This window comes from Mycobacterium sp. DHQP2018-32-09, assembly GCF_058148405.1.
In genome coordinates, this window is sequence record NZ_JBYVYK010000011.1 from 57,078 (window position 1) to 114,659 (window position 57,582).

The following is a 57,582-nucleotide window of genomic DNA, read 5'->3' on the forward strand; positions in this document are numbered from 1 at the left end:
GGCGTCGACGACGCGCAGCAGACCGCGCAGCCCCGCCAACTCCAGGTTGGGGGCCTCCCCGTCGAGAACCGCTGCCGCACCGTGGGTCACGACGTAGAGGCGCGGCGCCTCGCCCGGCAGATCGGCCAGCCCGCGCGCGATCTCGACGAGCGCGGCCACGTTGTCGCGGCCCTTCTCGATGGGCTCACCGCGACCGGCGCCGGTGAGGACCACCACCGCGCGCGAACCACTCGACACGGCGCTGCCCAGCTGCGATGCCAGCCCGGCACCGTCGGGCAGCGGCCACGCCACCGTGGCGCACGTCGCGCCGTCGGCCGTCAGCGCCGCCGTGAGCGAATCCGCAAGCGGCGCAACACTGTCGCCGGTGGTGACCAGCAGCCAGGTGCCCACCTCGGACTTGTTCTCCTCGGGCAGCTCCCGGGGCTCCCACTCGATGGTGAGCAGCCGCTCCGACAGCGTGCGGTTGGCCTGCTCGGCGGGCGAGGCCCCGCCACCGAGCCGCAGGCCCTCGACGCTGAGCAGCACGTGGCCGTCGGCGTCGAGCACCTCGAGGTCGGCCTCCGCCTCGCCGAGACGCCACGACGTGACGCGGGTGAGGCAGTAGTGCGCGTTGCGGGTGGGCTGGTGCAGCCGCAGCCGACGCACGCCGATCGGCAGCAGCAGACCGCCACCGGCCGCCGCCTTCTGCACGTCGGGGTGCACGATCACCGACTGGAAGCAGGCGTCGAGCAGCGCCGGGTGCGTGCCGTAGTGCGACTGCTGCGAACGGATGGTCGCGGGCAGTGCCACCTCGGCGAGCACCGTGGTGACCTCGCCGGTGGCCGGATCGGCCGTGCGGGCCGCCGCCAGACCACCGAAGGCGGGCCCGTATTGGATGCCGACGCCGGCGTACACGTCGCGCAGCTCGCCACCGTCGAAGGCGTGCGGATGCGCTTCGAGCAGTGCCTCCAGGTCGTGTTGGGCGGGCGGGACGTCACCGGCGGCGCCGGCGTGCAGCACGGCCGCGGCGCGACGGGCCCGCTCACCCTCGGCGAACGTCTCCACCGCGAACGACAGCGTGCCGGGAGCGGTGACGGTCGCGTTGGCCGAGATCGACGTCTGCTCGTCGAGCAGCAGCATCTGCTCGAAGCGGACGTCCCGCACGTCGGCGTCGTCGCCGAGGGCGGTACGCGCGGCGGCCAGCGCCATCTCGCAGTACGCCGCACCGGGGAACGCGGCGACGTTGCGCACCTGGTGATCCGCCAGCCACTCGTGGGCATGCGTGCCCACCTCGCCCTGCCAGACGTGACGCTCGGGCTCCTCGTGCAGGTGCACGTGCGCGCCCAGCAGCGGGTGCACGCCGAGCACCGACGTCCCGTGCTGCGCCACCTCGATGTCGTCGCGGCTCAACAGCAGGTTGCGGTGCGTCCAGGTGGGCAGCGGCGCGTCGACCAGACGACCGTCGGGATAGATGGTCGCGAAGTCGACGGCGGCACCGGCGCTGTGCACCGACGCCACGAAGTCCTTGAGCCCCGTTGGCAATTCCTGCTCCCGGCGCATGGGTGCCAGCGCGGCGATCGGCATGTCCAGGCTCTTGGCGTTCTGCGACACGGCGTTGGTGAGCAGCGGGTGCGGGGCCAGCTCGCCGAAGACGCGGAAACCGTCCTCGAGCGCGGCCTGCACGGCCGCGGCGAACCGCACCGTGTAACGCAGGTTGTCGGCCCAGTACTCGCCGTCGAACGACGGCCGGTCACGCGGATCCCACAGCGTCGCCGAGTAGTACGGGATCTCCGGCTTGCGGGGCTCGATGTCGTCGAGCGCCTCGATCAGGTCCTCGAGGATGGGGTCGACGGCCGGGGAGTGCGAGGCCACGTCGACGGCGACCTCGCGCGCCATCACGTCCTTGGCCTCCCACGCCTGGACCAGCTCGCGGATGGTCGCGGCGTCGCCACCGACCACCGTCGACGTGGGCGAGGCGACCACCGACAGCACCACGTCGGCGACACCGCGGATCGACAGCTCCGAAAGCACTTGCTGCCCAGGCAGTTCCACGGCCGCCATGGCGCCGCTGCCCGAGATGCGCTTCATCAGCCGCGACCGGCGGCAGATCACCTTCAAGCCGTCCTCGAGCGTGAGCCCACCCGCGACCACCGCGGCGGCGGACTCGCCGAGCGAATGCCCGATGACCGCGCCGGGGACCACGCCGTAGGACTTCAGCGTCTCCGCCAGCGCCACCTGCATCGTGAAGATCGTGGGCTGCACGCGATCGATGCCGGTGACCGTCTGCGGGGCCGTCATGGCCTCGGTGACCGAGAACCCGGACTCCGCGGCGATGATCGGTTCGATCTTCGCGACCGTCGCGGCGAACACCGGCTCGGACTCCAACAGCTGCGTGCCCATGCGGGCCCACTGCGAGCCCTGCCCGGAGAACACCCACACCGGCCCGCGATCGGCCTGACCGACGGCGGGCTCGTAGGGGGCGTCGCCGTCGGCGACCTCGCGCAGCGCCGCCACCAACTCGTCGACGGTCTGCGCGGCCACCGCGGTGCGCACCGGCTTGTGGGCGCGGCGACGCGCCAGCGTGTAGCCCAGGTCCGCCAATGCCCCGGCACCGTTGTCGCGATGCGCGTCGATCCAGTCGGCCAACCGGCGCGACGACACGCGCAGCTGCTCGACCGACGTGGCCGACACCGGGAACAGCAGCGGCTCCTCCGCCGGCTGCGGCGTGACGTCCTCGGCGGCTTCGGTGGTTTCGGTGGCGGGCGCCTGCTCCATCACGACGTGGACGTTGGTGCCCGACAGCCCGTACGACGACACCGCCGCCCGGCGGGGGTGCTCGCCGTCCACCGGCCACGGGGTGGTGGTCTCGGGGATGAACAGGCCGGTCTCGATGCCGGCCATCTCCTCCGGCAGCTGGGTGAAGTGCAGGTTCTGCGGGATGACGGCGTGCTGCATCGCCATGATCGCCTTGAGCATGCCCAGCGGACCCGACGTCGACTGCAGGTGACCGAAGTTGGTCTTCACCGACGCCAACACCGCCGGCCCCGACGTGCCGTAGACCGCGGCCAGGCTGGCGTACTCGATGGGGTCACCCACCGGGGTGCCCGTGCCGTGCGCCTCCACCAGGCCCACCGTGGCCGGATCGACGTCCGCGGCCGCCAGCGCCGCGCGGTACACCGCGACCTGGGCCTCCTCGGACGGGGTCGCGATGTTGACGGTGCGGCCGTCCTGGTTGGCGGCGGTGCCGCGGATGACCGCGAGCACGCGGTCGCCGTCGCGCCGGGCGTCGTCGAGGCGCTTGAGCAGGAACACCACGCAGCCCTCGCCCGAGACGAAGCCGTCGGCGCGCACGTCGAACGCATGGCACTTGCCCGTCGGCGACAGCATGCCCTGCAACGAGCCCGAGACCGACTTGCGCGGCTCCAGCGTGATCGCGACGCCGCCGGCCAGCGCCAGGTCGGTCTCACCGTCGTGCAGGCTGCGGCAGGCCTGGTGCACCGCCATGAGCCCCGAGGAGCACGCGGTGTCCACCGTCACGGCCGGGCCCTGCAGACCGAGGGCGTAGGACACCCGGCCCGAGGCGAAGCTGTTGCTGGTGCCGGTGAAGCCGTAGGGGCCCTCGGCCGCCCCGGTGTCCGCCGACAGCAGTTCGTAGTCACCGTGGGTGAGCCCGACGAACACGCCGGTCTGGGTGCGGGCCAACGAGGTCGGGTCGATGCCCGCGTGCTCCAGCGCGTCCCACGACGACTCCAGCAGCAGCCGGTGCTGCGGGTCGATGGCGGTGGCCTCGCGGTCGGTCATGCCGAAGAAGTCGGCGTCGAAACCGCCCACGTCGTCGAGGAACGCGCCCCAGCGGCTCACCGATCGGCCGGGAACGCCGGGCTCCGGGTCGTAGTACACGTCGGCGTCCCAGCGGTCGACGGGGATCTCGCCCACGAAGTCCTTGCCCTGCAGCAGGGCCTCCCACAGCGCTTGGGGAGAGTCGATCCCGCCCGGCAGTCGGCAGGACATGCCGATGATGGCGACGGGCGTGGTGGTGGCGGCGCGCAAAATGCCTATCTCCCTAACGAGTCGGGTCGTCTGCCATGGGAATGCGCTGGGAGACGCGCGCTGTGGCGCTGTCCGTCCCGGCATCCGGGCTTGAGGTTCTCATTGACTGCAGCCGTAGCTTAACCGCACTTGCTGGGTGTCGCGCGTCCCACATTGGGCGATCGACCATGGGAATGATCGCATGCGTCGATTTCCTGCCAGGCGCTGCGGTTTCCGGTATCTTGCGCAGCTCACGCTCCCGGACGGGGTTCGCGCACTGCGCGACCCTGACCAGCGGTTTGATCAATCGGGGACGTCAGTCCGCCCAGCGCGTCGCCGCGGTCTGGGCGGGCAGCGCCGAGTGCAGCGGAACGTCGAGTCCGTCGTAGATCCCCGGTTCTTGCGTCGCCAGCCATTCGATTGCGCCGAGCAGGCGGTTCGCTGCCGTCGTGTTGCCACCGTCGGCGCGCGTGCCCCCGGGCACGTCGGCGCGGGTGACGATGGTCAGCTGCGGATCACCGTCGACGATCACCCGGTGATCGCCCACCCCTTCGTCGGGTTGCGGCCACTGCGGCGCGCAGTCCGGCGTGATGCGCGTGACGTGCTCGACGACCACCCGACGTTTGCCGCGCGACCAGCCGACGACCTCCAGGAAGAAGGCCCCCTGGGTGCCCCGCTCGAAGCGTCCCAGCACGGTGTCGACGGATTCCTCGAGCGGCAGCCGTCGGACGTCCTCGGTGATGTCGTCGATCTCGATGCCCAGGCCGCGCCCGATGAGCCGGATGTTGCCGCCCCACACCATGGTCGGCACGCCGGGCAGCAGCATCATCGGCACCTCGTCCATGGGGCCGCCGAAGCCGCACGACACCCGCACCGCGTGCGGCTGGTCGTAGGTGGAGTAGTCGAAGATCTCCTGGCAGCGGATGGTGCGGATGCGGGTGCACAGACCCGCGGCGACGACGGCCAGCGCATCGTTGGCCCAACCGGGGTCCACGCCGCTGACGAGCAGCGTCGAGCCGCCGGCGGTCGCGGCCGCGGTCAGCCGGGCCACCCATTCCGGCGGGGCGGACGCCGGGTCGTACAGCGAGTACAGCGACGGCGTCACGACGTGCGCACCGGCGCGCAGGCAGCGCTCGATGTCGGCGAGGGCGTCGTCGGGCCGCAGGTCGCCCGACGCCATGTAGGCGACGGCATCGCATTCGGCCAGCACGTCGGCGGCCTGGGACACGTGCGTGGCGGACACGCCGGGGGTCGCGTCGAGCGCGGCGAGCGCTGCGGCGTCGACCCCGACCTTGTCGGCCGACGAGGTGAGCACGCCGGTCAGGCGCAGCCCGGGGAACGCCACCGCGGATCGGATGGCCGTCAGCCCCATGTTCCCGGTTCCCCAGACCACCACGCGCCTCATCCGCCACACCTTAGCCGCACGACGAGGTCGCGAGTGGCAGACATCACAATCCGGCGTTCGCGCTGCTCAGACCGCCTCCCGAGGTCCGTGGGACGCTCCGATCAACCGCTGGGTTGGGTGGCGGCCGAGAATGTGCTCGCGAGAGGTTTGCGGCGGTGTTACCGGCGGGTATAGTTCGGCAGCAGTTACTGGTGGGTAACTTAGCCCCGAGTACCCAACCGCAGGTGGCATTCTCATCGAGGAGGAAACGTGAGCCACTACAAGAGCAACGTCCGCGACCAGGTCTTCAACCTCTTCGAGGTGCTGGGCGTGGACAAGGCCTTCGGCGCCGGTTCGTTCGCCGAACTGGACCAGGACTCGGCCCGCGAGATGCTCGCCGAGATCAGCCGCCTGGCCGAGGGTCCGATCGCCGATTCGTTCGCCGAAGGCGACCGCAATCCCCCGGTGTTCGACCCCGAGACCCACACCGTCCACCTTCCCGAGGCGTTCAAGAAGTCCGTACGCGCCCTCGTCGACGGCGGCTGGGACAAGATCGGCCTGGCCGAGGAACTCGGCGGCATGCCGATGCCCCGCGCGCTGCAGTGGGCGCTGGTCGAGCACGTCCTGGGCGCCAACCCGGCCGTGTACATGTACGCCATGGGCGCCGGCTTCGCGAACATCTTCTACAACCAGGCCACCGAAGAGCAGAAGAAGTGGGCGATCCTGGCCGCCGAGCGTGGCTGGACCTCGACCATGGTGCTCACCGAGCCCGACGCCGGCTCCGACGTCGGCGCAGGCCGCACCAAGGCCGTCCAGCAGCCCGACGGCACCTGGCACCTCGACGGCGTCAAGCGCTTCATCACCTCCGGTGACGCCGACGACCTCGGCGAGAACATCCTGCACCTGGTGCTGGCCCGCCCCGAGGGCGCAGGCCCGGGCACCAAGGGGCTGTCGCTGTTCTTCGTGCCGAAGTTCCACTTCGACCCCGAGACCGGCGAGCCCGGCGAGCGCAACGGCGTCTACGTCACCAACGTCGAGCACAAGATGGGCCTGAAGGTCTCCGCCACCTGCGAGCTGTCGCTCGGCCAGCACGGCGTGCCCGCGGTCGGCTGGCTCGTCGGCGAGGTCCACAACGGCATCGCTCAGATGTTCGAGGTCATCGAGCAGGCCCGCATGATGGTCGGTACCAAGGCCATCGCCACGCTGTCGACCGGCTACCTGAATGCGCTCGAGTACGCCAAGACCCGCGTCCAGGGTGCCGACCTGACCCAGATGACCGACAAGACGGCGCCGCGCGTCACCATCACGCACCACCCCGACGTCCGCCGCTCGCTCATGACGCAGAAGACGTACGCCGAGGGCCTGCGCGCGCTGTACCTGTACACCGCGACGTTCCAGGACGCCGAGGTCGCCAAGGCGCTGCACGACGTGGAGCCCGAACTGGCCGTCAAGGTCAACGACCTGCTGCTGCCCATCGTCAAGGGCGTCGGCTCCGAGCAGGCCTACGCCAAGCTCACGGAGTCGCTGCAGACCTTCGGCGGATCGGGCTTCCTGCAGGACTACCCCGTCGAGCAGTACATCCGCGACGCCAAGATCGACTCGCTCTACGAGGGCACCACGGCCATCCAGGCGCAGGACTTCTTCTTCCGCAAGATCGTGCGGGACAAGGGTCAGGCGCTCGCCTACGTCGCCGGGCAGATCGAGAAGTTCATCGCCAACGAGTCGGGCAACGGCCGGCTCAAGGCCGAGCGTGAACTGCTCGCCACCGCCCTGGCGGACGTGCAGGGCATGGCCGCCACCCTCACCGGCTACCTGATGGACGCGCAGAACAACCCCGCCAGCCTGTACAAGGTGGGCCTGGGTTCGGTGCGCTTCCTGATGAGCGTCGGCGATCTGGTGCTGGGCTGGCTGCTGCAGGAGCAGGCCGCCGTCGCGATCGCGGCCCTGGACGCCGGTACCGCCGGTGCCGACCGCGCCTTCTACGAGGGCAAGGTCGCCGGGGCGTCGTTCTTCGCGAAGAACTTCCTGCCGCTGCTCACCAGCACCAAGGCCGTCCTCGACAACCTCGACAACGAGGTCATGGAGCTGGACGAAGCCTCCTTCTAGGCCCCCCCTAGACCTAGGACTCCCTCCTAGCAGCGATGGGCCCCCGCTACCCGCGGGGGCCCATCGTCGTCTGCAGGCGTCGTGCGGGCACGAGCGATCTAGGACTTCGTGAGAATGGCGCGCGTGTAGAGCAGGTGGAAACCCTTGGCTTGCACGTTCTTCTGCGACGTCGACCCGGGAGCGGTGGTGACGACCGCGACGTCGCACCCCGCGTCGGTTGCCGCGGCCAGGCGCGCGGCGAGCAGCGCGGCCTGGACACCGCGCCGCCGAAACGCCGGCGCGGTCGCGGCCCCGGTCAGTTGTGCGACGCCATCGGTGAGACGCAGGCTGCCACCCCCTGCGACCTGCCCGTCGACCATCGCGACGTAGGGCACCGCGCCGGCGGTGACGAAGTCACGCATGGCTGCGTCGACGACGGCGCGCGGGAAGTCCTCGTGTGTCGGTACGCCCGCGGCGTCGGGGTGGGCGAACCCAGCTACGACGACGTCGACCCAGGCGTCGACGTCGTCCGGACCGGCCGCGCGCACCTCGACGTCCGAGGCACGCTCGACGCCACCGACCGGCAGCGGGCACCCCAGCACGTTCTCGAACCCGACGAGCCGATACCCGCGTGCGGTGAGCGTCGCGGCGATGTCGGGATCGGCGAGGCCGGCGACTTCCACCGACACCGGCGCCCCGCGCTCGAGCACGGCCCGCTCAACGTCCTCCCAATCGTCGGGCAGGCCTGCGAAGCCCAGCCCCACGACCTTGTTCATCGGCGCCCCGTCACCCCCCAGGCACGCGTAACCGCCCGCCACGGGCACTGTCAGGGTGTCGACCCCGCGCGCCGCAGCGGCCCGCGTGGCCGCGACGATCAGCTCGGCCTCGGCGGCCTCGATGCGCGCCGCCAGGTCCGTCCCGCAGAACACCGTCCGTCCTCCCTTCCCCGCCGCGAGCAGACACGAATGTGCGCGACACGCCGCAGTGTGGCGCACATTCGCGTCTGCTCGCCAGTGGATTTCAGAGCGACAGCAGCAGCGCGCGGGTGCGGGACCGGCCCTCCGGCGACGGGTCGAACGTGGCGGCCACGAATTCGTCGACGCCGACGCCGCGCAGCTCGTCGAGGCGGCCCCGCACCGTCGCCTCGTCCCCGATGATCGCCGCGTCCTCCGGACCGGCGAAACCCTCGCGGTCGAGCATGGCCCGATAGGACGGCAACTGGCCATACACCGCGAACTGCTTGGCGGCCTGCGCGCGGGCGCCGTCGACGTCGTCGGTGACGCTGATCGGCAGCGCCGCGACCACCCGCACGTCGGCCTCGTCACGGCCGGCGTCGGCGGCGGCCTGCCGCAGCCGCGGCACCACGTGACCGGCGAGCGTCGCCGGTCCGGTCATCCAGGTGCACGTGCCCGCCGTCCGGCGACCCGCGATCTTCAACAGCTGCGGTCCCAGCGCCGCCACGTACACGTCGGGCCGCGGCGCACCGGCAATGGCGAGCGCGCCGCGCGTCGAGTAGATCTCGCCGGTGGCGTCGGCCGGTTCACCCGCCAGCAGCGGCAGCAGACCGTCGAGGTACTCGTTGAGCCGCCGCACCGGGCGGTCCCACGGGATGCCCCACATGCCCTCGGTGACCATCTGATGGGTCATGCCGAGCCCCAGCACGAACCGGCCACCGGAGAGCAGGTTGAGCGTGAGCGCACGCTGCGCGAGCAGCATCGGGTGCTGATTCTGGATGGGCAGCACGCCGGTGGCCACCTGGATCCCGTCGACCTCCCGGAAGGCCGCGGCGAGGATGGTCAGCAGATCCGGCTCGTGGGGCAACTGGCTCATCCAGATGCGACCGAAACCCTCGTCGCGCAGCATGGCCAGATTGGCCACCGTCGCGTCGATCGGCGATCCCTCACCCATTCCGCTGAGTTGCCCGAACATACTGACCTGCATGAGCCGCGTCCTCCTTCGTCACCGTTGCACCGCCATCGAATCATGACCACCGAACCGGCCCGGCTGCGCAACTTCGGACCGAACTGGTTCGCCTCGGTCATGGGCACCGGGATCGTCGCCACCGCGGGCGCCGGCCTGCCGATCCACGTGCCGGGCCTGCACGTGTTCTCCCGGTGCGTCTGGGTGGTGGCCGCGGTGCTGCTGGTGATCCTCGTCGTGGCGGTGTCCGTGCAATGGTTCCGGCACCCGACCGCGGCGCGCGGCCACGCCCGCAATCCGCAGATGGCGCACTTCTACGGGGCCGCGCCGATGGCGTTCATGACGGTCGGCTCGGGCGCACTGCTGGTGGGCAGGGACCTGATCGGCGAGCGGGCCGCCGTCGACCTGGCATGGGCGCTGTGGACGACGGGCACGCTCGGCGGCCTGTTCACCGCCATCACCATCCCGTATCTCATGTTCACCCAGATCGACGTCGGGCCCGACGCGGCGTTCGGCGGCTGGTTGATGCCCGTGGTGCCGCCGATGGTGTCGGCCGCCGGCGGTGCGCTGCTCATCCCGCACATGGCGCCGGGAACGGGCCGCGAGACCATGCTCTACGGCTGCTACGCCATGTTCGGGTTGTCGCTCGTGGCCGCGCTGATCATCATCTCCCTGATCTGGAGCAGGCTCGCGCACTACGGCACGTCCGGGACGGCGCGCGTCCCGACGCTGTGGATCGTGCTGGGGCCCCTGGGCCAGGGCATCACGGCCGCGGGGCTCCTGGGTTCCCAGGCCGCGCACGCCGTGCCCGCCGACGTGGCCTCGGGCATGGCCGTGTTCTCGATCCTGTTCGGCGTGCCGGTGTGGGGCTTCGCCGTGCTGTGGATCGCGCTGGCGACGTCGCTGACCGTCCGGACGCTGCGCCGCGGCATGCCCTTCGCCCTGACATGGTGGAGTCTGACGTTCCCGGTCGGCACGTTCGTCACCGGCACGACCCAGCTCGCGCTGCATACCGGCCTGCCCGCGTTCCGGGTGGCCGCGGTGGTGGCGTACGGGTGCCTGCTGTGCACGTGGACGCTGGTCACGGTGCAGACCACGCGCGGCAGCGTGCGCGGGCACCTGTTCCAGCCGCCGGCGTCGACGGCGCCCGTCACGGCCAGGAAGGACCAGCCGGCGACCCCGTGAGGGGGCCACCAACGACGAGAGCCCCGTGTTGCCGTCGGGTCGGGGGGTCAGACGGCAACACGGAGCCACTACCTACATCGGGGGTGCTCCCTCGGGCGTTACAGCGCCGGAGGAGAAGCCTCCCCCGACATCACCTAGGCCTCGAGGATGGCGGTGACGCCCTGGCCGCCCGCCGCGCACACCGAGATCAGGCCGCGCACCGGCTGACCGGTCTGCTGCTTCTTCTCGGCGAGCTGCTTGGCCAGCTGGGCGACGATGCGGCCGCCGGTCGCGGCGAACGGGTGACCCGCGGCCAGCGACGACCCGTTGACGTTGAGCTTGGACCGGTCGATGCTGCCCAGCGGGGCGTCGAGGCCGAGGCGTTCCTTGCAGTACTCGTCGGACTCCCAGGCCTGCAGCGTGGCGAGCACCACCGACGCGAACGCCTCGTGGATCTCGTAGAAGTCGAAGTCCTGCAGCGTCAGCCCGTTGCGGGCCAGCAGGCGCGGCACGGCGTAGGTGGGCGCCATGAGCAGGCCGTCGTCGCCGTTGACGTAGTCGACGGCCGCGGTCTCGCCGTCGACGAAGTAGGCCAGCACGGGCAGGTTGCGCTGCGCGGCCCATTCCTCGGACGCCAGCAGCGAGACCGACGCGCCGTCGGTGAGCGGCGTCGAGTTGCCCGCCGTCATGGTCGCGTCGCCCAGCTTCACGCCGAACACCGGCTTGAGCTTGGCCAGCTTCTCCTGCGACGAGTCGGCGCGCAGGTTGTTGTCGCGGTACAGCCCGAGGAACGGGGTGACGAGGTCGTCGAAGAAGCCCCGGTCGTAGGCGGCTGCCATGTTGCGGTGGCTCGCGGCGGCCAACTCGTCCTGGTCGACGCGCTTGACGCCCATCTTCTTGGCGGTGATGGCGGCGTGTTCGCCCATCGACAGGCCGGTGCGCGGCTCGCCGTTGGTGGGGATCTCGACGCCGACGGCCGCCGGCAGCTTGCCGACGAGCTTCAGCCGGTCGACGTTGGTCTTGGCGCGGCGCAATCCGAGCAGGACGCGGCGCAGGTCGTCGCCGAACGCGATGGGCGCGTCGGAGGTGGTGTCGACGCCTCCCGCGACGGCCGAGTCGTACTGCCCGAGCGCGATGGCGTTGGCGACGGCGATCGTGGACTGCAGACCGGTACCGCAGGCCTGCTGCAGGTCGTAGGCCGGCGTGTGCGGGTTGAGCGAGGTGCCCAGTACGCATTCGCGCATCAGGTTGAAGTCGCGGCTGTGCTTGAGCACGGCGCCGCCGACGACGGCGCCCAGCCGCTCGCCCGCGAGGTGGAAGCGGTCGATCAGGCCGTCGAGCGCCGCGGTGAACATGTCCTGGTTGGACGCGCTGGCGTAGGCGCCGTCAGAGCGGGCGAAGGGGATGCGGTTGCCACCGAGGATGGCCACCCGACGGGCGGTGTTGGTTGCCACGTTTGCCTCCGGTACGTCGCGGGGAAGATGGGGTGTCGAGCGTCATACTACCCACCGTTCTTACTCTGGAGTAAGTTCGGTGACCGACGACATAGGCATACCCACATGCCTCACCCAATAGCGATGTCGAAAGGCAGCACAGTGGCTACCGACCTGTTCTCGCAAGTGGTCAACTCCGGGCCAGGAAAACTCCTCGCCAAGCAGCTGGGCGTCCCGCAGCCCCAGGAACTGCGGCGCTACCGCGCCGGCGAGCCGCCGCTGGCGGGCTCGCTGCTGATCGGCGGCGACGGCCGCGTCGCCGAACCGCTGCGCGCCGCCCTCGCCGACGACTACGAGGTGGTGGGCAACAACGTCGGCGGCCGGTGGGCCGACACGTTCGGCGGGCTGGCCTTCGACGCCACCGGCATCACCACGCCCGAGGGCCTGCGGGCGCTCTACGAGTTCTTCACCCCGGTGCTGCGCAACCTCGCTCCGAACGCCCGCCTGGCCGTCGTCGGCACCACCCCCGACGAGACCGGCAGCGTCGACGAGCGCATCGCCCAACGCGCGCTGGAGGGCTTCACCCGCTCCCTGGGCAAGGAACTGCGCAACGGCGCCACCATCAACCTGGTGTACCTGTCGCCCGACGCCAAGCCCGCGGCCACCGGCCTGGAGTCGACGCTGCGGTTCATCCTCAGCGGCAAGTCCGCCTACGTCGACGGCCAGGTGTTCTACGTGGGCGCCGCGGACTCGACACCACCCGCCGACTGGGACAAGCCGCTCGACGGCAAGGTCGCCATCATCACCGGCGCGGCCCGCGGCATCGGGGCCGAGATCGCGAAGGTCTTCGCCCGCGACGGCGCGCACGTCGTCGCCATCGACGTCGAGGGTGCCGCCGAGGCGCTGCAGGAGACCGCGTCGAAGGTAGGCGGTACCGCGCTCACCCTCGACGTCACCGCCGCCGACGCCGTCGACCGCATCGTCGCGCACCTGCGCGAGCACCACGACGGCAAGGCCGACGTGCTGGTCAACAACGCGGGCATCACCCGCGACAAGCTGCTGGCCAACATGGACGACGCCCGCTGGGACTCGGTGATCGCGGTGAACCTGCTGGCCCCGCAGCGGCTGGCGCAGGGTCTGGTGGACCAGGGCGCCATCGGCGCGGGTGGGCGCATCGTCGGGCTGTCCTCGATGGCCGGCATCGCGGGCAACCGCGGGCAGACCAACTACGCGGCCACCAAGGCGGGCATGATCGGGCTGACGCAGGCGCTCGCCCCCGTGCTCGGCGAGCAGGACATCACCATCAACGCCGTGGCCCCCGGCTTCATCGAGACCAAGATGACTGACGCCATCCCGCTGGCCACCCGCGAGGTGGGCCGTCGGCTGAACTCCCTGTTCCAGGGCGGCAAGCCGGTCGACGTGGCCGAGGCCATCGCCTACTTCGCCAGCCCCGCGTCGAATGCCGTGACCGGCAACACCATTCGGGTGTGCGGTCAGGCCATGATCGGCGCGTGACCGCCATGGCAGCCGAACAGCCCAGCGGGCTGCTGAACATGGCACGGGCGGTGGCGGGCGCGCTGCCGTTCGTCTCACGCGGCGGGCGCTTGCCCGACCGTACGGTCCGGGTCGAGGGCCTGGCGATCGACCCGGCCAACGTCGCCGCCTACGCCCAGGTGACCGGGTTGCGCTTCGGCGACACCGTGCCGTTGACCTACCCGTTCGCGTTGACCTTCCCCTCGGTGATGTCACTCGTCAGCGGCTTCGACTTCCCGTTCGCCGCAATGGGTTCGGTGCACGTCGAGAACGAGATCACGCAGTACCGTCCGATCTCGGTCACCGACGTCGTGGACGTGGCCGTGCACGCCGAGAACCTGCGCGAGCACCGCAAGGGTCTGCTGGTCGACGTCGTCACCGACGTCCGGGTGGGCAACGACGTCGCCTGGCACCAGGTGACGACGTTCCTGCACCAGCAGCGCACCAGCCTGTCCGGGGAGCCGAAACCGCCGCCGCAGAAGCAGCCGAAGCTGCCGCCGCCCAACACGATCCTGTCGATCAGCCCCGGTCAGATCCGGCACTACGCCTCGGTGGGCGGGGACCACAACCCCATCCACACCAGCTCGGTGGGTGCCAAGCTGTTCGGCTTCCCGACGGCCATCGCGCACGGGATGTTCAGCGCGGCAGCGGTGTTGGCCAACGTCGAGGGGCAGCTGCCCGACGCCGTCCGGTACTCGGTGAAGTTCGGCAAGCCCGTGCTGCTGCCCGCCCGCGTGGGACTGTGGACCGAGCGCACCGGCGATACGTGGCACCTGGCGTTGCGCCACCTGTCGAAGGGCTACCCGCACCTCACGGCCACGCTGACCCCGCTCTAGCCGCGCGTCGGGGGCTCTCCGGGCGCACCCTTGAGGCCGCGCCAGAACAGGTTGATCATCAGCTCGGCGGCGTCGTGAACGTCGGTGTCGCCCATGCTGACCCGATTGGCGACGGCCTCACCGGCACCCACCAGGGCGACGGCCATCATGTCGAAGTCCGTGCCGGGCTCGGGGTTCCGGGTGCCGGACAGCAGGAGCCTACCGACGAGGTCGATGATGCGTTCGCGGCCTTCGCGCACCGTGTGCGCGAAGGCCTGCGAGCTGGTGGCCTGCGTGTACAGCACGATCCACGAGGCACGGTTCTCGTCGATGTAGCTCAGCACCGAGACCACCGCGGTGCGCAACAAGTCCTTGGGCCCCAACGTGAAGTCGATGCCCGCACGCACCGAGTCGACGAAGCGCGCCAACTCGCGGTCCAGGCACGCGCCGAACAGCTCCTCCTTGGACCCGTAGTACAGGTAGAGCATCGGCTTGGAGATCTGGGCCTGGGCGGCGATCGCGTCCATCGACGTCTCGTGGTAGCCGTTCACCGAGAACATCTGCACGGCGGCGTCGAGCATCTGCTGCTCACGCACCGCGCGCGGCAACCGCTTCGTTCCACCTGCCATGGGTTCAGGGTAGTGAATGGCGGACGACCGCGAGATGACGAGGGCCGGATGTCAGCGTTGCGAGTCGCGGGTCACGGCAGCACTTCGCCGCGCCGACGCTCCTCCCACAACGCCATTCGCGTGCGGGCCGGCTCGCCGATGGCGTCCATCACCAACGGGATCAGCAACTCGGTGAGCAGGAAGCCCGCCGCCATGCTCTGGTAGACGGTGCCCACGGTGCTGGAGGCCGCCAGCACCACCTCGGCATCGGGCGCCACCGGGCAGGCCAGGTCGTCGGTGACCAGCAGCACCGTCGCGCCCGCGCGGTGGACGTCGGCCGCGAGGTCGGCGGCGCTGCGGTGGTAGCGGTGGAAGTCGAACAGCACGACGACGTCGCGGCGGGTCATGTCCATCATCGATCCGAGGTCGGCACCCTTGGGGTCCGACAGCAGCCGCACGCCAGGGCGCAGCTGTTCGAGGTGGGCGGCCAGGTAGACCGCCAGTAGGTGCGAGAAGCGGCCCCCGTGCAGGTGCAGCGGGCGCGAGGAGTCGGCGAGCAGCGCCACCGCGGCCTCCAGCGTGGCGGCGGGCAGCAGGGCCAGCGTCTCCATGGCCCGGTCGTTCTGCGCGCGCGCCTGGTGCAGCAGCCGGTCGAGCTGGCTGCCCGCGGGCGGCGCGTCGGGCAGCCGCGTCAGCGGTCCGCTGGACTGCGCCGTCAGCTCCGCCCGCAGCGCGACCTGCAGGTCGGTGAAGCCGTCGTACCCCAGCGACTGGGCGAACCGCAGCACCGTCGGCGGGCTGACGTCGGCCCGTTCGGCGAGCCGCGCGGCACTGGCCAGACCGGCGCTGGGATAGTCGGCCAGCAGCGCACGCCCGACGCGCCGTTCCGCCTTGCTCAGCGTGGCCAGCGCGGCGCCGGTGCGTGCCGCGACGCTCTCAGCCATGGTCTGCGCTCGGCCCGTTCATCACGATCAATCTGCCACGAGCGGCAGCACCCTCACCGACAGATCGTGCAGCGACACCGCCGTCACGCTCTCCGGCGGCAGCGGTTGCCATTCCAGGTTGCCGAAGCCGGTGGAACCGATCACCACCGTGCCGGGGTCGGGGCGCGCGATCCGCAGCGCGAAGTAGTCCTCGAGGTGTTCGGCGGGCAGATCGGTGGCGCTGATCTCCTCGATGTCCTCGTCGAGCAGCACGCTCGAGGCGTGCGCGTGCACGGCGACGAGCGTGCCCTCACCGAGGATCAGCGCGTTGAGGCTGGCGTCGGGGTAGTGTGCGCGCAGGTGCACGACGGCCCGACGCACGGCCTCCTCGAGATTGGGCGCGCCGCGCCGATGTTGGCGGATCACCGCGAAATACCGCTCGCTGTCGGTGGTTCCGCGCAGCGTCGCGGTCACGTCGGGGTCGAGCAGCGCCGACAGGCCCGCGAGGGGCTTGATGGAGCCGTTGTGGGCCATCGCGAGCCCGTCCGCGGCGAAGGGATGCGAGTTCTCCGGTCGCACCGCGAGACCGTTGGTGGCCCAGCGCAGGTGCACCAGCGACGCCAGGGCGGGCTCCTTGACGGCGGCGGCGAAGTCCGGGTCGACCGTCGCGTTGTCCGCGGACACGCGCACGGCGGGCAGCGCATCGGCTTCGGGTACCGCCGCGACGCCCCAGCCGTCGCCGTGGATCTGGGTGAGGGCCAAGAAGTCGGCGAGCAGGCCGTCGCCGACGGCGTCGGTCACCGAGATCGGCTCGGCGGACGCGATCCCCAGCAGTCGACACATCTCCATCCCCCGTTCGTCAGCCCGCCGAATCTAACGAATGAATCATAAAGGCGGCAATTTAAAGACGATGAAACATTTATGACATAGCTTCATCCGGACACGGGGTTTCCGAGGAGGTCGACGTGCCCGACGGTCGAGATGCGTTCATCGACGAACTTCGTAGCGACGGCGTCACCATCGTCGCCGGGTCGATCACCGACCTGGCGGGCGTGACCAGGGCCAAGTACGTTCCCCTGCGCCGGCTGCCCGCGTTCGAGCGCTCCGGCATGGGCGTCTCCCCCTCCTGGAGCGTGTTCTGCGTCGACAGCGGCATCGCGTTCACCCCGACCATCGGCGTCGCGGGCGACCTGCGCATCCGCATCGACCCCGCCGACGTGCGCGTCGTCGACGACGGTGTGGCCTGGGCCCCCGGCAACCTCGGAGACCAGGAGGGCAACCCCGCCCCGCTGTGCACCCGCACGCTGCTGGCCGGGTTCGAACGTGCCGCCGCCGACAGCGGGCTGCGCGTGCTGCTCGGCGGGGAGCTGGAGTGCACCATGCTGGCGGCCGACGGAGGACCGGCCACCACCGAGCCGTGGTCGCCCTACGGCATCCGCACCTCGCTGGACCGCTCGGCGTTCCTGGTGGACCTCGCCACCGCCGCAGAACGCGCCGGCGTGCGCATCGACCAGCTGCACACCGAGTACGGGCACGACCAGCTGGAGGTGTCGCTGCCGCCGGACACGCCCGTCGCCGCCGTCGACGCCGTGATCGCCGCACGCATCGTCATCAGTCGGGCCGCCGCCCGCCACGGGCTGCGAATCTCGTTCTCGCCGGTGCCCTTCGAGGGCGCGGCGGGCAACGGCGCGCACCTGCACCTGTCATTCGCCGACGCCGAGGGCCAGCTGTTCTCCGGTGGCACCGGGCCGCACGGCATCCGGCCCGCGGGCGCCGCCGCCATCGGCGGCGTCCTGGACACGGTGGGCGACCTGATCGGCGTCTACGCCGGATCGGCCCTGTCGGCGCTGCGGCTGCGACCGGGCAACTGGGCGGGCGCCACGGCCTGCTGGGGCCTGGAGAACCGGGAGGCAGCCGTGCGCTTCATCGCCGCGACCCCGGGAAATCCCCACGGCGCCAACGTCGAACTCAAGCTGGTGGATCCGAGCGCCAACCCGTACCTGGCCGCCGCCGCGTTCCTCGGCAGCGCACTGCGCGGCATCGAGGACGGCATCGCCCTGCCACCAGAGGTGCCCGCGAACCCGGCCGAGTCCGACGTGACCACCCGCCCGCTGCCCACCGGCCAGCGCGACGCCCTCGACGCCCTGGAGACATCGAGCGTCGCGGCACGACTGCTCACCCCCGAGATCGTCGACGCCCTGCTGGCCGTGCGTCGCTACGAGAGCAAGACGTTCGGCGACCTGCCCGCGGACCAGGCGTGCGACGCCCTGCGGCTCGCCTGGACCTGCTGACCCCAACCGCCCCGCCTCGAAACCATCACGCCCTCGAAACACCCTGCCGGAACGGAGAATCCCATGGCCACGACCGAAGCCGCCGATCAAATCCCCCACCGCAGGCTGCCGTTCTGGGTCGCACTGGCCCTCTCGGTGGCCCTCGTCGGTCCCACGCTGGCCATGTCGGGCAACGGTCAGGGTCTCATCGCCACCGTGGGCAAGTCGCTGCCGCTGGTGTTCCTCATCGGCCTGGTGGGGGTGTCGCTGGTCGGCTACAGCTTCGTGCGGCTCACCCGCCACCTCAACCATGCCGGCTCGGCCTACGGCCTGGTGGGCGGCACCGTCGGCCCGCGCGCCGGGTTCTTCTCCGGCTTCGCCATGCTCGGCGCCTACTGGGGTTTCTCCATCGGCACGCTCGCGCTGACCGCCGCATTCGTGAACTCGTTCATCGCCGCGCTGCAACCCGACAACCCGACACCGTACGAAGTGCCATGGCTGGTGATCGTCGCCATCGGTGCCGCGGTGTCGTTCCTGTTGTCGGGGCGCGACATCCAGCTGCTCGCCAAGATCCTGCTCGCCATCGAGGGCCTCGGCATCCTCGCCATGGTCGTACTCGTGGTGGTGATCTTCGCCAAGGGCGGCGCACCGTCGACCGGCATCGACTTCTCGGTGTTCTCGTTCTCCGGTGGCGACGTGTCCTCGGCCGCCGTGCTCGCGGGCGTCGTGGCCGCCTTCCTGTCGTGGGCGGGCTTCGAGGCGTGCGCCTCCATGGGTGAGGAGACCGACGATCCCAAGCGCAACATCCCCCGCGCGCTCGCGGGCACGCTGATCCTCACCGGCGTGCTGTTCGTCGTGGTGATGTTCGCCCAGGTGGTCGGGTTCGGTACCGACCCCGCGGGCCTGGAGGCGTTCCAGGGATCCGGAAACACGTTGGGCGACCTGGGCGGAACGTACGTCGGCCAGTGGTTCTCGCTGGTGATCATCTTCACCGCCATCGTCTCGGCGTTCGGCTGCCACCTCGCCACGTCGGCGACGTCGGGGCGGATGCTCTACGCGTTCGGCCGCGACGGCTTCGGGCCACGCGCGTTGGCGCACATCCACCCCCGCACCGGCGGCCCGCGACGCGCCACCTGGTTGGTGGTCGGGGTGGCGCTGGTGGTGAACCTGCTGTGCGGCGCCACCGGGTGGCCGGACATGGGCACCGGCAACGACGCCATCGACGCGTACTTCCTGTTCGCCGTCGCCGGCTCGGTCTGCCTCATGGTGTGCTACCTGCTGGTGGAACTGGCCGCGGCCTACTTCGTGGGCGCGCCGAAGTTCGTCGCCGTGCACGGCGGCGCGGGCAAGGTGGCGGGCCTGGTGCTGCCGCTGCTCGGCGCGGTGGTCATCGTGACGGTGCTGTGGTTCAACGTCAAGGACGCCGAGAGCTGGACGGCCGCACCGATGCTCGGCCTGTACTGGTGCGCGGTGGGCCTGGTGATCGCCATCGCCGCGTCCGGCATCGCCAAACGCGTCGGAGCGTCACTGGCCGAAGAGCTGGACATGGCCGGCGATGCGGCCTCGCACCGGCCGTCGGCCAACCCCGCTGCACCGGCGTGAGCACGCTCTACGCCCGCGACCACGCGGCCGTCGCGGGAATCGAGAAGCTGCGCTTCTTCCCGCTGGAGGTGGCGTCCGGGCGGGGCTGCACGCTGGTGACCCCCGACGGCCGGGAACTGCTTGACCTCTCGGCCACCTGGACCGCCTCGGGGATGGGCCACGGACACCCCGCGATCGTCGAGGCCGTCACGCGCGCGGTACGCGACGCTCCCGGCTCCGGTGGTCTGTCGGCCGTGCATCCCGATTCGGTGGGCCTCGCCGAAGACCTGCTGGCGCTGGTGCCCGGCACGGGTGAGCGCCGGGTGTACCTGGGTCATGCCGGGTCCGACGCCAACGACGTGGCGCTGCGCGCATGCCGGCACGCCACCGGCAAGCGCACCGTGGTGGCGTTCGAGCACTCCTATCACGGCGGCGTCGGGCTGGCCATGGGCGTGTCCGGCGTGCACGTCGACGCCGGCGCGCCCGCCGATCCGGACGCCGTGTTCCTGCCGTATCCCAACCCGTTTCGGCCGGGGCCCGGCGGCGTCGACGCCGACGTGACGGCATGCCTGGAACTCGCCGAGCGCCACCTCGCGGGCGGGCGCGTCGCGTGCCTCATCGTCGAACCCATCCTCTCCGACGGTGGTCTGGTGGTGCCGCCGGACGGCTTCCTGGCCCGGTTGCACGCCGTGTGCCGCGCGCACCGGGTACCGATGATCTGCGACGAGGTGAAGATGGGCCTGGGCAGACCGGGCACGCTGCACGCCTTCGAGCACGACGGCGTGGTGCCGGACCTGGTGACCTTCGGCAAGGTGCTCGGCGGCGGGCTGCCCCTGTCGGCCGCGGTGGGTCCCGCCGACATCCTCGACCACCCACCCGCCGCCGCGCTGCTCACCACCGCGGGCAACCCGGTGTGCACGGCCGCGGGTCGCGCCGTGCTGCGCACCATCACCGCCGAGGGCCTCGTCGACAATGCCGCGAGAGTGGGTGCGGTGCTTGCCGATTCGCTGCGTGCCCTCGACGGCGGCGGCCGCATCGGCGACGTCCGCGGGCGCGGACTCGCCCTCGGCCTGGAGTTGGTGGACCCCGAGACCGGGGCACGGGACGACCGCCTGGCGGCCGCGGTGGTCTACCGTGCGTGGGAGTTGGGCGCGGTGGTCTACTACGTCGGCGGCAACGTCCTGGAGATCACGCCGCCGCTGGTGCTCACCGAGCCCCAGGCCCACCGCGCGGCCGAGATCCTCGGCGAGGCGATCACCGACGCGGCGGCGGGCAGGGTGGACGAGGAAGAGGTGGCGAAGTATGCCGGGTGGTAGGGGCGAGCGGAGCGACGGGGAAAAGACCAGGGGCGAGCGGATCGACGTGTTCTCGGGGGTGACCGACCGGGTGCCCGACGGCCTGGCCGAGCACCTGCGCACGGTGTCGCTGATCGACCACCACGTGCACGGCACGTTCAACCAGCCGATCGACCGCGCCACGTTCGAGTTCTCCATCAACGAGGGATCCAACGATCCGGTGCCGCCGTGGATGAGCCAGTTCGATTCCCCACTCGGGCAATCCATTCGACGCTGGTGCGCACCGCTGCTCGGTCTGCCCGCGCTGGCCGACGCCGAGGACTACTGGAAACGACGTCGAGAGTTCGGCCCCGACGAGCTGGCGACGGTCATGCTGCCCGCCGCCGGCGTGTCCCGCTGGATCGTCGACACCGGGTTCAAGGGCGACCAGATCACCACCCACCGACGGCTCGCGGAGCTGGCGGGCGGCCGCTCGTCGGAGATCGTGCGCCTGGAACGGGTGGCCGAGGACCTGATCGAGGCGGGCACCGCCGCCGAGGAGTTCTGCGACGCGCTGCGCGCCGCGTTGGCCGCCGCCGCTGCCGACCCCGTGGTGGTGGGCACCAAGACGATCGTGGCCTACCGCACCGGTTTCGACATCGCGTGGGGCCGGCCCTCCGACGCCGACGTGATCGCACGTGTCCGCGCCCTGGCGGCGCAGCCGGGTCCGCCGCGCATCGCCGACCCGGTGCTCATCGCGTTTGGCGTGCACGAGGCGGCGGCGCACGGGTTGCCCATCCAGGTGCACGTCGGCTTCGGGGACCGCGACCTGGACCTGCACCGCTGCGATCCCCTGTTGCTGCTGCCCCTGCTGCGCGACATGCCGCCGGTACCCGTGCTGCTGCTGCACTGCTATCCGTTCCACCGCCAAGCCGGTTATCTGGCACAGGCTTTCGATCACGTGAACTTCGACGTGGGGCTGGCCGTCAACTATCTGGGCGCCCGGTCGACGGCACTGGTCGCCGAGGCGTTGGAGACCGCACCGTTCGCCAAGCAGCTGTACTCGTCGGACGCGTTCGGCCCGCCGGAGCTGCACGTGCTCGGGTCGGTGCTGTGGCGCCGGGCGATGGGGCTGGTGCTCGGTGACTGGGTGCGCACGGGCGACTGCACCGAGGCCGACGCCATCCGCATCGTCGACCTGGTCGGCGTGGCGAACGCCGAGCGGATCTACGGGCCGTGAACCATTCCGGCACACCGCTTCTGGACTGTCTGCGGACGTTCGTCGAGCGCGAGCAGGCACCGTTCTACTCCCCCGGACACAAGGGTGGGCGCACCCTGGACCCGTGGCTGCGGGAGCACCTCGCGGCCGTCGACCTGAACAACCTGCCCGACACCGACACGCTGCACTGCCCGGAGGGCCCGATCCTCGAGGCCGAGCGGCTGGTCGCCGACGCCTGGGGCGTGCCCAAGAGCTTCCTGATGGTGCAGGGGTCGACGGGCGGCAACGTCGCGGTGGCGCTGACCGCGCTGCGGCCCGGCGACACGGTGCTGGTGGCGCGCAACGCCCACAAGTCGGTGCTGGCCGGGTTGATCCAGGTGGGCGCCCGGCCGGTGTGGCTGGAACCCCGCTGGGACGCCGAGTTCGGCGTGGCCCACGGCGTGGACTTCGACGTCGTCGAGCGCGCGTTCGCCGGGAACGGCGCGGGCGCCGCGGCGCTGTGGCTGCTGCACCCCACCTACTACGGCACGTGCGGCGACGTCACCGCGCTGGCGGCGACGTGCCGCGCGCACGGGGCGCGGCTGCTGATCGACGGCGCGCACTCGCCGCACTTCGCCTTCCACCCCGAACTACCCACTGCCGGTGAACGATCCGGGGCGGCCGCCACCGTGCAGTCGGTGCACAAGATCCTGTCGGGGCTGAGCCAGGCCGCGCTGCTGCACGTCGACACCGCTCAGTTCGAGGAGGCCGCGGTGCGCCGCGCGCTGCAGGTGGTGCAGACCACCAGCCCGCAGTTCGCGATCATGGCGTCGATCGACCACGCGCGCCGCCAGATGGCACTCGACGGGCATGCCCTGCTGGACGGGGTGCTGCAGCGCACCCGCCGCGCGGCCACCGCGCTGGCAGCCATCCCCGGCCTCACCGTGTTCGGCAGGCAGCACCTCGCCGGGCCGGGCACCGGGACGTGTGAACTCGACGAGACCAAGGTGCTCGTCGGCACGGCGGGCGTCGCCGCCGACGCGCGGGAGTTGCTGGCCCGCCTCAACCGCACGCACGGCGTGCAACCCGAGCTCGCCGGCACGGGGCACGTGCTGTGCATCGCCACCATCGGCAACACCGACGCCGACTTCGAGCGGCTGACGTCGGCGTTCGCCGAGACGTGCGCGCACTTCGGCCGGCGCGAGCCGGGCGCCGTCAGCACGCTGACGTCCGACGTGCTGGCCGTGCGCCCGGTCGCCGTGCTGACCCCGCGCGAGGCGTTCTTCGCCGCCGAGGAGACCGTGCCGCTGGCCGCGGCTGCGGGCCGGATCAGCGCCGAGGCCATCACGCCGTACCCGCCCGGCATTCCGCTGGTGATGCCCGGCGAGCGTTTGGACGCCGACGTCATCGGCCTGCTCGCGGCGCTGCGCCGCGCGGGCAACCCGATCAGCGCCGCCGATCCGACGCTGGCGGGCGTCACCGTGGTGCGCTGAAGGTCAGCAGCGCGGCGAACGGCCCTTGACGGCGGCCATCTTCAGCACGGAGGCGTCGACGCGGGCCGGGTCCAGCTCGCCTGCGGTCACCGCGGCCTCGAGCCGGTCCAGGACGGCGGGCACCTCGGCCGTCGTCAGCCACAGCGCCACGTCGGTACCGGCCCGCAGGGAGCGCAGCACGGCCTCGGGGACGCCGTAGCGGTCGGTGATGGCGCCCATGCCGGACAGGTCGTCGGTGAACACCAGGCCACCGAACGGCGGCCCGCCGTACCCGCCGGAGCGCAGCAGATCGTAGGCCGCCGGGCTCAGGCTGGCCGGATCGTCACCGGTGAGGCCGGGCACCTGCATGTGCCCCACCATGACGGCCACCGGCGCGGCGGTCAGCAGCTCACGGTAGGGCACCAGGTCGTCGGCCTGCAACGCATCCAGCGGCGGGGTGACCACGCCGCCGACGTGGGAGTCGCCCGACGCGTGCCCGTGTCCGGGAAAGTGCTTGAGCACGGGCAGCAGCCCGGCGTCGCGCAGTCCCTGGGCGTACGCGCCGGCGTACGCCGTCACCTGGGCGGGGTCGGAGCCGAACGACCGGTCGCCGATGACCTCGTCGTCGGGCTCCTCGGTGACGTCGACGACGGGGGCGAAGTCGATGGTGATGCCGAGGGCGCGCATCTTCTGCCCGCGGGCGAACGCGATGTCGCGCACCTGCTCGGGCGTGTTGGTGCGCGCGAGTTCGCGCGGCGACGGTTGCGAGCCGATGAGATCGCTGAGCCGCTGGACGCGACCGCCCTCCTCGTCGACGCTGATGGCCGGCGGCAGCGGCGCCGCGGTGTTCGCCAGCGCGGCGACGGTGCCGTCGGACAGCATCGAGCGGTCGGTCCAGCTGCCCACGAAGATCCCGCCGACGTGCTGCTGGTCGACGACGGCCTTGGCGTCGGCGCCGTCGGTGACGCCCACGACGAGCAGCTGCGCCAGCTTGTCGCGGGTCGACATCGACGCCAGCAGGGCGGCGCCGTCACCGCACGCGGGTGCCGCAGGGGCGGCAGGCAACGTCGTCGACGTCGACAGCGGGGTGGCCTGCGGCCCGGCCTGCTCGTCGGTCGCCGACCTGCTCGGCGACGCCGAACAGGCCAGGGTTCCGGCCAGTGTCACTGCGGACGTCAGCAGCACGGTGCACAGACCGCGGGCCGTTCTCGGGGTGGCAACCATGACCGTCGAGGCTAACGGGCGCCGTGCTAGTTTGGCCGGGTGGATCGGTTCGTCTTGCCCGCAGCGGCCAGCATCGTGGTGGGTCTGCTGCTCGGGGCGGCGGCCATCTTCGGGCTGACGCTGATGGTGCAAGAGGACAGCAAGCCTCCGGTGCAAGCCGGCGACCCGGGGTCGTCGGTGCTCAACAGGGTCGAGTACGGCGACCGCACGTAACGCACCCCCGGTTTCCCGGCGTTGGCTGTGGCTGGTTGCCGCCGCCGCGCTGATCCTGAGCTTCGCCCAGTCACCGGGCAAGGTCTCCCCCGACACGAAGCTCGACCTCACCGCCAACCCGGCGCGGTTCCTCGCGCGCGCCGCGCACCTATGGAACGGTGAACTGCCCTTCGGTCAGGCGCAGAATCAGGCGTACGGCTACCTGTTCCCGCACGGCACCTTCTTCCTCGCCGGTGACGTCCTCGGGCTGCCCGGGTGGGTGACGCAGCGACTCTGGTGGGCGGTGCTGCTCGCCGTCGGCTTCTGGGGGGTGCTGCGCGTCGCCGAGGCCCTGGGCATCGGCACCACGAGTTCGCGGGTGGTGGCCGCCGCGGCGTTCGCGCTGTCACCGCGCGCGCTGACCACGCTGGGTGCGATCTCGTCGGAGACGCTGCCCATGATGCTGGCGCCCTGGGTGCTGCTGCCGGTGATCTACGCCCTCGACGGCGCGACGGCGCCCGACGGACGTTGGCGCAGCGTCCGGGTGCTGGCGGCGCGATCGGCGGTGGCCGTGGCGCTGATGGGCGCCGTCAACGCCGTCGCCACGCTGACCGGGTGCCTGGCCGCGGTGCTGTGGTGGGCCGCGCACCGCCCCACCCGGCAGTGGTGGCGGTTCACCGGTTGGTGGGCGTTGTGTTCGGCGCTCGCGGTCACGTGGTGGGTGGTCGCGCTGCTGATGCTGGGCCGGGTCAGCCCGCCGTTCCTGGACTTCATCGAGTCGTCGGGGGTGACGACGCAGTGGCTGTCGCTCACCGAGGTGCTGCGCGGCACCTACGCGTGGACGCCGTTCGTCGATCCGTCGGCGACCGCGGGCACGTCGCTGGTCACCTCGTCGGTGGCGGTGCTCGCGACGACGCTGGTCACCGCCGGGGGTCTGGCCGGGCTGGCCATGCGGTCGATGCCGGCGCGCGGCCGGCTGGTCACGATGCTGCTGGTGGGCGTGGCGCTGCTGGCCGCCGGGTATTCCGGCGGTCTGGGCTCTCCCATCGCCCACCAGGTGCAGGCCTTCCTCGACGCCTCGGGCACCCCGCTGCGCAACGTGCACAAGCTGGAGCCGATGCTGCGGCTGCCCATCGTGCTGGGCCTGGCGCACCTGCTGGGCCGGGTCCCGTTGCCGGGCAGCGTGTCCCGACGCGAGCTGATCGACGCCTACGCCCATCCGGAACGCAACCGGCGGGTGGCGGTGGGCATCGTGGTGCTCGCGGCGCTGACCGCGGCGACCTCGCTGGCCTGGACCGGCAGGCTCACCCCGCCGGGGACGTTCACGGCCATCCCGGGCTATTGGCACGACACGGCCGCCTGGCTCGACGAGCACAACGCCACCGGCACCCCGGGCGCCGGGCGGGTGCTGGTGGTGCCGGGTGCCCCGTTCGCGACCCAGGTGTGGGGCAACAGTCACGACGAGCCGCTGCAGGTGCTGGGCTCCAGCCCCTGGGGGGTGCGCGACTCGATCCCCCTGACACCGCCGCAGACCATCCGCGCCCTGGATTCGGTGCAGCGCCTGTTCGCCGCGGGCCGGCCCTCGGCGGGCCTGGCAGAAACGCTTGCCCGCCAAGGCATCGCGTACGTGGTGGTGCGCAACGACCTGGATCCGGACACCTCCCGGTCGGCGCGGCCCGTGCTGGTGCACCGCGCCATCGACGGCTCCCCCGGGCTGACCGAGGTCGCGCGGTTCGGCGACCCGGTGGGTGCGGGCACGCTCAGCGGATTCGTCAGCGACAGCGGTCTGCGACCGCCCTATCCCGCCGTCGAGATCTACCGCGTCGCGGGGTCGACGCCCACGCGGCCGTATCTCGTCGACGCCGACGCGATGGCCCGCGTCGACGGCGGCCCCGAATCGCTGCTGCGGCTCGACGAGCGTCGCGCCCTGCGCGGCGAGCCGCCCCTGGGACCGATGTTGTTGACGCAGGACGCCGAACGGTCCGGCCTGCCCGCCCCCGTCGTCACGGTCACCGATACGCCCGCGGCCCGAGAGACCGACTACGGCCGCGTCGACGATCACTCGTCGGCGTTCCGTACGCCGGAGGATCCGCGCCGCACCCACAACCGCGTCATGGACTATCCGTCCCCGGGCGCGGCACCGGTGTACGGCGCGTGGCCCGGCGGCCGGCTGTCGGTGTCGAGTTCGGCGGCGGACTCGACGGCGCTGCCCAACGTGGCGCCCGCGCTGGGCCCGGCGGCCGCCATCGACGGCGATCCGTCGACCAGCTGGGTGTCGAACTCCCTGCAGGCGGCGGTCGGACAGTGGCTGCAGGTGGACTTCGACCGGCCCATCGCCAACGCCACCGCCACCATCACCCCGAGCGCCACGGCCGTCGGCGCGCAGGTGCGCCGCATCGAGGTGTCCACCGCCACCGGCACCAGCACCATCCGCTTCGAGGAGCCCGGCAAGCCGTTGACCATCGCGCTGCCGTACGGCGAGACGCCGTGGGTGCGGTTCACCGCCGTCGGCACCAACGACGGCTCGGCGGGTGTGCAGTTCGGCATCACCGACTTCACCATCACCCAGTACGACGCGCAGGGCTTCGCTCGGCCGGTGAACCTGCGTCGCACCGTCGAGGTGCCGGGGCCGCCCGCCGATTCGCAGGTGGCCCAGTGGGATCTGGGTTCGGAGCTGCTGGGGCGTGCCGGCTGTGCCGACGCGCCCGACGCCGTGCTGTGTGCGGCGTCCATGGCGCTGGCCCCCGAGGAGCCGGTGAACCTCAGCCGGACGCTGACCGTGCCTCGACCCGTCGACGTCGTCCCGACGGTGTGGGTGCGCGCCCGGCAGGGCCCGAATCTCGCCGACTTGGTGCGCGACCCCGGAACCACCTGGGCCGTCGGCGATTCCGATCCCATCGACGTCCTCGGATCGGCGTACGCCGCGACCGACGGCGACCCCCGCACGGCATGGACGGCACCGCAGGGCATCGTCACGCACCGCACGGGGGCCAACCTGCGGGTGCGGCTGCCCGCCCCCACCGAGGTCACCGCGGTGCGCCTGACGCCGAGTGCGGCCGCGCTGCCCGCCCACCCGACGGTGGTCGCCATCGATCTCGGCGATGGACCGCAGGTCCGCACGCTCGATCCCGACGGGGGCTCCCAGACCGTCGCGCTGCATCCCCGGGTGACCGACGAGGTGACGCTGTCCATCCTGGACTGGCGTGACGTGATCGACCGCACCGCACTGGGTTTCGACCAGGTGAAGCCGCCGGGTCTGGCCGAGGTCGCGGTGCTCGACGCGCGGGGAGCGCCCATCGCGCCCGCCGACGCGGCGCGCAACCGGGCGCGCACCGTGTCCCTGCCGTGCGGCCGGGGCCCGATCATCGGGATCGCGGGTGAGTTCATCCAGACGTCGGTGCGCACCACGGTGGGTGCGCTGCTCGACGACGTGCCGATCGCGGCGACGCCGTGCCGCACCGCACCCGTCGCCATCCCCGCCGGGCAGCAGGAGCTGCTCGTCAGCCCCGGGTCGGCGTTCTTCGTCGACGGCGTGCAACTCGAGGGGCCGCTGGCCGCCGAGGTGACCCCGGCGCCGGTCACGCCCGCGCAGACCGGCGAGTGGACCGACGATCGCCGGGTGCTCACCGTGGCGGCGGCCCCCCGGAACCGGGTGCTGGTGGTGCCGGAGAGCATCAACCCGGGCTGGACCGCCCGGGGTCCCGACGGTGCCGCGCTGCGCTCCGTGACCGTCAACGGGTGGCAGCAGGGCTGGGTGCTGCCTGCCGGTGCGTCCGGGACCGTGACGCTGGAGTTCGGGTCGAACGCGCTCTACCGGGCCGGGCTGTTCGGCGGACTGGGGCTGCTCCCGGTGCTGGCACTGCTGGCGTTCTGGGTGCGCCGCCGTCCCGGTTCGTCGCCGGGCATCGTCGCCCCCTGGCGCGTGGCGCCCGCGGTGGCGGGCGTCGCGCTGGCCGGGCTGGCATGGGTGATCTCGGGCTTCGCCGGGGTGACGGTGCTGGCCGCCTGCGTGGGCGTGCGGCACCTGCTGCGGGGCAGACCGCGGCTGCTGGACCGGGCCACCGTGCTCGTCGCGTCCGGCGGGCTGATCCTCGCCGGCGCGGCGCTCAGCCAGTACCCGTGGCGATCGGTCGACGGCTACGTCGGGCACTCCTGGGGGGTGCAGCTGTGCGCGCTGGTCGGGGTGGGCATGCTCGCGGCCTCACTGGTGTGGCCACCCGAAAGTGACTCGGCGGCAACGGAATCGACCGATCCTCCCAGTACCGCCGAGGGCGCTACGTAGCATCGGAACCCATGACGGGTTCGCTGCCATGACGGGACCGACGGTGCAGACCGCGGCCGGTGCCATCGGCGTCGCCGACCTGGGCGTCACGCTGATGCACGAGCACGTGTTCATCATGACCACCGAGGTCGCGCAGAACTATCCCGAGGGCTGGGGCGACGGCGCGCGCCGCGAAGCCGACGCCGTCACGCGGCTGCGCGAGTTGAAGGCGCGCGGGGTCGACACCATCGTGGACCTCACGGTCGTCGGGCTGGGGCGCTACGTTCCGCGCATCGCCCGCATCGCCGCACAGATCGACCTCAACGTCGTGGTGGCCACCGGGCTCTACACCTACGACGCGGTGCCGATGTACTTCCACTACCGGGGCCCCGGGGGCGCGCTGGGCGGCCCGGAGATCATGACCGAGATGTTCGTCCGCGACATCACCCACGGTGTCGCCGACACCGGCGTCAAGGCCGCGATCCTCAAGTGCGCCACCGACGAACCCGGCGTCACACCCGGTGTCGAGCGGGTGCTGCGGGCCGTCGCGCAGGCCCACCGCGAGACCGGGGTGCCCATCTCCACCCACACGCATGCCGCCACGCGCCGCGGGCTGGAGCAGCAGCGCGTGTTCGCCGAGGAGGGGGTGGACCTCACCCGCGTGGTCATCGGGCACTCGGGCGACACCACCGACATCGGCTACCTGGAGGAGTTGATCGCGGCCGGCTCCTACCTCGGGATGGACCGCTTCGGCGTCGACGCCTTCCTGTCCACCGAGGACCGCATCGCGACCGTGGCCACGATGTGCGAGCGGGGTCACGCCGACCGGATGGTGCTGTCGCACGACGCGTCGTGCTACTTCGACGCCCTACCCGAGGAGACGCTGCCGGTGGCCCTGCCCAATTGGCATTACCTACACATCCACGACGACGTGATCCCGGCGTTGCGGCAGCGCGGGGTGACCGACGAGCAGCTGACCACGATGCTCGTCGACAACCCCCGCCGGATCTTCGCCACGCAGGGCGGCTACTGACGTGGTCACCGGCGTCGCACCCATTTCCACCCAGCTCGGCGATCTGGCCGCTGCCGATCCCGACGCCCCCGCCGTCACCTGCGAGGGCCGCACGCTCACCCGGGCCGAACTCGACGCGGCCACCAACCGCCTGGCCCGCGCCTACGCCGAGATGGGCGTGCGCACCGGCGATTACGTGTCGCTGGCGCTGCCCAACTCCATCACCTGGATCCAGGCGTTGATCGCCTGCTGGAAGCTGGGCGCGGTACCGCAACCGCTGTCGGCGCGGCTGCCCGACGCCGAGCTGGCGGGCAACCTGGCGCTGCGCGAATGCGCGCTGCTCGTCGGCAGATCCGACCCGCGGGGTGTGACGCCGCACGTGCCTGCAGACTTCGTCCCGAACCCCGACCTGTCGGATGCCGCACTGCCGGAGGCGGTGTCCCCGGTGTGGAAGTCGATGACCTCGGGCGGCAGCACCGGCAGGCCCAAGCTGATCGAGGCAGGCGGTGACAGCCGCGTGCCGGCGAGGATCGGCGACCCGCTGGGTGCCCGGCCCGGCGACGTCACGCTGGTCTCGGTGCCGCTGAGCCACAACACCGGGTTCACCACGGCCGCAATCGGTTTGCTGCAGGGCCATCACCTGGTGCTGATGCCTCGCTTCGAGGCGACGGAGTTCCTGCGCCTGGTCGCCGAGCACCGCGTCACGTTCCTCACCACGGTGCCCACGGTCATGCAGCGGCTTCTGCCGGTGTACCGCGCCGACCCCGCCGCCTACGACCTGTCCTCGATCCGACGCTTCTGGCACCTGGGTGCGCCGTGTCCACCCGCGGTCAAGCTCGCCTGGATCGACATCCTGGGACCCGGCCGGGTCTGGGAACTGTACGGCGGCACCGAACTCCAAGCGCTGACGTTCATCTCCGGTGAGCAGTACCTCCGGCACCCCGGATCGGTGGGCGTGGTGGTGGCCGGGCAGATGACGGTGCTCGACGACGAGGGTCGGCCGTGCCCACCGGGGGTCGTCGGCGAGATCTTCATGCGACCGGCGCCCGGCAGCGCACCCACCTACCGCTACGTCGGCGTGACGGCCCGCACCCGGGACGGCTGGGATTCCCTCGGCGACCTGGGCTGGTACGTCGACGACGGCGACGAGCGGTTCTTCTTCCTGTCGGACCGCCGCGTGGACATGTTCACCGTCTGCGGACGCAACGTCTACCCGGCCGAGATCGAGGCCGCGCTCGCCGAGCATCCCGGCGTGCTGTCGGCGCTGGCGGTCGGCGTGCCCGACGAGGATCTGGGCCAGGTGCCCCACGTGCTGGTGCAGGCCAGACGCGACGGGCCGGCCCCGCTGGACGCCGCGAGCCTGACCGGTTTCCTGGCCGAGCGGCTGGCGGCCCACAAGGTGCCGCGCACCGTCGAGTTCGTCGACCGGCCGCTACGCGACGACGCCGGCAAGGCGCGCCGTTCGGCGGTGCGCGACGAGGTGATCGCGCGGCGGGCGGCGGTCACGTCGCGTGGGCCGGCTCGACCGCGTCGGTGACGGAGCTGTCCAGCGGGGAGGGTCGGCGCCGCCGCTCCCACCGGCGCAGCGCCTCCCGGCACGGCGACTCGACGAGCGCGTAGCTGACGGCGGCGATCGCGAATCCGAACAGCAGCGTCAGCACCAGGATCGCCGGCAGGTGGCCGTCGAACGCGAACGCGCCGATCATGGGGAACACCATCGCCAGCGCCGCGAGGTGCCACACGAACAGGCCGTAGGACCAGCGTCCCAGCGTCACCATCGTGGGGCTGCCCAGCCAGCGGTGCGGGGTGTCGGGGTGGTCGAGCACCAGCGGCGCCAGCAGCGCACCCGCGACGATGGCGCCCATCGCGGTCTTGAGCATCACCTGGGCGACGCTGCCCGGCTGCAGCCCCTCCCGCCCGGCCAGCGGCGACGCGGCGAGCGTGAACGCCGCCAGCGCGATGCCGGCCATCACGACCCGCTGCCGCGCCACGCGGTGCGCCCAGCCGACGGGCATCACGGTCAGCTCGGCGAGCACCATGCCCGCGGCGAACCAGGAGAAGAAGGCCGGCGGCCAGTTCCACAGGTTGTGCCCGGAGGCCGGGTCAGACGGGACGAGCACCCAGAACAGGCTGGCCACCGCCGTCACCAGCAGGATCGGGATGCGGGCGGCCACGGGTACCCGGCGGGCCAGCAGCGCCAGCAACGGCAGGGCCAGGTAGAAGCTGACCTCCACCGACAGGCTCCACATCTGGGTCAATCCGGACGTCAACGTCAGCGGCACGTAGATCTGGGCGAGGCTCAGGTTGGCCAGCCACACCGTGAGGTCGGGTGTGACGTCGGGCATCAGCAGCATGATCACGACGACGGCCACCAGGTAGCCGGGCATGATGCGCACGATGCGCGACCGCAGGTAGTGCCCGGTGGGCGGCCGCTGACGGAGCCCGCGGGCCGCGGCGGCGTGGCCGCGCCACAGCAGGAATCCCGACAGCGCGAAGAAGACGGCGACGGCCAGGTCGAAGCGGCCCAGCGCGCGGCCGAGGACACCCGTCGTATGCCCCGTCTGGAACGCGACGTGGGTGATCACGACGCCGATGGCGGCGCAGGCGCGCATGCCCTCGACCGCGGGCAGGAAGCTGCGCACGCCGCCGCTTGCCGGCTCGGTATCGGTGGGTGGCACGCTGGCCAGTGTGCCCGAAGTCTCGGCGGCGGTCATCGGCGTGCCCGCGTAGTAAGGGCCGCCCTTAGTCGAGGCTGTTAGGGTTCGAACGGATTTGCCTTGCGGACGTCGTTCGGGGTCTCGCACGGAGGAGAAGGAGCACGGCTTGAACCGCGCTGGTGCGCTACGTATTGCGGCGTGCGGGCTGATGGGCCTCGGGGCTGCCCTTCTGATCGCCGCATTGTTGTTGTCCACGTACACCAAGGGCAAGATCGCCAAGGTGCCGCTCGACATCGACGCGACGCTGGTCAGCGACGGCACCGGGACCGCATTCGACCCCGCGTCGCTGTCGGGTGAACGGTTCGTCATCGACCGCGACGTGCCGCTGGTCAAGCAGCAGCAGATCAGCGTCGAGGCGCCGTCGAACGCCGACGTGGTGACGCTGCAGGTGGGCGACACCGTGCGGCGCACCGACAAGCAGCAGGACAACGGCCTGCTGCTGGCGCTGGTCGACACCGTCACGATGGATCGCAAGACCGCGCTCGCGGTGTCCAGCGACACCAACCCCGGTGGTGCCGTGCAGAAGCCCCGCAGCATCGAGGATCAGCAGCCGCCCACCAACGTGGCGCTGCCGCACGACGGACTGACCTACCGCTTCCCGTTCGACACCGAGAAGAAGACGTATCCGTACTTCGACCCGATCGCGCAGAAGGCCTACGACGCCAACTACGACGGGGAAGAGGACGTCAACGGGTTGACGACCTACCGCTTCACCCAGAACGTCGGTTACGACGCCGACGGCAAGCTCTCCGATCCCATCCCGTACGCCTCGCTGTACGACAACGACGAGGACAGCAAGGTCACCGCGCGCAACTCCCTGTGGGGCTTCGAGGGCGATCCCGACGAGCAGGTCACGATGGACCGCTTCTACGCCGCGCAGCGCACCTTCTGGGTGGATCCGGTGTCCGGCACGATCGTCAAGAGCAAGGAACACGCGTACCACTACTACGCCCGCGATGCGCTCAAGCCCGAGGTGACGTTCGCCGACTACGAGCTGACCACCAACGACGAGACCGTCGAGTCGCAGGTCGCCAGCGCTCGCAGTGAGGGCGACGTGGTGGCGCTGTGGGGTCGCATCCTGCCGATCACGTTCACGGCGCTGGGCCTGATCACGCTCATCGGCGGGGTGCTGCTGGGCGCCTTCACGCTGCGGGCCGACGCCGCCCTGATCGATCCCGGCCTCGACGAGACGGGCAACGGGTTGTTCGGGAGACGATCGGCGACCGATTCCGGTCCCATGCCGGCCGCCGAGGCGAAGACCGAGAAGCTCCCGACGCAGCGACCGCCCGACCTGCCGCCGGACAGACCGGTCTGATCCGCGGCACCGTCCTGCGCCGCCTGGCGGTGCCGGGCCATGCGCTGCTGCTGGCGCTGGTGGTGACGGCGCCGCTGCTGGCCCCTGGGTACCTGCTGCTGCGCGACGCGGTGTCCACGCCGCGGTCGTTCCTCACCGACGCCGCGCTCGGGCTGTCGGAGGCCGCCCCGCGTGCGCTGCCCCAGGACTTCCTGATCGCGGTCGCCTCGACGGTCGTCGACGGCGGCGTGGTGGTCAAGGTGCTGCTGCTGGCGGGGTTGTGGTCGGCAGGCTGGGGTGCGGCGCGGCTGGCCGCGGTGGTCTTCGACGACCTGCCGGTGGCGGGTCGCCTGGTGGCGGCGACGCTGGCGATCTGGAACCCGTACGTCGCGGAGCGGCTGCTGCAGGGTCACTGGAGTCTGCTCGTGGGGTACGGCTGTCTGCCGTGGGTGGCGGTGGCGATGCTGCGGGCGCGCGCGGGCACCGGGCGGTGGTGGCCGCTGGTCGCGTGGATCGCCGTTGCGGGCCTGACGCCGACGGGCGCGATGCTGGCGGCCGTCGTGGCGCTGACGTGCGTGGTGGTTCCCGGTGCAGGCCGCCCGCGGTGGGCGGGTGTGACGGTGACGCTGGTGGCGGCCGGGGTGACGGCGCTGCCGTGGCTGGTCGCCTCGGCGGTGGGCGATGCGCTGGCGGCGGCGCCCGCGGCGGGCATCCCGGAGTTCGCGGCACGGGCGGAACCGGGGCTGGGCACGTTGGGCAGCCTGGCCGGTCTGGGCGGTATCTGGAACGCCGACGCGGTGCCCGCGACGCGGACGACGGTCTTCGCGGTGCTCGGCACCGCCGTACTGCTGGCGGTGGTGCTGGCGGGCGCGGTGGTCGCGGTGCGGCGGCCGGCCGCCCGGCCGCTGCTGGTGCTGGCGGTCGTGGCGGTGGCGCTGCCCGCGGCGTCGGCGACCGGGCCCGGGCTGGCGGCGCTGGAGGCGGTGGTTCGCGCGGTGCCGGGCCTCGGGGTGCTGCGTGACGGGCAGAAGTGGGTGGCGCTGGCCATGCCCGGCTATGCGGTGGCCGGGGGCGCGGTGGTGTTGACGCTGCGGGGGCGCCTTCCGGTCGCGGCGACGGGGGCCGTGTGCTGTGCGGCGCTGCTGGCGGTGCTGCCGGACCTGGCGTGGGGTGTGGGCGGTGAGGTGCGCGCGGTCCGCTATCCGCAGGCGTGGTATTCCGTGGCCGCGGCGGTCGACGCCGCTCCGGGTCCCGTGGCGGTGCTCCCGCCGGACAGCATGCGCACGTTCGCGTGGGCGGGGCGTGCTCCGGTGCTCGACCCGCTGCCCCGCTGGGTGTCGGCCGACGTGTTGAGCACGGGCGACCTGGTCATCGGGGGCCGCACGGTGCCCGGCGAGGGGCGCCACGCCAGGCACGTGCAGGACATGCTGCTCGCCGGGGCGTCGCGCGCCGAACTCGAGCGGGCCGGGGTGGGCTGGGTGGTGGTCGAATCCGAGGGTGCGGCACCGGTTCTGGACCTGCCGGTGGCCTACCGCGGTGACGGGATGGTGCTCTACCGGGTGGGTGGGCACGCCGCCCCGGCCGCGCATCGCGGGCTGTTGATCGCGGCGCACCTCGCGTGGCTGGCGACGCTGCTGGGCGCGGCGGCAGCCGAGGCGTGGTGCGCGACGCGGCGGCGCACCACGCGTCGGCCGCGTCGGTAGGGTCACCCAGCTTCGTTCCGGCTCCTGTCCAAAGACGCTGTCGCCGAACGCAACTCGGACAGTGCCGCCACGGCGTGCTGGGCGAGGCCGACGCTGTCGTCCCGGTCCTGATCGCTCCACCGGGCAAAGCCGGTCTTGAACGCCAGCACCCCGAGTTCGGCGGCCAGCTGCGCGGTCAGCTCAGGGACGCCGCGAGAGACCAGCGCGGTGGCCATCGCCGCTGCCATGCCCACGCTCTTGAGGGCGTCGCGTTCCTGGAGTTCCGCATTGGCCGCGACCGCCGCCTGGATCCGCGGTCCCAGATCCCGGTTCGCCGGCCCCATCGCCCCGGACGCGCGCTGCAGCCCCGCGGCCACCGCCTCCAACGGGGTGGCGGTCTCCGGGGCGGCGGCGACGCCCTCGGCGCCAGTGAGGCCGAGGCCGTCATCCATCTCGCGTTCGGCAACGACTACGCCACCCCCGAGGCCGTCGCGCGGTCCGTCGACGAGGAGAGTCGGGCGCTGGCGGTGCTGGGAGAGGCGCTGGTGGGCACCGATCGCCCGATCGTGACGGTGTCCGGCACACCGTGGATTCCCGGGCGCACCTCCACCGAACACGATCCGCTACCCACGGACGGTCCCGTCGGCGGCCGGGCCCGATCGGTGAACGCCCTTCTGGCGCTCGCCGATCGCGGGGTTCGCAGCGCGGCGGTGCGGTTGCCGCGCACGGTGCACGATCAGGGCACGGGCGGCTTCGCCGGCCTGCTGACCGAACGGGCGCGGGAGACGGGGGTCGTGGCGTATCCGGGCGACGGCACCCAGCGGTGGCCCGCGGTACACGCCCGCGACGCCGCGGTGCTCTTCCGGCTGGTTCTGGAATCCGCACCGGCAGGCACGGCGTGGCACGCCGTGGCCGACGAGGGCGACGCGGTGCGCGACATCGCCGCGGTCATCGGCCGGCGCCTCGAGCTGCCCCTGCGGGAACTGCCCGCAGACGCCTTCGGCCCCTTCGGGGCGATCTTCGCCCTGGATCAACCCTCCGAGAGCCGGCACACGCGCGAGACGCTGGGTTGGCAACCCACGCATCCCAGCCTGTTGCACGACTTGGAGAACGTCTCGGCCTGATCCGGCAACGGCTAGATCAGTCCGCCGACCCGCTGCCCGGCGACCACGGCCTCGAGCACCGTGCGCATGGCGTCGGCGCTCTGCTGCCAGGAGAACTCGGCGCTGCGCACCTGCGCCTTGGCGCCCAGCGCCTCCCGCAGCGCACCATCGGTGAGCACGCGGTCGACGTGGCCCACCAGGTCGTCCAGGTCGTCGGCGAGCAGACCCGTGACGCCGTCGACGACGGAGTCGGTGAGGCCCCCCGAGGACCGGTAACCGACGGTGGGGACGGCGTGCTGGGCGGCCTCCATCACCGCCAGGGCCCAACCCTCCTTGCGAGACGGCAGCACGTGTACCCAACTGCGCTGCAGCACTTCGTGTTTGGTCCGCTCGTCGACGTGGCCGTGGAAGGTCACGGCGGCGGTGATGCCGAGGTCCTCGGCGTGGGCGCGCAGCTTGTCGTCCCACCAGCCGCCGCCGAGCACCTCGAGGCGCAGGTCGGGGATGCGCGGCAGCAGCCGCGCGACGGTGCCGAGGACGTCCTCGATCTGCTTGTGCGGCACCAGTCGTGACAGCACCGCGACGGTGGGCCGTGCGGCGCGCGGTGCGGACAGCGTGTCGGGTGGCGCCTCGTCCAGACCGTTGCGGACCACGGCGACGTGTCCGGGCCGCACTCCGAGGTCGGCGAGGTCGCGCGCCGACGGCAGCGACACCGTCACGTACTGGTTGCCACGGTGGGCGCGCGGCGACAGCCACGACTCGACGAACCAGCCGATCCGGCGCAGCACGGGTCCGGCGACCGGCCACTGCTCACGGTGGCAATGGTGCACCAGCACCACGGACCGGCGACCGTAGGCCACCCTCGCGAGGAACGGGATCCCGTTCTGGGTGTCGATCACGACGTCGGGACGCAGCCGCCGCAGGGGCCCCAGCCCCACGCGGGCGCCGAGCATCGCGGCCATCGCGAGCACGTACACCGAGTAGCGGCCGCCGGCGCGGTGCACGGCGACGCCGTCGACCACCTCGTGGCGTGCGGACCCGCGATAGCGGGCGGTGCGCAGCGTCACCGCGACACCCTCGGCGGCGAGGTGGGCGCCGATACGCTGCAGGTAGGTCTCACTGCCGCCGCCCTGCGGGTGACCGGTGTCGCGCCAGCACAGCAGCAGCACGGTACGGATCGGCGAAGGGGAACGCTGCGACCCGAGAACTTGCTCGGCGGGCACGGACATCGCCGACCAGCGTAACCGGGCCTCCGGTGTCGGGCCCCTAGAGTCGGGGGGTGGCCGTGACCGATCCGCTCGCCCACCGCGCCACCCTCGCGCGGTCGATCCGTCTGCTCGGCCAGTTCCGCCACGAACGGTCCGACCCGGCCCGGTTCTACGGTGCGCTGGCCGACGACACCGTCGACCTGGTCGCCGACCTGTGGCGCGGCGTGCACGGCGGCGCGCCACGCGGGTCGACGGTGCTCGACGTCGGAGGCGGACCCGGGTACTTCGCCGACGCGTTCGCCGCGGCCGGGATGCACTACGTGGGCGTGGAACCCGATCCGTCGGAGATGCATGCCGGTCCCGCGGGTCGCCCGGGTGCGGGGACGTTCGTGCGGGCCTCAGGGACCGCGCTGCCGTTCGCCGACGCCAGCGTCGACGTCTGCCTGTCGTCGAACGTCGCCGAGCACGTGCGTGACCCGTGGCGGCTGGGCAACGAGATGCTGCGGGTGACGCGGCCGGGCGGGCTGGCGGTGCTGTCCTACACGGTGTGGCTGGGGCCGTTCGGCGGTCACGAGATGGGGCTGACGCACTATCTCGGCGGTCGGCGGGCGGCGGATCGTTACGCCCGCAAGCACGGCCGCCGCCCCAAGAACGACTACGGCTCGTCGTTGTTCGCGGTGTCGGCGGCCGACGGGTTGCAGTGGGCCGCCGCCACCGGCGCCCTGGTCGCCGCATTTCCGCGCTACCACCCGCGATGGGCGTGGTGGACGGTGCGGGTCCCGGCGTTGCGGGAGGTCGCGACGAGCAACCTGGTGCTGGTGTTGCAGCCGTCCTGAACCCACGAACTGCAACAGGTTCTCGTGCGGCGATTTCGTGGGTAGTGTGACGCTCATGACATCCAGCACCACCTTCCGGACCGAATGGGACCAGCTGTTCATCGGCGGCTCGTGGGTCGCGCCCTCGACGGCCGACGTCATCGAGGTGCGCTCCCCCGCCACCGGCGAGCTGGTGGGCCGGGTGCCCCTGGCCGCGGCCGCCGACGTCGACGCCGCCTGCGCCGCGGCGCGCAAGGCCTTCGACGAGGGCCCGTGGCCGCACATGTCCCCGGCCGAGCGCGCCGAGATCCTGGGCCGCGCCGTCAAGCTCATGGAGGAGCGGGCCGACGAGCTGAAGTTCCTGCTGGCCGCCGAGACCGGCCAGCCGCCGACGATCGTGGACATGATGCAGTACGGCGCCGCCATGTCGGCGTTCCAGTACTTCGCCGGCGCCGCGGACAAGTTCCAGTGGCAGGACATCCGCGACGGCATCTACGGGCAGACGCTCGTGGTCAAGGAGCCGGTGGGCGTCATCGGTGCCGTCACCGCGTGGAACGTGCCGTTCTTCCTGGCCGCGAACAAGCTCGGCCCCGCGCTGCTGGCCGGGTGCACCGTGGTGCTCAAGCCGGCCGCCGAGACGCCGCTGTCGGTGTTCGCGATGGCTCAGATGTTCGCCGAGGCCGGGCTTCCCGAGGGCGTGCTGTCGATCGTGCCCGGCGGTCCGGAGACGGGTCGCGCGCTGACCGCCAACCCCGAACTGGACAAGTTCACGTTCACCGGGTCGTCGGCCGTCGGCAAGGAGATCGCCAAGCTGGCCGCCGAGAAGCTCAAGCCGTGCACGCTGGAACTGGGCGGCAAGTCGGCGGCCATCATCCTCGAGGACGCCGACCTGGATTCCACGCTGCCCATGCTGGTGTTCTCCGGTCTGATGAACTGTGGTCAGGCCTGTGTGGGGCAGACGCGGATCCTGGCGCCCCGGTCGCGCTACGACGAGGTGGTGGAGAAGCTCTCGGCGGCGGTCGCGGCCATGCCGGTGGGGCTCCCGGACGATGCCGGCGCCATGATCGGCCCGCTGATCAGCGAGAAGCAGCGCGAGCGCGTGGAGGGCTACATCCGCAAGGGCGTCGACGAGGGTGCGCGCCTGGTCACCGGCGGCGGCCGTCCCGACGGGCTCGACTCCGGCTGGTACGTGCAGCCGACGGTGTTCGCCGACGTCGACAACTCGATGACCATCGCGCAGGAGGAGATCTTCGGGCCGGTCCTGGCGGTCATCCCCTACGACGACGAGGACGACGCGGTGCGCATCGCCAACGACTCGGTGTACGGCCTGGCCGGATCGGTGTACACCACCGACAACGACAAGGCCATGCAGATCGCCCGCAGGATCCGCACCGGGACGTACGCGGTGAACATGTACGCCTTCGATCCGGGTGCCCCGTTCGGTGGCTACAAGAACTCCGGCATCGGCCGCGAGAACGGGCCGGAGGGGATCGAGGCCTACACCGAGGCCAAGAGCATCCTGCTGCCGTTCGGCTACACGCCCGCCTGAGGCGCGGTCCTAGAAGGCGTCCTCCGACAGTTCCGTCGCCGTGAGATCGGTGCTCGCGACGATGGCGCGGTCGGAGGACAGCCGCGGTAGCACGTTCTTGGCGAAGAACCGGCCGACGGCCACCTTGCCCTGGTAGAACGCCCGGTCACGCTCCGACGGGGCGCCGTCGAGCGCGTGCAGCGCGGTCTCGGCGCCCCGCAGGAGCAGCCATCCGATCAGCAGGTCGCCGACGGCTACCAGGAAGCGCACGGATTCCAGCCCCAGGCGGTACAGCTGCTGCGGGGTCTGCTGCGACTCCAGCAGGTAGCCGGTCAGCGTGGCCGCCATGGCCTGCACGTCGGCGAGCGCGGTCGCCAGCAGGGCGCGGACGTCGACGAGTTCAGTGCGGCCCGAGTCACTCTGGATGAAGGCCTGCACCAGACCCGCGACGTGCCCCAGTGCCACGCCCTGGTCCCTGGCGATCTTGCGGAAGAAGAAGTCCTGCGCCTGGATGGCCGTGGTGCCCTCGTAGAGCGAGTCGATCTTGGCGTCGCGGATGTACTGCTCGATGGGGTAGTCCTGCAGGAAGCCCGATCCGCCGAACGTCTGCAGCGACTCGGTGAGCGTCTGGTAGGCGCGCTCGGAGCCGACGCCCTTGACGATCGGCAGCAGCAGGTCGTTGACGCGCTCGGCGAGCGCGGGGTCCGCGCCGGAGACCACGGCCGCCGCGCTGACGTCCTGGTGGGCCGCGGTGAACAGGTAGAGCGAGCGCAGCCCCTCGGCGTACGCCTTCTGCATCATCAGCGAACGCCGGACGTCGGGGTGGTGCAGGATGGTGACGCGCGGCGCCGTCTTGTCGGTCATCTGGGTCAGGTCGGCACCCTGCACGCGGGTCTTGGCGTACTCCAGCGCGTTCAGGTAGCCCGTCGACAGCGTCGAGATGGCCTTGGTGCCCACCATCATGCGCGCGTATTCGATGACCTTGAACATCTGCGCGATGCCGCGGTGCACGTCGCCCACCAGCCACCCGACCGCGGGCCTGCCGTGCTGACCGAACGTGACCTCGCAGGTGGCCGAGACCTTCAGACCCATCTTGTGTTCCAGCCCGGTGACGTAGACGCCGTTGCGCTCACCGGGCTCGCCGGTCTCGGGATCGAACAGGTACTTCGGTACCAGGAACAGCGACAGCCCCTTGGTACCCGGACCCGCACCCTCGGGGCGGGCCAGCACCATGTGCACGATGTTCTCGAACAGGTCGTCGGAGTCGGCCGACGTGATGAAGCGCTTGACGCCGTCGAGGTGCCAGGTGCCGTCGGGCTGCTGGACGGCCTTGGTGCGGCCGGCGCCGACGTCGGACCCGGCGTCGGGCTCGGTGAGCACCATCGTGGCGCCCCAGTTGCGTTCGACGGCCGTGGTGGCCCAGTGCTGTTGCTGCTCGGTGCCGATGCCGTGCAGGATGCCCGCGAACACCGGGCCCGCGAGGTACATGAACGCCGCCGGCTGCGCTCCGAGGGCCAGTTCGTTGACCGACCACGCCACCATGGACGGCGCGGGCATGCCGCCGACGGCCTCGGGCAGCCCGATGCGGTACCACTCGCCGGCCTGCCACGTGCGCAGCGACTCCTTGAACGCCTCCGGCAGGGTGACGGTGTGGGCGTCGGGGTCGAAGGTCGGGGGATGCCGGTCTGCGTCGGCGAACGATTCGGCCAGCGGCCCCTCGGCCTGGCGGGCCGCCTCGGCGAGCAGTTCTCGCACCGAGGCCCCGTCGAGGTCGCCGAACTCCCCGTTGGCCAGCACCTTCTCGAGGTCCAGGAGTTCGAAGAGGTTGAACTCCAGATCGCGCACGTTGCTCTTGTAGTGGCCCATGATCGCCTTTCTCCGCCGATGCCGCCCCCCAAAGCGTAGACGCGACTACCCGCCGGTAACGAGCGATCGCGGCGTCACCGACGGTCCGGAGGGCACGTCCACGGGCGATTATGGTCTGGACCATAATCGCGCGGCTCTGAGGCGCGAGCGGCTTTTGTGCACACAAAGCCGTAGACCAGTGATCCTGACGCCGACGGCTGTGAGATGGAATACAAGGCTCGCGTCGATGTGTTGTGGTCGTTATGCTCATGCCCATACAGCTGGGAGGCGCCCATGTGGATCGTTGAGGTCAACCTCCTGGGCCGTCGTTTCACGCGAGAGGTCGGGCATTCGGTCCCCCGCTTCGCGGCCCGCCAGATGTCCCCGCGCCACGTGCACGCCAAGCTCACGGGCCTCTGGCGGCCCCGGGACGCCGCCTGACCGTGGGCACCACCCGCGCCAAGATGCTGTCGTCGGCGGTCGAGGTGCTGCGCGAGCGCGGCGCCGCGGGCGTCACCATCGACGAGGTACTGGCCCGCAGCGGCGCCCCGCGCGGTTCGGTGTACCACCACTTCCCCGATGGCCGAATGCAGCTGGTGGCCGAGGCCCTGCAGCTGGCCGGCGAACGCATCACGGCGCTCATCGACGACGCCGTGCCGCAGGGCGGCATTCCGCTGCTGCGCCGCTTCGTCTCGTTCTGGGAGCACACGCTCACCTCCAGCGACTTCTCGGCGGGCTGCCCGGTGGCCGCCGCGGCGATGGGGTCGGCCGACGACGCGCTGGCACTCACCGCCGTGGCCGGCGAGATCTTCACCCAGTGGCGGGATGCGCTGACGCGCGCCTTCGTCGCCGACGGCTTCGGAGTGGCCGACGCGACGTCGCTGGCGGTCACCGCGATCGCCGCCCTGGAGGGCGCGGTGGTGCTGTGCCGCGCGACGCGCACCCTCGATCCGCTGCGAGACGTCGCCGGTCAGATCGAGTTCCTGGCGCGCTCGTGGGAATTCGTGCGAGGCGCCCCGCACGGCGTGCCCAACCAGGTGTCGTGACGGGTCAGGCCGCCGCGCCCTTGGTTCCCGACGGCTTGACACCCGCCGACTTGTCCCGCGCCGACGCACCCTTCGTGGGCGCGGAAACCCCTGACGCAGTGGACTTCTCGGCTACCGGCTGCTTGACCGACGGCCTCGCGGCTGCCGGCTTCTCGGGCCCCGTTCTCTCGGCTGCGGGTCTCTCGGCTGCCGATCTCTCGGCTGCCGGCTTCTCGACCCTAGGCTTCGTGACGACCAGGTTCTCGGCCACCGGGTTCTCGGCCACCGGTGGCTCGGCGACCGGTTGCTCGGCGGCGCGCGTCTGCATCGCGGCCGTCTCGGCGACCGGCCGCGGCCCCGCCGCCGGCGACGGGGCCACCACGGTGCGCACCGTGTCGACGACCCGCTGCACCGCCACCCGTACGGCATCGGCCACCTGCCGGGGGACATCGGCGATCATGGCGACCGCCCGGCCCAGGGACTTCTGGATACCGCTGCCCAGCGCGGTCAGTACGTCGCCGACGACCCGCACCTGCTCGTCGGGGGTCAACACCGCCGACGACAGGAACGGCGCAGGCGCTCCGGTCATCGTGAAGGCACGGTCGTAGGCCTCGAATCGACTGGATCGGTAGTACGGGCTTGCCGGGTCGGCCAGATCTGCGGGGGTGACGACGTCGGCGTAGCCGATGTTGACCAGGATGCGCAGCGCCGGTTCCACGGCGTCGGCCAACAGCGTCGGGACCTGGACACCGAGGAGCCCGAGAAGGCGCGCGGGCAGCCGCAGGGGTTCCAGCAGCGGCAGGCCGCGGGGATTCAACGTCAGGTAGTAGTGCTTGCCATCCGGGCTGCCACCCAGCGGCATCAGGCCCAGCACCACGCCCTCCCCCGCCAGCGAGGTGAACAAGTCCTGCACCGTCGCCTGCAGGTTGCCGCCCCCGAACAGGCCGGCATCGAGCCGGTCACCGGGCAGGCCGCCCAGCAGGTTGGTGGGCGCCATGGCCATCAGCGAGTTCAGGATGGCCACGGGATTGGCGGTGATGGGGAAGTCGGTCACCGCGTCGTAGGCCCAGTTGAGGTCGATCACTGTGCCGTTCAGACGAATTCCCCCGCCGAAGATGCCGGTGCCGGACTCGGTGGCGCCCGCGGTGAGCGACTGCGGGCCGACTCCGAGGATGCGCTGCAGCAGCGGGAACCGGTCCAGCAGCCCGTTCTCGCGAGCGGGATTGCGGATCATGGCCAGCAGCAGGTTGATTCGCGTCTGCGCGACGTCGGTCGGGATCGGGGCGTAGCCCGCAGGCGGTCGGCCCGCGGCGGCCGCCTGCAGCGCGCGGTAGGCGTTGATGATCGCGACGTTGCTCAAGCCGAAGCCCACCACCGCCGTGGTGTTGGTGCGGCGCGCCAACGGCAGCACCCCCAGTGCCGCGGTGTAGGGAAGGTTGCCCAACGTGTCGTACAGCGCCTTGGCGTCGGTCGGGACGGTCTGCGAATGCAGGCGGACCTCGGCCAGGAGGTCCAGGATGGCCGGCACCGCGTTGGGCGACACGGAGTTCACGACGTCGATGAGTTGCGCGAGCGTGAGCCGGTTGAGGATGCCGTTGACGTCGAGACCCACGGTGTGGGCGACGTCGAACAACGGGTGCGTGTTCACGATGTTGACGTCGACCTCGACGAGGTCGGCCTGGGCCGTGGGCGCCGTCAGGCCGACGGTCATGGCGGTGGCCGCGGCGGCGACCGTACCCGCCACCCCGAGCCGCCTCCCGCCACGCCGCCGTCGCCGCTGCGTTGCCACCGCTGCCATCGTCGCTGTCATCGTCGTCATCGTCGTCGTCATCGTCGTCGTCGTCGTCGCTGCCATGGCGCACCCCCACCGGTCGAGATCCTCGCGTGGGGGTGCAGTGCCCGAATTGACGCTCACGTAATCCCGGCAAACGCGCAATCGTGGCGCAATCACGTACTTTTCGTCTCGATCACCGTCAGGATCGCGTCAAGACGCTGGACGTGCGTGGCCGGCCGGCAGTGCAATCGACGCCGTGACCACCCTCGCTCACGTGCCGACCCTTGCCGAACTGGCCCAGTTGCTCCTGATGCTGGCCGTGCCGACGTCGATCTTGTTGGGGGTGCGCTACCTCAATCGACGCGACGCGCGGGCCGAGTCCACCGCACGCACACGAACTCACCGTTGACGGCGCTGTCCACCAGCCGCCATTCCGATGGCGTCGGCAACACCCGGGCGCCGGACCCCAACGAGCACGGCGCGTAGGAGACGACCACGTCGTCGACCAGGCCCGCGGCCACGAACTGCGCGGCCACCGTGCCACCGCCCATCACCCACACGTCCTTGCCCGCGGCAGCCTCCACCAGGCGCGGGTACAGGTCGGTGACAGCGCCGTCGAAGACGTGCACGCCGTGTGTCGCGTCGATGGCGTGCGGCCGGCTGGTCAGCACCCACGTCGGCTGCTGGTACGGCCACTCGCCCGGCTGATGGACCCTGATCCACTCGTACGTGGTCGAGCCCAGCACCAGCGCCCCCACGGATTCCGCGAACGCCCGGTAGCCGAACGGTCCGTCGGGATCGTTCTCGCGGGACAGCAGCCAGTCGAGGCCGTCGTGGTCGTCGGCCACGAACCCGTCGAGCGTCGATGCGGTGTAGTAGATGCAAGCCATGAACGCCGAGTCTGCCGTGGGGGTCTGACACCGATGGGAGCATCGACACCGGTCCGACGTCCCGATGCGTAGACTCTGCTGCCCAGTGAGCGACTTCGCCGCCCTGTGCGCCAACGACGACGACCTTGCCGCGCTGCGCCGCAGCGTGCGCGACTTCCTGGCGGCCGATCGGGCCGCCCACGGTTGGGAACCGGCCGTCGATTGCTGGTTGTCGCAGTGGGATCCGGCGTTCAGCGGCCGGTTGGCCGATGCCGGCTTCGTGGGCCTGACCATCCCGGTCGCCTACGGCGGCCGCGGCCTCGGCTACCTGCATCGCTACGTGGTCACCGAGGAATTGCTGGCGCACGGCGCCCCGGTCGCCGCGCACTGGATCGCCGATCGCCAGGTGGCCCCGGCGCTGCTGGCCTACGGGTCGGAGAGCCAGCGCCACGACCTGCTGCCCCGCATCGCGGCCGGCCGGCTGTACTCCGCCATCGGGATGAGCGAGCAGGGCGCCGGCTCGGACCTCGCCGCCGTGACCACCAGGGCCACGCCCACCGGTGACGGGTGGACGCTCACCGGCAGCAAGCTGTGGACCAGTGGCGCGCACCTGGCAGACCAGGTGGTGGTGCTGGCGCGCACCAGCCCGCCCGATCCCGCGCACCGTCACGCCGGGTTCAGCCAGTTCATCGTGCGGACCGACAGCCCCGGCGTCACCATCGCCCCCATCGTGCTGATGAACGGCGAGCACCACTTCAACGAGGTGCGCTTCGAGGACGTCGCCCTGACCGCCGACGACGTCCTCGGCGAGATCGGCGACGGGTGGCGGCAGGTCACCTCGGAGCTGGCCTTCGAACGCAGCGGCCCGGAACGCTTCCTGTCCACGGCCACACTGCTGTTCGCGGTGCTGCGGGAGCTGCGGGCCCACGGCGCCGACGACCGCACCGTCGCCGACGTCGGCGACCTGGTGGCCCGGCTGGTGTCGCTGCGGCAGCTGTCGGTGGCGGTGGCACGGGACCTCTGCGACGGGCGCGACGCGACCGCGCGGGCGGCGCTCGTCAAGGATCTCGGCACCCGGTTCGAGCAGGACTCGGTGGATCTCGCCGCGGACCTGCTGGCCGGGGTCGAACCCGCGGCACCGCTGCGCGACCAACTCGCCACCGCACGCGTGCACGCGCCGCTGTTCACCTTGCGCGGGGGCACCAACGAGGTGCTGCGCGGCGTCGTCGCGAAGAGCAGTGTCGCCAAGAGCAGCACGGGCAGCGACGAACCGCCCGGCGACCACGCCGAGTTGCGCGCGCTGGTCGACCAGGTGGGCAAGCGGTCCTGGGACGCGCGCTCGGGCGCACCGCGGCTGCCGGAAGACGTCGACGTCGACGCGTGGCGGGCGCTCGAGGACACCGGCCTGGCCGGGTTGCTGGGCAGCGGTGACGGCGGCCCTGCGGAGACGGCGGTGGTGCTGCACGGTCTGGCGCGCCGGCTGGTCGCGGTGCCGATCGCCGAAACCGACGTCCTGGCGACGTGGTTGGCGTCGGTGGCGGGTCTGGACGTGCCGGCGGGACCGCTGACCGTCGCGGTGGCCGACGGATGCGCGCGCGACGTCACGTGGCCGCAGCTGCCCACCGTGGTGCTCGCGCACACCGCTGCGGCGACGCGCGTGGCGCTGCTGCCGCCGAGTGCCGGCGCACCGGTGGCTCGCATCGGCGGCGAACCCGTGGCGACGGCGGTCCTCGATCCGCACACTCTCGAGGGCGTCGACGTTTCGCCGGCCGTGCACGCCGAGCTGCTGCGCCGTGGGGCGTGGGCACGGTGCGTCCAGATGGTGGGCGCCTTCGACGCCGCGGTGGACCTCACGGCCACCCACGTCCGCGACCGCGAGCAGTTCGGCAGACCATTGGCCGCGTTCCAGGCGGTGCAGCACCAGCTCGCCGGAATGCGCGGTGAGGTCGAAAGAGCCAGAGCCGTCACGGCGTTGGCGACCGCTGCCGTCGAGGAGGGCTTCGACGGCGCGGCCGCCGAGTACGCGGTCGCGGCGGCGAAGGTGGCCGTGGGCCGGGCGGCGTCGGCGGTGTCGGCCACCGCGCACCAGCTGCACGGCGCCATCGGCGTGACGCGCGAGCACCGGCTGTGGCTGGCGACCATGCGTGCCCGCGCCTGGTCCGACGACTTCGACGCACCCGCGCGGTGGGCCCGCACGCTGGGGCGGCTGGCGCTGGCGGCCGAGGACCCCTGGGACCTCGTCATCGGGAACGTCGCGGGGCAGGTCGCGCGGGACTGACCGCTCACGAATCCAGCAGCATCGCCACGCGCGTCTCGACGACGGCACGCTCTCCCAGATCGTCGAGATCGATGCCGAAGCGTCCGGCCAGTTCGTCGAGCACCTGCGTCGCCGAGTCCAGCCGCACCTTCTCGGTGCCGTCACCGCGGTGGATCGCCAGGTGGCGACCCCGCAGGTTGAATCGGGCCTCGTCGGTGACCAGTGCCGCCGACAACCCCACGACGAAGGTCGACCGGGGATGGGTGGAGACGTACCAACTGCCCACCTCCAGATCGATCCGCGGCCGCGGGCGGGTTGAGAACGCGTACAACGGCAGCCACTCACCGCGCAGCCGGCTCTCGAGCACCAGTCCTTCCTCGACGTTTCCCTCCTCCACGCCGCCGTCGGCCACCGCCGGGCCGGCGGCCACGATCCGGTAGGGCTCGTGGCGCGTCTGCTGCTCGGGTCCGACGACGAGGCGGATCGGCGACGGCAGGGTCTGCCCGCCGAAGCCGACGTCGACCAGGAACGGCACCGGGTCGCCGGGCACGGTCACCGACAGCACCTGGTGCGTCATGGCGGGGAGCGGCGCGTCGGGCGGCGCCATCCACACCACGCGGCCGGTCAGACGTGCGACGCCGTAGCCCAGCGCCTCCAGCACGTACCCCAGCAGGCCGTTGTGTTCGTAGCAGTAGCCGCCGCGCCGTCGCGAGACCAGTTTGTCGGTGAGTACCACGGCACCGAGGTCGTCCACCGGCACGCCGAGGACGGGGTCGAGGTTCTCGAACGGGATGGTGCGGCCGTGCGCACGCACCAACTCGCGCAGCAGATCCTCGGTGGGCGCCGCGGCCGCGGCGGGGTCCACGCCGACGCGGGTGAGGTAGGGCAGGCAGTCGACCGTCATGCCGCCATCGTGCAACCTCGACGGCGGTTGGGGTCAAGGCGCGGAGATGGCCGGATTGCTGCGGGACTCCCGAGCACCAGGCAGTATGAAGCACAAATGACTAGATCGACGTCCACGCTGCTGGCGGCTACCGCCATCGCCCTCTCGTCCGTCGTCGCTCCGGCGCCCGCCTCGGCCGCACCGGACGACACCGGTTCGGGCGAGGTGCAGATGCCGCTGAGTTCGAAGTGGCGCGCCTGTGACCACACGCTGGTGCACTTCGTGGACGCCACCAGCGGTGACGCCCGACCGTTCGCGCAGGTCAGCTCGGCGAACGGCACCGTCACCGCCAAGGTCGCCGTGGGGACGGCCATGCCCGACATGCGCTACGACGTGCGGGTCATCCAGACCCCCCGGCCGTCCATCGGCTGCGGGCCCGGCGCACCCGGGGTCATCGCCGGATTCCTGCAGACCGACGGCGCGGGCATGGGCGGGGTGACGCTGCAGGGCCCCATCGCCGACGGCGCCACCGGAGCCTGGGTGATCATCGAACGGCCCGCCGCCCACTCGCAGACTCCCGCGGAGTTCTACACCACCAGCTTCGTCGCCGACATCTGACGGGATTTCCCCCGTTCACCGCCTCCGGGTTAGGCTGGAACTAGAACACGTTCCAATTCTTGGAGGAGCCGTGGCGGTCGACAACGCGCACCCAGCAGAGACGACATCCGAGACGACGAAATGGGACCCCGGTCTCACCGAACGGGTGATCGGCTGGCTGCGACCGCTGATCAAGGGCTACCACCGCGCCGAGGTGCGCGGGCTCGAGAACGTCCCGCCCGGCGGCGTGCTGGTGGTGTCGAATCACTCCGGCGGCCTGTTCGCGATGGACGTGCCGGTGTTCGCCACCGACTTCTACGCGAAGTTCGGCTACGGCCGGCCCATCTACACGCTGGGCTTCGACCTCATCTTCACCGGTCCCACCGCCGACTTCTTCCGCAAGACGGGCTTCATCGCCGCCAACCACCACAACGCCGACGAGGCCCTGCGCAGCGGCGGCGTCGTCATCGTGTTCCCGGGCGGCGACTACGACGTGTACCGCCCCACCACGGCCCGCAACACCGTCGACTTCGGTGGCCGCACCGGTTACGTGCGGGCCGCGCTGAACGCCGGCGTACCCATCGTCCCGGCGGTGTCCATCGGCGGCCAGGAGACCCAGCTCTACCTCACCCGCGGCACCGAGCTGGCCAAGCTGCTCCGGCTCGACAAACTGCTGCGCGCCAAGATCCTGCCCATCTCGTTCGGCTTCCCGTTCGGCCTGTCGGCGGTGATGCCGCTGAACGTCCCGCTGCCCACCAAGATCGTCACGCAGGTCCTCGAACCCATCGACGTCGTGGCGCAGTTCGGCGAGGATCCCGACGTCGACGAGGTCGACGCGCACGTCCGCCACGTCATGCAGCGCGCTCTCGACGAGTTGGCCGACGAGCGCCGCCTGCCGGTGATCGGCTGATGGGCGTCACCGACCGCGTCCTCGGGACCGCAGGGCTGATCACCACCATGGCCCGCGCCGGTGTCATCGCCCCCATGCGTCCCGACCGCTACGTCCGCATCGCCGCGGCCATGGCGCGCGAGCACCTGGGCATCACCTCGGGTTTCGCGGCCGCCGCGCAGCGCTGCCCCGACCGCCCCGGCGTGATCGACGAGATCGGCACGCTGACGTGGCGCGAGATCGATCGGCGCGCCGACGCCCTGGCCGCCGGGCTGCAGACGCTGCCCGGTGAGATCAGCACCATCGCCATCATGGCCCGCAACCACCGCGGCTTCGTCGAGTCGCTGATCGCGGCCAACCGCCTCGGCGCCGACGTGCTGCTGCTCAACACGTCGTTCGCGGGTCCCGCACTGTCCGAGGTCATCCGCCGCGAGGGCGCCGACGTCGTGATCTACGACGAGGAGTTCGCGCCCACGGTCGACCGGGCCCTGGCCGACGCCCCCGACACCGTCCGCATCGTCGCCTGGACCGACGCCGACGGCCATCCACGCACCGTCGAGGGCATGATCCGCGCCCACGACGGCGCCACGCCACGGCGCGCCGCGCACAAGGGCCGCACCATCCTGCTGACGTCGGGCACCACCGGAACGCCCAAGGGGGCCAGCCATTCCGGTGGCGGACCCGAGACGCTCAAGGCCATCCTGGACCGCACGCCGTGGCGCACCGAGGAGACCACGGTGATCGTGGCGCCGATGTTCCATGCGTGGGGTTTCGCGCAACTGGCCTTCGCGGCATCGATGGCGTGCACGGTGGTCACGCGTCGCAAGTTCGACCCCGAGGCCACCCTCGCGCTCGTCGACACCCACCGCGCCACCGGATTGTGCGTCGTGCCGGTGATGTTCGACCGCATCATGGCGCTGCCCACCGCCGTGCTCGACCGCTACAGCGGACGGAGCCTGCGGTTCGCCGCCGCGTCGGGGTCGCGCATGCGCGCCGACGTGGTCACCGCGTTCATGGACCGCTTCGGCGACGTGATCTACAACAACTACAACGCCACCGAGGCCGGCATGATCGCCACGGCGACGCCTGCCGATCTGCGCGCGGCCCCCGACACCGCGGGCAAACCCGCCGAGGGCACCGAGATCCGCATCCTCGACGGCGACTTCCGGGACCTGCCCACTGGCGAGGTGGGCACCATCTACGTGCGCAACTCCACCCAGTTCGACGGCTATACCTCGGGTGCCACCAAGGACTTCCACGGCGACTTCATGTCCTCGGGCGACGTCGGCTACCTCGACGCCGACGGCAGGCTGTTCGTCGTGGGCCGCGACGACGAGATGATCGTCTCCGGCGGGGAGAACGTCTACCCCATCGAGGTGGAGAAGCTGCTGACCGCGCACGCCGCAGTGGCCGAGGCCACGGTGCTCGGCGTCGACGATCCCGAATACGGCCAGCGGCTCGCGGCGTTCGTCGTGCCGGCCCCCGGCGCGGACGTGACGGCGGAGGCGTTGCCGGACACGCTCAAGGCCTACGTCAAGGACAACCTCGCCAATTACAAGGTGCCGCGGTCGATCACAGTGCTCGAAGGTTTGCCGAGGGGCAGCACTGGCAAGATCAGTCGACGTGATCTCCTGGACGCCCTCGATGCGCCGACGTAGGCGTTTCCCGCTGCTGCGAGCCGCCGCCGAGGCGCTCAACGCCGCCAACGCCGTGCGGCCGCTGGGCCGTGAGGGCTACGCCACCATCCCGGTGTTCTTCCTGGGCTGGCCCACCGGCGAGGCGGCCCCGGTGGTGGCGGGTGCGTCCATGCTCGACGCGCTGCGCCGCGGTCGGCGGGGCGACTTCCGGGGCACGGCGGGACGGCTCGCGCTGGCCTTGACGGCGGCCTCGTGGGCGACCCTGGGTTACGTGTATTGGCGTGCCGCGCAGTCGCGGCCGTTCTTCGAGGAGCCGCTGCGCGCCGAACTGGGCGAGGCCTACGGTGCCGTCGCCGAGGGTGAGCGGCGGCGCAGGCCGGGGGGTGTGCTGCGCACGTCGTGGGCGCGCCGCGCGTACGTCACGAAGGCCGATACCGTGCGCTACGGCCCGCACCGGGCCAACGTCGCCGACGTATGGCACCGCTCCGACCTGCCCCGCGACGGCAAGGCGCCGGTGCTGCTGCAGGTGCCGGGGGGCGCGTGGGCCATCGGCATGCGCCGCCCGCAGGCCTATCCGCTCATGAGCCATCTCGCCGAGCGTGGCTGGATCTGCGTGTCGATGGCCTACCGGATCAGCCCCCGCAACACGTGGCCGGCGCACATCGTCGACGTCAAGCGGGCGCTGGCGTGGGTCAAGGACAACATCGCCGACTACGGCGGTGACCCCGGGGCGATTTCGATCACCGGCGGGTCGGCGGGCGGGCACCTGTGCGCGCTGGCGGCGCTGACGCCCAACGACCCCCGCTGGCAACCCGGATTCGAGGACGCCGACACCTCGGTGTCGTGCGCCGTGCCGATCTACGGGCGCTACGACTGGTTCACCCGGGAGGGATCCGGCCGACCCGAGTTCATCGCGATCCTGCAGAAGTTCATCGTCAAGAAGCGCTTCGCAACCCACCGCCGGGAATACCTCGACGCGTCCCCCATCACCAAGGTGCGCGCCGACGCCCCACCGTTCTTCATCCTGCACGGCCAGGACGACTCCATCATCCCGGTCCAGGAGGGACGCGACTTCGCCGACGCACTGCGCGCGGTGTCGGACGCTCCGGTGATCTATGCCGAGATCCCACACGCCCAACACGCATTCGACTTCTTCGGCTCGCCACACGGGCACTTCACCGCCGACGCCGTCGGCCGGTTCCTGGACTGGGTGCGCGCCACGCGGCGCTAGGCTATTGCGCCATGGCGGTCGGGATGACCGTCAGCTCCTCCGACAACCCTGCGGCACGGCGGATCTCGATGAACGCCTCGACCATCGCCTCGCTCAGCTCGTGAGGATCGGCGAGCGTGGCACCGTCGGAGAGCACCGAGACGTTGAGCTGGTCGACGTAGCTCCACACCGTGATGTTGAGCCCGCTGCCGGTGGTCAGGGGACCCACCGAATAGATCTCGGTGACCAGCGCGCCGCCGACGCGGCCCGGCTGCCGCGGACCGGGCACGTTCGAGATGGGCAGGTTGAGCACCTTGTTCTGCCCGTCCTTGGCCGCCAGCCACCGGAACAGCGCCTCCATGGGGGCCGGCGGAAAGTACGACGACCACCGGCTCACCAACTCCGGGCCCATCAGGTCGTGGGTCTCCTTGGCGTCGGTGGCCGCGGCGTGCACCTCTCGCACGCGCTCCAGCGGATCGGCCAGGTGTACGGGCACCACCATCATCACGCCGGTGAAGTAATTGCCCGATACGCGGTCCGGGGAGAAGTCGAAGCTCACCGGTACCGACGCCAGCAGCGGGTGGTCGGCATGCCCGTCGTAGCGAATCTGCAACTGCCGCAGCGCACCCGACGAGATGGCCAGCACCATGTCGTTGATGGTCACGCCCAGCAGCTTGGCGGTCTCCTTGACGTCGGCCAGCGCCAGCGAGGCCGTGGCGAACCTGCGGGTGCCGTCGACCATGTGATTCATGAAGCTCGGCGGCGGGGTGAACGGCCGGGTGAGTTCGGGTGACAGCTTCTTCGAACTGCGGCGTACCCGGTTCATACCCTTGGCGGTATAGGCCAGCACGCCGGGAAGACGACGGATCCCCCGCATGTGGTCGGCGAACGCGGTGCGCACCAGCTCGCCGCGGGCCGGCGCGGGATCCGTTGCGTAGGAATCGCGGTCGCTCTGCGGACCCGGCTGCAGGTCCATTCCGCGCGCCAGCAGGTTGGCCGACGCCACGCCGTCGGCCAACGCGTGGTGGATCTTGCCGAGCACCGCGATGCGCCCGCCTGCCAGGCCGGTGATGAAGTACATCTCCCACAGCGGTCTGCTGCGGTCGAGCGGCGTGCTGGCGATCTCGCCCACGGCGGCATCGAGTTCCCGTCGCCCTCCGGGGCTGGCCACCTCGTAGGGTCGCACGTGGTAGTCCAGGTCCACCTCGCAGTTCTCGCGCCACATCGGGTGGTGGAACTTGAACGGGATGTCGACCAGTTCGTAGCGGAACGGGTCGAGCTTGTAGAGCCGGGAGTGGATGACACTGCGGAACTCGTCGATGCCGAACGTTCGGCCCTTGAGTTCGGAGATGTCGATGACGGCGAGCTTGAGGGTGTGCATGTGCACGGTGGGCGTTTCGGAGTAGAGCAGTACCGCGTCCCACCCACTGAGCCTCTTCACGACGCTATATAACCTGCTTGGCCCCGACCGTCGTCTGGTTTCGCCGAACCTGGTTGAGGAACAACCCGATTGCGGTCGCCATGGGTCCGGTGCGCGCACCGTCGGTCATGTCGAAACCGTGACCCGCGCCTGGCAATTCGACGTAGCTGACCAGTTGACGCGAGGCCCGGCGCAGCGCTGCCACGAAGTCCCTGGCCTGCTGCACCGGGATGACGCCGTCCCCAGAGCCGTGCACGACGAGGAACGGTGGCGCGTCGGCACGCACCCGGGCGATCGGCGAGGCGTCGCGGAACACCTCGGGGTGACGGTCGAGCGTGCGCTTGACCACCACGCGCTCCAGGAAGTCGACGAATCGCACGCGCTCCACGGTGGAGCGGTCCTGCCAGTCGTAGCGGCCGTAGATGCCGACGACCGCGTCCACCGAGGTGTCCGCGCCGGGCGGCAGATCGCCGTGCAGTTCCGGATCGTCGTGGGTGAGCCCCGCCAGCGCGGCCAGGTGGCCGCCGGCCGAGCATCCGGCGATCGCCACGAAGTCGCGGTCGCCGCCGAACTTGTCGACGTTGGCGCGCGCCCAGGCGATCGCCGCCTTGACGTCGGTGATGTGCTGCGGCCAACGATGATTGGGCGAGACGCGGTAGTCGATGGACAGGCACACCCAGCCCAGCGACGCCAGGTGTGACATCAGGGCGTAGCCCTGCAGGATCCGGCTGCCGTGCACCCACGCCCCGCCGGGCACGAAGATCAGTACCGGCGCCGGGTGACTCGGCAGGTCGCGGGGGCGCCACACGTCGAGGAGCTGCGCGGGGCTGTCGCCGTAGCGCACCGACGTCCGGTAGACCTGGCGCCGGTGGGTCTGGGCCCGCCACACCGGGGGCAGGCGGTCGGGCGCAGGCCACTGCGAGTCGAGGTCCTCGGGATTGACCACGCCACGCAGGGCCGCCTTGGCCACGGCGCCAGCGGAGTCACGCTCCTGCTTGCGCTGCGCGCCGTCACCGGGCGTGCGCAGCGCTTCGACGGCCGCACCGAGGAAGTCCGGCGCGTGGCGCATGCCCCAGAGGCTCATGGCGGTCATGCCACCGAGGGGTTCGAGGTGTCGACCGACCACCGGCAGCGCGGCCGCACCGGTGCTCATCGCCAGCAGGTAGTCCGAGGGGGTCGCACTCAACAGCCAGCGGAGCCGGGTGGTCAGGGTGGGCCCCGGATGCCGGGTGTCCGGGCGCGTCATGGCGCGAGCGTACCCCCGCCGGTCGGCGGTAGACGACACTTGCGCAAAGTTGTCTACCGCGCCGTCCGGCAGGCACGGCCCACGTAACGATTGGACTCCGGGCTGCATACGATTGGGGAGGCCCACATGGCATGCACCGACGACCTGTGCCAAGCTCTTTGGTCGTGGCCAGCAAACTCCTTTGCCGCACCGCCACCCACGGTGACCTGCCTCGAACGTCGCGGGTAGGCCCTTGAGGGAGTCGGATCTCACCACGGCGTTGGCCGCGCTGGAACGCCAGCGCGCCCAGGCGCCGTCGACGGCTGCCCTCGACGCGCCGCCCCCCGACCCGTCCACGTCGCGCCGCAACCGGCGCGCCGCACTCGGACTCGCGTTGCTCACGCTGCTGGTGCTGGCGACGTTCCAGGTGGCCTCGCCCGAATCGATCGTGCGGGACGGCAATCGGGACAGCCGGGCAGCGAAGGTCTTCAGCAATGCCGGACCCGGCGCCTGCCTGGCCTGGCCTCCCGGCGAGCCCGACAAACCGTCGTTCGTCCAGTGCACCAGCGACCACCTGTTCGAGGTGGCCCGATCCGTCGACATGAACAACTTCGCCGAGCCGTGCCAGCAGGCCGTCTCCGACTACCTGGGCGCCCGCTACGACCCGAACTCGCGATTCACCATCAGCGTGCTGTGGGCCGGCGACGCCTCGGCTCCCCCGGCCGAACGCGACCTGCTGTGCGGACTGCAACTGCTCGGGGTCGGCGGCGCCCCGATGCCGTTCAAGGGGCTGGTCGCCGAACTGGACCAGTCCAAGGTGTGGCCCACCGGCACGTGTCTGGGCGCCAACGCCGCCGCCGCGCGCGCCACCGACGCCCTCGTCGACTGCGCGACACCGCACGGCGCCGAGGTCGCGGGCGCCATCAACCTCGCCGAACGCTTCCCCGGGCCCGACCTGCCCGGCGACGCCGCGCAGAACGAGTACCTGCAGCGGGAGTGCACGCGGCTCGCGGCGGCCTACGTCGCACCGCGCGAACTCGCTCAGCTGGGTCTCGTCGAGGAGTACGCACCCATGGCGCGCGCCAGCTGGGCCGCGGGCAGCAGGCAGGTGTCCTGCAACGTGACGCCGGCATCGGGGGCCGGGTGGAAGCCGCTCGTCGGCCGCGTGGGATCGATGCCGGGCGACCTGCCTGCAGCACCCCCGTCCGCCTCGCCCGCCCCGGCGCCCTCCCCGGCCCCGGCCCCGG

43 protein-coding genes and 2 pseudogenes (1 of these 45 cut by a window edge) are annotated in these 57,582 nt (G+C 71.5%); 27 read left to right on the forward strand and 18 right to left on the reverse strand.

The window, feature by feature from the left end; genetic code table 11:
- Together pks2 and AC30CM_RS07825 are read right to left on the reverse strand one after the other, a co-directional pair.
- On the reverse strand, positions 1-4,029 hold the 5' portion of the coding sequence (gene pks2 / locus AC30CM_RS07820) for a sulfolipid-1 biosynthesis phthioceranic/hydroxyphthioceranic acid synthase (protein ID WP_490116278.1). The gene continues 2,262 nt to the left of window position 1, outside the view; 4,029 of the gene's 6,291 nt are visible here — the first part of the coding sequence; it begins with the start codon at positions 4,027-4,029; its stop codon lies beyond the left edge, outside the window.
- 295 nt (positions 4,030-4,324) lie between these two features.
- On the reverse strand, positions 4,325-5,413 hold the full coding sequence (locus AC30CM_RS07825) for an NAD(P)H-dependent amine dehydrogenase family protein (RefSeq protein WP_490116279.1): 1,089 nt from the start codon (positions 5,411-5,413) through the stop codon (positions 4,325-4,327).
- Between the two features lie 249 nt (positions 5,414-5,662).
- Here AC30CM_RS07825 and AC30CM_RS07830 point away from each other — a divergent pair, with 249 nt between their 5' ends.
- Positions 5,663-7,498, forward strand: a complete 1,836-nt coding sequence (locus tag AC30CM_RS07830; RefSeq protein WP_490116280.1) for an acyl-CoA dehydrogenase — start codon at positions 5,663-5,665, stop codon at positions 7,496-7,498.
- Between the two features lie 98 nt (positions 7,499-7,596).
- Here the strand turns inward: AC30CM_RS07830 and AC30CM_RS07835 are convergent, their stop codons facing one another.
- Together AC30CM_RS07835 and AC30CM_RS07840 are read right to left on the reverse strand one after the other, a co-directional pair.
- On the reverse strand, positions 7,597-8,406 hold the full coding sequence (locus tag AC30CM_RS07835; RefSeq protein WP_490116281.1) for a GNAT family N-acetyltransferase: 810 nt from the start codon (positions 8,404-8,406) through the stop codon (positions 7,597-7,599).
- Positions 8,407-8,497: 91 nt separating this feature from the next.
- The gene (locus AC30CM_RS07840) at positions 8,498-9,418 is read right to left on the reverse strand and encodes a TIGR03564 family F420-dependent LLM class oxidoreductase (protein ID WP_490116282.1); all 921 of its coding nucleotides are present in this window, start codon (positions 9,416-9,418) and stop codon (positions 8,498-8,500) included.
- A 42-nt stretch (positions 9,419-9,460) separates the two neighbouring features.
- On the opposite strand from AC30CM_RS07840, the gene AC30CM_RS07845 reads away from it, so the two are divergent.
- A complete protein-coding gene (locus AC30CM_RS07845; protein WP_490116283.1) occupies positions 9,461-10,582 on the forward strand; it encodes a TDT family transporter in 1,122 nt (373 codons plus the stop codon).
- Between the two features lie 134 nt (positions 10,583-10,716).
- Here the strand turns inward: AC30CM_RS07845 and AC30CM_RS07850 are convergent, their stop codons facing one another.
- A complete protein-coding gene (locus AC30CM_RS07850) occupies positions 10,717-12,015 on the reverse strand; it encodes an acetyl-CoA C-acetyltransferase (protein ID WP_490116284.1) in 1,299 nt (432 codons plus the stop codon).
- A 123-nt stretch (positions 12,016-12,138) separates the two neighbouring features.
- Between AC30CM_RS07850 and AC30CM_RS07855 the strand changes: the two genes are divergently transcribed.
- Entirely contained in the window at positions 12,139-13,509 is a 1,371-nt protein-coding gene (locus tag AC30CM_RS07855; protein ID WP_490116285.1) for a 3-oxoacyl-ACP reductase, read from the forward strand.
- A gap of 5 nt (positions 13,510-13,514) precedes the next feature.
- Complete coding sequence (locus AC30CM_RS07860; RefSeq protein WP_490116317.1) at positions 13,515-14,363, forward strand: MaoC/PaaZ C-terminal domain-containing protein; 849 nt, start codon at positions 13,515-13,517, stop codon at positions 14,361-14,363.
- Here the strand turns inward: AC30CM_RS07860 and AC30CM_RS07865 are convergent.
- The 3 genes from AC30CM_RS07865 to AC30CM_RS07875 all read right to left on the reverse strand — a co-directional run bounded on the left by AC30CM_RS07865 (position 14,360) and on the right by AC30CM_RS07875 (position 16,722).
- Positions 14,360-14,971 carry a TetR/AcrR family transcriptional regulator gene (locus AC30CM_RS07865; RefSeq protein WP_490116286.1) on the reverse strand — a complete coding sequence of 204 codons (612 nt, stop codon included), beginning with the start codon at positions 14,969-14,971 and terminating at the stop codon, positions 14,360-14,362. The genes AC30CM_RS07860 and AC30CM_RS07865 overlap by 4 nt on opposite strands.
- Before the next feature lie 71 nt (positions 14,972-15,042).
- Entirely contained in the window at positions 15,043-15,894 is an 852-nt protein-coding gene (locus tag AC30CM_RS07870; protein WP_490116287.1) for a MurR/RpiR family transcriptional regulator, read from the reverse strand.
- A 27-nt stretch (positions 15,895-15,921) separates the two neighbouring features.
- Positions 15,922-16,722 (reverse strand): class II glutamine amidotransferase, encoded by an 801-nt coding sequence (locus AC30CM_RS07875; RefSeq protein ID WP_490116288.1) that lies wholly within the window; start codon positions 16,720-16,722, stop codon positions 15,922-15,924.
- Between the two features lie 116 nt (positions 16,723-16,838).
- On the opposite strand from AC30CM_RS07875, the gene AC30CM_RS07880 reads away from it, so the two are divergent.
- The 5 genes from AC30CM_RS07880 to AC30CM_RS07900 all read left to right on the forward strand — a co-directional run bounded on the left by AC30CM_RS07880 (position 16,839) and on the right by AC30CM_RS07900 (position 23,689).
- Positions 16,839-18,164: a type I glutamate--ammonia ligase gene (locus AC30CM_RS07880; RefSeq protein ID WP_490116289.1), complete on the forward strand. Its 1,326-nt coding sequence runs from the start codon at positions 16,839-16,841 to the stop codon at positions 18,162-18,164.
- A 63-nt stretch (positions 18,165-18,227) separates the two neighbouring features.
- A complete protein-coding gene (locus AC30CM_RS07885) occupies positions 18,228-19,745 on the forward strand; it encodes an APC family permease (protein ID WP_490116290.1) in 1,518 nt (505 codons plus the stop codon).
- Positions 19,742-21,040 carry an aspartate aminotransferase family protein gene (locus AC30CM_RS07890; RefSeq protein WP_490116291.1) on the forward strand — a complete coding sequence of 433 codons (1,299 nt, stop codon included), beginning with the start codon at positions 19,742-19,744 and terminating at the stop codon, positions 21,038-21,040. Before AC30CM_RS07885 ends, AC30CM_RS07890 begins: the two co-directional genes overlap by 4 nt.
- On the forward strand, positions 21,027-22,238 hold the full coding sequence (locus AC30CM_RS07895) for an amidohydrolase family protein (protein ID WP_490116292.1): 1,212 nt from the start codon (positions 21,027-21,029) through the stop codon (positions 22,236-22,238). Before AC30CM_RS07890 ends, AC30CM_RS07895 begins: the two co-directional genes overlap by 14 nt.
- Positions 22,235-23,689 (forward strand): aminotransferase class I/II-fold pyridoxal phosphate-dependent enzyme, encoded by a 1,455-nt coding sequence (locus AC30CM_RS07900; protein WP_490116293.1) that lies wholly within the window; start codon positions 22,235-22,237, stop codon positions 23,687-23,689. Before AC30CM_RS07895 ends, AC30CM_RS07900 begins: the two co-directional genes overlap by 4 nt.
- Before the next feature lie 3 nt (positions 23,690-23,692).
- Here the strand turns inward: AC30CM_RS07900 and AC30CM_RS07905 are convergent, their stop codons facing one another.
- Complete coding sequence (locus AC30CM_RS07905; RefSeq protein ID WP_490116294.1) at positions 23,693-24,892, reverse strand: glycoside hydrolase family 3 N-terminal domain-containing protein; 1,200 nt, start codon at positions 24,890-24,892, stop codon at positions 23,693-23,695.
- A gap of 39 nt (positions 24,893-24,931) precedes the next feature.
- Here AC30CM_RS07905 and AC30CM_RS07910 point away from each other — a divergent pair, with 39 nt between their 5' ends.
- The 4 genes from AC30CM_RS07910 to AC30CM_RS07925 are packed head-to-tail and all read left to right on the forward strand — an operon-like array spanning position 24,932 to position 31,894.
- Positions 24,932-25,105 carry a DUF2613 domain-containing protein gene (locus tag AC30CM_RS07910; protein WP_490116295.1) on the forward strand — a complete coding sequence of 58 codons (174 nt, stop codon included), beginning with the start codon at positions 24,932-24,934 and terminating at the stop codon, positions 25,103-25,105.
- Positions 25,106-25,130: 25 nt separating this feature from the next.
- A complete protein-coding gene (locus AC30CM_RS07915; protein WP_490116318.1) occupies positions 25,131-29,366 on the forward strand; it encodes an alpha-(1->3)-arabinofuranosyltransferase domain-containing protein in 4,236 nt (1,411 codons plus the stop codon).
- Positions 29,367-29,394: 28 nt separating this feature from the next.
- The gene (locus AC30CM_RS07920; protein WP_490116296.1) at positions 29,395-30,378 is read left to right on the forward strand and encodes a phosphotriesterase family protein; all 984 of its coding nucleotides are present in this window, start codon (positions 29,395-29,397) and stop codon (positions 30,376-30,378) included.
- 1 nt (position 30,379) lies between these two features.
- Positions 30,380-31,894, forward strand: coding sequence for an AMP-binding protein (locus tag AC30CM_RS07925; protein ID WP_490116297.1), 1,515 nt, complete (start codon positions 30,380-30,382; stop codon positions 31,892-31,894).
- Here the strand turns inward: AC30CM_RS07925 and AC30CM_RS07930 are convergent.
- Positions 31,860-32,969, reverse strand: coding sequence for an acyltransferase family protein (locus AC30CM_RS07930; RefSeq protein ID WP_490116319.1), 1,110 nt, complete (start codon positions 32,967-32,969; stop codon positions 31,860-31,862). The genes AC30CM_RS07925 and AC30CM_RS07930 overlap by 35 nt on opposite strands.
- A 211-nt stretch (positions 32,970-33,180) precedes the next feature.
- Between AC30CM_RS07930 and pgfA the strand changes: the two genes are divergently transcribed.
- Positions 33,181-34,389, forward strand: coding sequence for a cell envelope lipid trafficking protein PgfA (gene pgfA / locus AC30CM_RS07935; RefSeq protein WP_490116298.1), 1,209 nt, complete (start codon positions 33,181-33,183; stop codon positions 34,387-34,389).
- Positions 34,390-34,418: 29 nt separating this feature from the next.
- Positions 34,419-36,071 carry an MmpA family trehalose lipid delivery protein gene (locus tag AC30CM_RS07940; protein ID WP_490116299.1) on the forward strand — a complete coding sequence of 551 codons (1,653 nt, stop codon included), beginning with the start codon at positions 34,419-34,421 and terminating at the stop codon, positions 36,069-36,071.
- A 2-nt stretch (positions 36,072-36,073) separates the two neighbouring features.
- Here AC30CM_RS07940 and AC30CM_RS07945 read toward each other — a convergent pair whose 3' ends face one another.
- Positions 36,074-36,502 carry a hypothetical protein gene (locus AC30CM_RS07945; protein WP_490116300.1) on the reverse strand — a complete coding sequence of 143 codons (429 nt, stop codon included), beginning with the start codon at positions 36,500-36,502 and terminating at the stop codon, positions 36,074-36,076.
- Positions 36,503-36,595: 93 nt separating this feature from the next.
- On the opposite strand from AC30CM_RS07945, the gene AC30CM_RS07950 reads away from it, so the two are divergent.
- Positions 36,596-37,174, forward strand: coding sequence for a Rossmann-fold NAD(P)-binding domain-containing protein (locus AC30CM_RS07950; RefSeq protein WP_490116301.1), 579 nt, complete (start codon positions 36,596-36,598; stop codon positions 37,172-37,174).
- An 11-nt stretch (positions 37,175-37,185) separates the two neighbouring features.
- On the opposite strand, the gene AC30CM_RS07955 is transcribed toward AC30CM_RS07950, so the two are convergent.
- Positions 37,186-38,382, reverse strand: a complete 1,197-nt coding sequence (locus AC30CM_RS07955; protein WP_490116302.1) for a glycosyltransferase family 4 protein — start codon at positions 38,380-38,382, stop codon at positions 37,186-37,188.
- 50 nt (positions 38,383-38,432) lie between these two features.
- Between AC30CM_RS07955 and AC30CM_RS07960 the strand changes: the two genes are divergently transcribed.
- Both AC30CM_RS07960 and AC30CM_RS07965 read left to right on the forward strand, forming a co-directional pair.
- Positions 38,433-39,197 (forward strand): class I SAM-dependent methyltransferase, encoded by a 765-nt coding sequence (locus AC30CM_RS07960; protein ID WP_490116303.1) that lies wholly within the window; start codon positions 38,433-38,435, stop codon positions 39,195-39,197.
- Between the two features lie 55 nt (positions 39,198-39,252).
- On the forward strand, positions 39,253-40,725 hold the full coding sequence (locus AC30CM_RS07965; RefSeq protein ID WP_490116304.1) for an aldehyde dehydrogenase: 1,473 nt from the start codon (positions 39,253-39,255) through the stop codon (positions 40,723-40,725).
- A 9-nt stretch (positions 40,726-40,734) separates the two neighbouring features.
- Here the strand turns inward: AC30CM_RS07965 and AC30CM_RS07970 are convergent, their stop codons facing one another.
- Entirely contained in the window at positions 40,735-42,570 is a 1,836-nt protein-coding gene (locus tag AC30CM_RS07970) for an acyl-CoA dehydrogenase (RefSeq protein ID WP_490116305.1), read from the reverse strand.
- Between the two features lie 273 nt (positions 42,571-42,843).
- On the opposite strand from AC30CM_RS07970, the gene AC30CM_RS07975 reads away from it, so the two are divergent.
- Positions 42,844-42,990 (forward strand): hypothetical protein, encoded by a 147-nt coding sequence (locus AC30CM_RS07975; RefSeq protein WP_490116306.1) that lies wholly within the window; start codon positions 42,844-42,846, stop codon positions 42,988-42,990.
- A 23-nt stretch (positions 42,991-43,013) separates the two neighbouring features.
- On the forward strand, positions 43,014-43,595 hold the full coding sequence (locus tag AC30CM_RS07980) for a TetR/AcrR family transcriptional regulator (RefSeq protein WP_490116320.1): 582 nt from the start codon (positions 43,014-43,016) through the stop codon (positions 43,593-43,595).
- A 4-nt stretch (positions 43,596-43,599) separates the two neighbouring features.
- On the opposite strand, the gene AC30CM_RS07985 is transcribed toward AC30CM_RS07980, so the two are convergent.
- Together AC30CM_RS07985 and AC30CM_RS07990 are read right to left on the reverse strand one after the other, a co-directional pair.
- Positions 43,600-45,384, reverse strand: coding sequence for a hypothetical protein (locus tag AC30CM_RS07985; protein WP_490116307.1), 1,785 nt, complete (start codon positions 45,382-45,384; stop codon positions 43,600-43,602).
- 317 nt (positions 45,385-45,701) lie between these two features.
- Positions 45,702-46,238, reverse strand: coding sequence for a dihydrofolate reductase family protein (locus AC30CM_RS07990; protein ID WP_490116308.1), 537 nt, complete (start codon positions 46,236-46,238; stop codon positions 45,702-45,704).
- A gap of 64 nt (positions 46,239-46,302) precedes the next feature.
- Between AC30CM_RS07990 and AC30CM_RS07995 the strand changes: the two are divergent.
- Together AC30CM_RS07995 and AC30CM_RS08000 are read left to right on the forward strand one after the other, a co-directional pair.
- A pseudogene (locus tag AC30CM_RS07995) lies at positions 46,303-47,451 on the forward strand (acyl-CoA dehydrogenase family protein); the annotation flags it as partial.
- Positions 47,452-48,009: 558 nt separating this feature from the next.
- Positions 48,010-48,495 (forward strand): annotated as a pseudogene (locus AC30CM_RS08000) (acyl-CoA dehydrogenase family protein); the annotation flags it as partial.
- 4 nt (positions 48,496-48,499) lie between these two features.
- Here AC30CM_RS08000 and AC30CM_RS08005 read toward each other — a convergent pair.
- Positions 48,500-49,378, reverse strand: coding sequence for an arylamine N-acetyltransferase family protein (locus AC30CM_RS08005; protein WP_490116309.1), 879 nt, complete (start codon positions 49,376-49,378; stop codon positions 48,500-48,502).
- 96 nt (positions 49,379-49,474) lie between these two features.
- Between AC30CM_RS08005 and AC30CM_RS08010 the strand changes: the two genes are divergently transcribed.
- From AC30CM_RS08010 to AC30CM_RS08025, 4 genes are all read left to right on the forward strand, one after another.
- Positions 49,475-49,975, forward strand: a complete 501-nt coding sequence (locus AC30CM_RS08010) for a hypothetical protein (RefSeq protein WP_490116310.1) — start codon at positions 49,475-49,477, stop codon at positions 49,973-49,975.
- A gap of 70 nt (positions 49,976-50,045) precedes the next feature.
- Positions 50,046-50,864 (forward strand): lysophospholipid acyltransferase family protein, encoded by an 819-nt coding sequence (locus tag AC30CM_RS08015; RefSeq protein ID WP_490116311.1) that lies wholly within the window; start codon positions 50,046-50,048, stop codon positions 50,862-50,864.
- Entirely contained in the window at positions 50,864-52,501 is a 1,638-nt protein-coding gene (gene fadD12, locus AC30CM_RS08020; protein ID WP_490116312.1) for an acyl-CoA ligase FadD12, read from the forward strand. Before AC30CM_RS08015 ends, fadD12 begins: the two co-directional genes overlap by 1 nt.
- On the forward strand, positions 52,488-53,711 hold the full coding sequence (locus AC30CM_RS08025) for an alpha/beta hydrolase (protein ID WP_490116321.1): 1,224 nt from the start codon (positions 52,488-52,490) through the stop codon (positions 53,709-53,711). The genes fadD12 and AC30CM_RS08025 overlap by 14 nt, the downstream gene beginning before the upstream one ends.
- Before the next feature lies 1 nt (position 53,712).
- On the opposite strand, the gene AC30CM_RS08030 is transcribed toward AC30CM_RS08025, so the two are convergent.
- Entirely contained in the window at positions 53,713-55,131 is a 1,419-nt protein-coding gene (locus tag AC30CM_RS08030) for a WS/DGAT/MGAT family O-acyltransferase (protein WP_490116313.1), read from the reverse strand.
- Between the two features lie 4 nt (positions 55,132-55,135).
- Positions 55,136-56,356: an alpha/beta hydrolase fold domain-containing protein gene (locus AC30CM_RS08035; protein WP_490116314.1), complete on the reverse strand. Its 1,221-nt coding sequence runs from the start codon at positions 56,354-56,356 to the stop codon at positions 55,136-55,138.
- 232 nt (positions 56,357-56,588) lie between these two features.
- On the opposite strand from AC30CM_RS08035, the gene AC30CM_RS08040 reads away from it, so the two are divergent.
- Positions 56,589-57,582, forward strand: a 994-nt coding sequence (locus tag AC30CM_RS08040; protein WP_490116315.1) for a septum formation family protein, incomplete at its 3' end; no start/stop codon positions are given.

Bases quoted from the DNA above. Each gene is read 5' to 3' on its own strand.
- AC30CM_RS07825 (WP_490116279.1), bottom strand. From the start codon at position 5,413: ATGAGGCGCGTGGTGGTCTGGGGAACCGGGAACATGGGGCTGACGGCC.
- AC30CM_RS07840 (WP_490116282.1), bottom strand. From the start codon at position 9,418: ATGCAGGTCAGTATGTTCGGGCAACTCAGCGGAATGGGTGAGGGATCG.
- AC30CM_RS07845 (WP_490116283.1), top strand. From the start codon at position 9,461: ATGACCACCGAACCGGCCCGGCTGCGCAACTTCGGACCGAACTGGTTC.
- AC30CM_RS07855 (WP_490116285.1), top strand. From the start codon at position 12,139: ATGTCGAAAGGCAGCACAGTGGCTACCGACCTGTTCTCGCAAGTGGTC.
- AC30CM_RS07860 (WP_490116317.1), top strand. From the start codon at position 13,515: ATGGCAGCCGAACAGCCCAGCGGGCTGCTGAACATGGCACGGGCGGTG.
- AC30CM_RS07865 (WP_490116286.1), bottom strand. From the start codon at position 14,971: ATGGCAGGTGGAACGAAGCGGTTGCCGCGCGCGGTGCGTGAGCAGCAG.
- AC30CM_RS07870 (WP_490116287.1), bottom strand. From the start codon at position 15,894: ATGGCTGAGAGCGTCGCGGCACGCACCGGCGCCGCGCTGGCCACGCTG.
- AC30CM_RS07875 (WP_490116288.1), bottom strand. From the start codon at position 16,722: ATGGAGATGTGTCGACTGCTGGGGATCGCGTCCGCCGAGCCGATCTCG.
- AC30CM_RS07885 (WP_490116290.1), top strand. From the start codon at position 18,228: ATGGCCACGACCGAAGCCGCCGATCAAATCCCCCACCGCAGGCTGCCG.
- AC30CM_RS07895 (WP_490116292.1), top strand. From the start codon at position 21,027: ATGCCGGGTGGTAGGGGCGAGCGGAGCGACGGGGAAAAGACCAGGGGC.
- AC30CM_RS07905 (WP_490116294.1), bottom strand. From the start codon at position 24,892: ATGGTTGCCACCCCGAGAACGGCCCGCGGTCTGTGCACCGTGCTGCTG.
- AC30CM_RS07920 (WP_490116296.1), top strand. From the start codon at position 29,395: ATGACGGGACCGACGGTGCAGACCGCGGCCGGTGCCATCGGCGTCGCC.
- AC30CM_RS07930 (WP_490116319.1), bottom strand. From the start codon at position 32,969: ATGCGCGCCTGCGCCGCCATCGGCGTCGTGATCACCCACGTCGCGTTC.
- AC30CM_RS07945 (WP_490116300.1), bottom strand. From the start codon at position 36,502: ATGGATGACGGCCTCGGCCTCACTGGCGCCGAGGGCGTCGCCGCCGCC.
- AC30CM_RS07955 (WP_490116302.1), bottom strand. From the start codon at position 38,382: ATGTCCGTGCCCGCCGAGCAAGTTCTCGGGTCGCAGCGTTCCCCTTCG.
- AC30CM_RS07965 (WP_490116304.1), top strand. From the start codon at position 39,253: ATGACATCCAGCACCACCTTCCGGACCGAATGGGACCAGCTGTTCATC.
- AC30CM_RS07970 (WP_490116305.1), bottom strand. From the start codon at position 42,570: ATGGGCCACTACAAGAGCAACGTGCGCGATCTGGAGTTCAACCTCTTC.
- AC30CM_RS07975 (WP_490116306.1), top strand. From the start codon at position 42,844: ATGTGGATCGTTGAGGTCAACCTCCTGGGCCGTCGTTTCACGCGAGAG.
- AC30CM_RS07980 (WP_490116320.1), top strand. From the start codon at position 43,014: ATGCTGTCGTCGGCGGTCGAGGTGCTGCGCGAGCGCGGCGCCGCGGGC.
- AC30CM_RS07985 (WP_490116307.1), bottom strand. From the start codon at position 45,384: ATGACAGCGACGATGGCAGCGGTGGCAACGCAGCGGCGACGGCGGCGT.
- AC30CM_RS07990 (WP_490116308.1), bottom strand. From the start codon at position 46,238: ATGGCTTGCATCTACTACACCGCATCGACGCTCGACGGGTTCGTGGCC.
- AC30CM_RS08005 (WP_490116309.1), bottom strand. From the start codon at position 49,378: ATGACGGTCGACTGCCTGCCCTACCTCACCCGCGTCGGCGTGGACCCC.
- AC30CM_RS08010 (WP_490116310.1), top strand. From the start codon at position 49,475: ATGACTAGATCGACGTCCACGCTGCTGGCGGCTACCGCCATCGCCCTC.
- fadD12 (WP_490116312.1), top strand. From the start codon at position 50,864: ATGGGCGTCACCGACCGCGTCCTCGGGACCGCAGGGCTGATCACCACC.
- AC30CM_RS08025 (WP_490116321.1), top strand. From the start codon at position 52,488: ATGCGCCGACGTAGGCGTTTCCCGCTGCTGCGAGCCGCCGCCGAGGCG.
- AC30CM_RS08035 (WP_490116314.1), bottom strand. From the start codon at position 56,356: ATGACGCGCCCGGACACCCGGCATCCGGGGCCCACCCTGACCACCCGG.